Annotated in this window: 38 protein-coding genes (1 of these 38 cut by a window edge); 14 read left to right on the plus strand and 24 right to left on the minus strand. The window is 67.9% G+C overall.

What is annotated here, in order from left to right:
* The 3 genes from ACIA8C_RS38080 to ACIA8C_RS38090 all read right to left on the minus strand — a co-directional run.
* On the minus strand, positions 1–4,511 hold the 5' portion of the coding sequence (locus ACIA8C_RS38080) for a hypothetical protein (RefSeq protein WP_397143437.1). It extends 274 nt beyond the left edge of the window; the window shows 4,511 of its 4,785 coding nt (coding positions 1–4,511); the start codon lies at positions 4,509–4,511; its stop codon lies off the left edge, out of view.
* A gap of 124 nt (positions 4,512–4,635) precedes the next feature.
* Complete coding sequence (locus tag ACIA8C_RS38085; RefSeq protein ID WP_397143439.1) at positions 4,636–4,971, minus strand: hypothetical protein; 336 nt, start codon at positions 4,969–4,971, stop codon at positions 4,636–4,638.
* 238 nt (positions 4,972–5,209) lie between these two features.
* Positions 5,210–6,565 carry a flavin monoamine oxidase family protein gene (locus ACIA8C_RS38090; protein ID WP_397143441.1) on the minus strand — a complete coding sequence of 452 codons (1,356 nt, stop codon included), beginning with the start codon at positions 6,563–6,565 and terminating at the stop codon, positions 5,210–5,212.
* Between the two features lie 444 nt (positions 6,566–7,009).
* On the opposite strand from ACIA8C_RS38090, the gene ACIA8C_RS38095 reads away from it, so the two are divergent.
* Positions 7,010–7,798, plus strand: a complete 789-nt coding sequence (locus ACIA8C_RS38095; RefSeq protein ID WP_397143443.1) for a type II CAAX prenyl endopeptidase Rce1 family protein — start codon at positions 7,010–7,012, stop codon at positions 7,796–7,798.
* Positions 7,799–7,840: 42 nt separating this feature from the next.
* The gene (locus tag ACIA8C_RS38100) at positions 7,841–9,202 is read left to right on the plus strand and encodes a DUF2252 domain-containing protein (protein ID WP_397143445.1); all 1,362 of its coding nucleotides are present in this window, start codon (positions 7,841–7,843) and stop codon (positions 9,200–9,202) included.
* A 2-nt stretch (positions 9,203–9,204) separates the two neighbouring features.
* On the opposite strand, the gene ACIA8C_RS38105 is transcribed toward ACIA8C_RS38100, so the two are convergent.
* A complete protein-coding gene (locus tag ACIA8C_RS38105) occupies positions 9,205–9,705 on the minus strand; it encodes a CGNR zinc finger domain-containing protein (protein ID WP_397143447.1) in 501 nt (166 codons plus the stop codon).
* A 277-nt stretch (positions 9,706–9,982) separates the two neighbouring features.
* Between ACIA8C_RS38105 and ACIA8C_RS38110 the strand changes: the two genes are divergently transcribed.
* Positions 9,983–11,239, plus strand: coding sequence for a hypothetical protein (locus ACIA8C_RS38110; protein WP_397143449.1), 1,257 nt, complete (start codon positions 9,983–9,985; stop codon positions 11,237–11,239).
* A 26-nt stretch (positions 11,240–11,265) separates the two neighbouring features.
* Here the strand turns inward: ACIA8C_RS38110 and ACIA8C_RS38115 are convergent, their stop codons facing one another.
* Entirely contained in the window at positions 11,266–11,916 is a 651-nt protein-coding gene (locus ACIA8C_RS38115) for a TetR/AcrR family transcriptional regulator (RefSeq protein WP_397143451.1), read from the minus strand.
* Positions 11,917–11,971: 55 nt separating this feature from the next.
* Here ACIA8C_RS38115 and ACIA8C_RS38120 point away from each other — a divergent pair, with 55 nt between their 5' ends.
* Both ACIA8C_RS38120 and ACIA8C_RS38125 read left to right on the plus strand, forming a co-directional pair.
* Entirely contained in the window at positions 11,972–13,150 is a 1,179-nt protein-coding gene (locus ACIA8C_RS38120) for a glycosyltransferase (protein WP_397143453.1), read from the plus strand.
* Positions 13,126–13,713, plus strand: coding sequence for a winged helix-turn-helix domain-containing protein (locus tag ACIA8C_RS38125; protein ID WP_397143455.1), 588 nt, complete (start codon positions 13,126–13,128; stop codon positions 13,711–13,713). The genes ACIA8C_RS38120 and ACIA8C_RS38125 overlap by 25 nt, the downstream gene beginning before the upstream one ends.
* Before the next feature lie 130 nt (positions 13,714–13,843).
* Here the strand turns inward: ACIA8C_RS38125 and ACIA8C_RS38130 are convergent, their stop codons facing one another.
* The 3 genes from ACIA8C_RS38130 to ACIA8C_RS38140 all read right to left on the minus strand — a co-directional run bounded on the left by ACIA8C_RS38130 (position 13,844) and on the right by ACIA8C_RS38140 (position 16,463).
* Positions 13,844–14,941, minus strand: coding sequence for a CSLREA domain-containing protein (locus tag ACIA8C_RS38130; RefSeq protein ID WP_397143457.1), 1,098 nt, complete (start codon positions 14,939–14,941; stop codon positions 13,844–13,846).
* A gap of 209 nt (positions 14,942–15,150) precedes the next feature.
* The gene (locus ACIA8C_RS38135) at positions 15,151–16,014 is read right to left on the minus strand and encodes an NAD(P)H-binding protein (protein ID WP_397143459.1); all 864 of its coding nucleotides are present in this window, start codon (positions 16,012–16,014) and stop codon (positions 15,151–15,153) included.
* Complete coding sequence (locus ACIA8C_RS38140; protein WP_397143461.1) at positions 16,011–16,463, minus strand: nuclear transport factor 2 family protein; 453 nt, start codon at positions 16,461–16,463, stop codon at positions 16,011–16,013. Before ACIA8C_RS38140 ends, ACIA8C_RS38135 begins: the two co-directional genes overlap by 4 nt.
* A 91-nt stretch (positions 16,464–16,554) precedes the next feature.
* On the opposite strand from ACIA8C_RS38140, the gene ACIA8C_RS38145 reads away from it, so the two are divergent.
* The gene (locus ACIA8C_RS38145) at positions 16,555–17,154 is read left to right on the plus strand and encodes a TetR/AcrR family transcriptional regulator (RefSeq protein ID WP_397143463.1); all 600 of its coding nucleotides are present in this window, start codon (positions 16,555–16,557) and stop codon (positions 17,152–17,154) included.
* A gap of 8 nt (positions 17,155–17,162) precedes the next feature.
* Here the strand turns inward: ACIA8C_RS38145 and ACIA8C_RS38150 are convergent, their stop codons facing one another.
* The 8 genes from ACIA8C_RS38150 to ACIA8C_RS38185 all read right to left on the minus strand — a co-directional run bounded on the left by ACIA8C_RS38150 (position 17,163) and on the right by ACIA8C_RS38185 (position 25,604).
* Positions 17,163–18,434, minus strand: coding sequence for a diguanylate cyclase domain-containing protein (locus tag ACIA8C_RS38150; protein ID WP_397143465.1), 1,272 nt, complete (start codon positions 18,432–18,434; stop codon positions 17,163–17,165).
* Positions 18,435–18,487: 53 nt separating this feature from the next.
* Positions 18,488–19,297 carry an SAM-dependent methyltransferase gene (locus ACIA8C_RS38155; protein ID WP_397143467.1) on the minus strand — a complete coding sequence of 270 codons (810 nt, stop codon included), beginning with the start codon at positions 19,295–19,297 and terminating at the stop codon, positions 18,488–18,490.
* Positions 19,298–19,459: 162 nt separating this feature from the next.
* Positions 19,460–20,659, minus strand: coding sequence for an ROK family protein (locus ACIA8C_RS38160; protein ID WP_397143469.1), 1,200 nt, complete (start codon positions 20,657–20,659; stop codon positions 19,460–19,462).
* A gap of 151 nt (positions 20,660–20,810) precedes the next feature.
* Positions 20,811–22,046 (minus strand): sugar ABC transporter permease, encoded by a 1,236-nt coding sequence (locus ACIA8C_RS38165; RefSeq protein WP_397143471.1) that lies wholly within the window; start codon positions 22,044–22,046, stop codon positions 20,811–20,813.
* On the minus strand, positions 22,043–22,816 hold the full coding sequence (locus ACIA8C_RS38170) for an ATP-binding cassette domain-containing protein (RefSeq protein WP_397143473.1): 774 nt from the start codon (positions 22,814–22,816) through the stop codon (positions 22,043–22,045). Before ACIA8C_RS38170 ends, ACIA8C_RS38165 begins: the two co-directional genes overlap by 4 nt.
* Positions 22,817–22,886: 70 nt before the next feature.
* The gene (locus ACIA8C_RS38175) at positions 22,887–23,975 is read right to left on the minus strand and encodes a sugar ABC transporter substrate-binding protein (RefSeq protein ID WP_397143475.1); all 1,089 of its coding nucleotides are present in this window, start codon (positions 23,973–23,975) and stop codon (positions 22,887–22,889) included.
* Between the two features lie 207 nt (positions 23,976–24,182).
* A complete protein-coding gene (locus ACIA8C_RS38180) occupies positions 24,183–24,779 on the minus strand; it encodes an NAD(P)H-dependent oxidoreductase (protein ID WP_397143477.1) in 597 nt (198 codons plus the stop codon).
* A 66-nt stretch (positions 24,780–24,845) separates the two neighbouring features.
* Positions 24,846–25,604, minus strand: a complete 759-nt coding sequence (locus tag ACIA8C_RS38185) for a class I SAM-dependent methyltransferase (protein WP_397143479.1) — start codon at positions 25,602–25,604, stop codon at positions 24,846–24,848.
* A 147-nt stretch (positions 25,605–25,751) separates the two neighbouring features.
* Between ACIA8C_RS38185 and ACIA8C_RS38190 the strand changes: the two genes are divergently transcribed.
* Complete coding sequence (locus ACIA8C_RS38190) at positions 25,752–26,066, plus strand: hypothetical protein (RefSeq protein WP_397143481.1); 315 nt, start codon at positions 25,752–25,754, stop codon at positions 26,064–26,066.
* A gap of 6 nt (positions 26,067–26,072) precedes the next feature.
* On the opposite strand, the gene ACIA8C_RS38195 is transcribed toward ACIA8C_RS38190, so the two are convergent.
* The 3 genes from ACIA8C_RS38195 to ACIA8C_RS38205 all read right to left on the minus strand — a co-directional run bounded on the left by ACIA8C_RS38195 (position 26,073) and on the right by ACIA8C_RS38205 (position 29,132).
* Entirely contained in the window at positions 26,073–26,993 is a 921-nt protein-coding gene (locus ACIA8C_RS38195; protein ID WP_397143483.1) for an LLM class flavin-dependent oxidoreductase, read from the minus strand.
* Between the two features lie 56 nt (positions 26,994–27,049).
* The gene (locus tag ACIA8C_RS38200) at positions 27,050–27,460 is read right to left on the minus strand and encodes a nitroreductase family deazaflavin-dependent oxidoreductase (RefSeq protein ID WP_397143485.1); all 411 of its coding nucleotides are present in this window, start codon (positions 27,458–27,460) and stop codon (positions 27,050–27,052) included.
* Between the two features lie 160 nt (positions 27,461–27,620).
* Complete coding sequence (locus tag ACIA8C_RS38205) at positions 27,621–29,132, minus strand: flavin-containing monooxygenase (RefSeq protein WP_397143487.1); 1,512 nt, start codon at positions 29,130–29,132, stop codon at positions 27,621–27,623.
* Positions 29,133–29,201: 69 nt separating this feature from the next.
* Here ACIA8C_RS38205 and ACIA8C_RS38210 point away from each other — a divergent pair, with 69 nt between their 5' ends.
* Positions 29,202–30,218, plus strand: coding sequence for an AraC family transcriptional regulator (locus ACIA8C_RS38210; protein WP_397143489.1), 1,017 nt, complete (start codon positions 29,202–29,204; stop codon positions 30,216–30,218).
* Between the two features lie 3 nt (positions 30,219–30,221).
* On the opposite strand, the gene ACIA8C_RS38215 is transcribed toward ACIA8C_RS38210, so the two are convergent.
* Positions 30,222–30,791, minus strand: a complete 570-nt coding sequence (locus ACIA8C_RS38215; RefSeq protein ID WP_397143491.1) for a TetR/AcrR family transcriptional regulator — start codon at positions 30,789–30,791, stop codon at positions 30,222–30,224.
* Positions 30,792–30,917: 126 nt separating this feature from the next.
* Between ACIA8C_RS38215 and ACIA8C_RS38220 the strand changes: the two genes are divergently transcribed.
* Both ACIA8C_RS38220 and ACIA8C_RS38225 read left to right on the plus strand, forming a co-directional pair.
* Positions 30,918–32,348, plus strand: coding sequence for an MFS transporter (locus ACIA8C_RS38220; protein WP_397143493.1), 1,431 nt, complete (start codon positions 30,918–30,920; stop codon positions 32,346–32,348).
* A 148-nt stretch (positions 32,349–32,496) separates the two neighbouring features.
* Positions 32,497–35,388, plus strand: coding sequence for an AfsR/SARP family transcriptional regulator (locus ACIA8C_RS38225; RefSeq protein ID WP_397143495.1), 2,892 nt, complete (start codon positions 32,497–32,499; stop codon positions 35,386–35,388).
* Positions 35,389–35,617: 229 nt separating this feature from the next.
* Here the strand turns inward: ACIA8C_RS38225 and ACIA8C_RS38230 are convergent, their stop codons facing one another.
* On the minus strand, positions 35,618–36,097 hold the full coding sequence (locus ACIA8C_RS38230) for a MarR family winged helix-turn-helix transcriptional regulator (protein WP_397143497.1): 480 nt from the start codon (positions 36,095–36,097) through the stop codon (positions 35,618–35,620).
* An 80-nt stretch (positions 36,098–36,177) separates the two neighbouring features.
* On the opposite strand from ACIA8C_RS38230, the gene ACIA8C_RS38235 reads away from it, so the two are divergent.
* Positions 36,178–37,440: an FAD-dependent oxidoreductase gene (locus tag ACIA8C_RS38235; RefSeq protein WP_397143499.1), complete on the plus strand. Its 1,263-nt coding sequence runs from the start codon at positions 36,178–36,180 to the stop codon at positions 37,438–37,440.
* On the opposite strand, the gene ACIA8C_RS38240 is transcribed toward ACIA8C_RS38235, so the two are convergent.
* Together ACIA8C_RS38240 and ACIA8C_RS38245 are read right to left on the minus strand one after the other, a co-directional pair.
* The gene (locus ACIA8C_RS38240; RefSeq protein ID WP_397143501.1) at positions 37,392–38,381 is read right to left on the minus strand and encodes a zinc-binding alcohol dehydrogenase family protein; all 990 of its coding nucleotides are present in this window, start codon (positions 38,379–38,381) and stop codon (positions 37,392–37,394) included. The two genes, ACIA8C_RS38235 and ACIA8C_RS38240, sit on opposite strands and share 49 nt — an antisense overlap.
* Before the next feature lie 4 nt (positions 38,382–38,385).
* Entirely contained in the window at positions 38,386–38,850 is a 465-nt protein-coding gene (locus tag ACIA8C_RS38245; RefSeq protein WP_397143503.1) for a MarR family winged helix-turn-helix transcriptional regulator, read from the minus strand.
* 210 nt (positions 38,851–39,060) lie between these two features.
* Here ACIA8C_RS38245 and ACIA8C_RS38250 point away from each other — a divergent pair, with 210 nt between their 5' ends.
* Together ACIA8C_RS38250 and ACIA8C_RS38255 are read left to right on the plus strand one after the other, a co-directional pair.
* Positions 39,061–39,606, plus strand: a complete 546-nt coding sequence (locus ACIA8C_RS38250) for a YdcF family protein (RefSeq protein ID WP_397143505.1) — start codon at positions 39,061–39,063, stop codon at positions 39,604–39,606.
* Between the two features lie 46 nt (positions 39,607–39,652).
* Complete coding sequence (locus ACIA8C_RS38255) at positions 39,653–40,384, plus strand: VIT family protein (RefSeq protein WP_397143507.1); 732 nt, start codon at positions 39,653–39,655, stop codon at positions 40,382–40,384.
* Between the two features lie 46 nt (positions 40,385–40,430).
* Here the strand turns inward: ACIA8C_RS38255 and ACIA8C_RS38260 are convergent, their stop codons facing one another.
* Complete coding sequence (locus ACIA8C_RS38260; RefSeq protein WP_397143509.1) at positions 40,431–41,642, minus strand: alpha/beta hydrolase family protein; 1,212 nt, start codon at positions 41,640–41,642, stop codon at positions 40,431–40,433.
* A gap of 107 nt (positions 41,643–41,749) precedes the next feature.
* On the opposite strand from ACIA8C_RS38260, the gene ACIA8C_RS38265 reads away from it, so the two are divergent.
* The gene (locus tag ACIA8C_RS38265) at positions 41,750–42,352 is read left to right on the plus strand and encodes a TetR/AcrR family transcriptional regulator (protein ID WP_397143511.1); all 603 of its coding nucleotides are present in this window, start codon (positions 41,750–41,752) and stop codon (positions 42,350–42,352) included.
* Positions 42,353–42,501 lie beyond the last annotated feature (149 nt).

The raw sequence follows: 42,501 nt of genomic DNA on the forward strand, positions 1-42,501 counted from the left end.
ATGCCGACCCGCGCACCCGGGGTGAGCAGCACGGCTATCGCGAGGGCGAGCGCCACCGCCGCGGCGGCGCCGAGCGCGGCCAGCGGCGCACCGATCAGCGCCGCGAGCCCGACCAGCGGCGCGGCAATCAGCGCGGCCACACCGACCGCGGCAAGCGGTGCCAGGACCGCCGCCGCCGCGCCGGCCAGCGCACCAACGATCAGCAACTTCGGGATCTCGATCAGCGCGAACAGGCCGAGCGCCGCCAGCGGCAGGCCGATCACCGCGGCCAGCGCCCCACCGGCGAGCAACGCCGGAAGGGCAAGCAGCGCAAGCGCACCCGCCAGCGCAAGCGGCACTCCGATCACGGCCGCCAACGCACCACCGGCCAACAGCACCGGAAGGGCAAGCAACGCAAGCGCACCCACCGCAGCCAGCGGCACACCGACCAACGCGGCAAGCCCGGCCAACGCACCACCGACCAGCAGGACGGGAAGGGCAAGCACGGCAAGCGCGCCGAGAGCCGCCAACGGCACGCCGACCAGAGCCGCAAGCCCGGCCAACGCTCCACCGGCGAGCAACACCGGAAGGGCAAGCAGTGCAAGCGCTCCGACGACGGCCAGCGGCACGCCAACCAGCGCGACCAGTCCGGCCAACGCACCACCGACCAGAAGCACCGGGAGAGCAAGGAGCGCAAGCGCGCCGAGAGCCAGCGGCAGGCAGATCAGCAGCGTGACCGCGACGAACGCGGCCGCGAGAGCTGCCAGTCCACCGCCGACCAGGAGCACCGGAATGCCGATCACCGCGGCGAGGGCGGCACCGGCCAGCAAGACCGGAACGGCGATCGCTGCGAGCGCGACGCCGACTACCGTAGCCAGGGCACCGGCGGCCAACAGCAGCGGAATTGCAAGCAGCGCAACCACTCCCACCGCAGCCAGCGGCACACCGATCAAGGCGGCCAAGCCGACCAGCGCACCACCGATCAGCACGACCGGCAGCGCGAGCAGTGCCAGCGCACCGAGCACGGCCAGTGGCACACCGACCACGGCGGCCAACGCCCCACCGATCAACAGCACCGGCAGTGCAAGCAGGGCGAGCGCACCGACCGCGGCCAAGGCCAGCAGCGGAACGATCGCCAGCAGTGCCAGCGGAGCACCGATCGCCAGAACCCCGAGCACCGCTACCGCGAGCGCCGTTGCCCCGGCGACCGCACCGGCTCCCAAGGTCACCGCAAGCGCGGCCAATCCGGCCAGCGCGAGGAGCGGCACCGCCACGAGGGCGAGCAGCGCGAGAACCGGCAACGCGAGGATCGCGAGGACCGGAATAGCCACGACGGCAAGCGCGCCGAGTGCGGCAAGCCCGAGCACGGGCAGCGCGACCACGGCCAGCACCGGCAGCGCGACCAGGGCCAGCGCACCGAGCGCGGCCAGGCCGAGCACCGGCACGGCGAGCAGGGCAAGCACCGGGAGGGCCAGCAGCGCGAGCGCGCCGAGGCCGGCCAAGGCGACCAGCGGCGCGAGCATCGCCGCGACGAGGCCGAGCGTGGCGAAGTCGAGCAGCAGGCTGCCTGCGAACAGCGTGACCGCGAGCGCCGTGGTCACGGCCACCACCGAGACGCCGATGATCGCCGCCAGCACCGGCAGACCGACCAGCCCGAGCAGGCCGATGCCGATGCCGGCCGCCGCGACGACGAGTCCCGCCACCAGTACCGGCGACCAGACCGCGAGCAGCGCGAGCGCGATGATCGGCGACAGCGCCGTCGACACCACCACCGCGAACGGCCCGAAGATCAAGAACGGCACCGTGAGCACGGCGGCGAGTGCGAACCCGACCACCGCGACCGCGGCAGTGGCGATCACCGCCGCCACCCCCAGCACGGCCGCAATCAGCCAGCCCGCCAACAGGATTGCGCCGAGCCCGACTCCGCCGACCGCGATTGTCGCGATCGCCAGCACCGCCATCACCGCGAAGGCCGCGGCCGCGAGCGGCACGGTGATCAGCAGCAACGGCGGGAACAGCGCGGACGCGGCCACGAAAACACCGAGCGCGAGCACGCCGAAGAACATCCAGGCGGCCACCAGGCCGAGCCCGAGCGCCGCGACGAATCCGCCGAGCAGCGTGCTGACCACGGCCACGGTGCCGATGGTCGCCAGCGTGCCGAGCAGTACCGCGCCGAACAGCAGCGGTATCGCGAGCAGCGCGAGCGGTGCGTTGATCACGATCGCCGCGAACGCCGCGAGGGTCAGCATGACGAACGAGAGCACCCCGACGACCAGCCCGCCTGCGAATACCGTGGCGACGACGGCGAGTGCGACCGCGAGCAGGCCGAGCACGATGGCGCCGCCGCCCACCCAGGTCGCCACCACGAACGCCGCGGCGACCGCGCCGATGCCGACGCCCGCGATGATCGAGAAGGCCAGTGCGGCAACCAGAATCAGCGGAATCGCGTAGGGCATGGTGACCATGAACGCGAGCGTCGCGAGCAGTGCCGCGCCGGCCAGCGTCGCGATCCCGAGCAGGACCGTCCCGGTCAAGGCGAACACCGAGAACGCGATCAGTCCGAAGCCGCCGAACAGCACCGCGAGCCCGATGGCCGCCGGAATGGCGACCAGGCCGATGAACAGCAGCGGGGCCAACAGCGGCCCGAGGACCGGGATGGCGAAGACCAGTGCGAGGGTGGCGATCAGTCCGCCGACCACCGCCAGCGCGACGCCCACCGCACCGAGCGCGGCGAACACGATGCCCGCCGCGGCAAGCCCGGCCCAGAACACCGCGGCCGCGACGAGCTGAATCGCGGTCGCCACCACGGCAAGCGCGAACAACACGGTCACCGCGGCCCCGGCCACCACCGAGAGCACCAGCAACCCGGCGAGCGCCACCACGGCCAGGATCACACCGCCCGCGAGACCGACCGCGCCGAACGCCACCAGGGCGACGGCCGCGAGTGCGATCACGATCGGAATGGCGATGAGCCCGAACGGAGTCAGCAGCGACAGCAGGCCGACGCCGACAATCAGTGCGGCGGTGGCGAGTCCGGCGACACCGAGCACGCCGAAGAAGGCAACGGCCGTTGCGATGAGGCTGACGACCAGGAAGGTTAGTACGCCGCCGAACAACAGCGGCGCGAGCACCAGCCCGAGAACCGGCACGAAGACGGTGGCCAACAGCGCGGCCACGGCCAGCACGGCGAAGCCGACGATGCTGAAAACCAGTCCACCGGCCAATGCCAGTACGGCGAGGGCGATTCCGCCGACGATGGCCACCGCGATCGCGGCGATGCCACCGATCAGGATGACGGGCGCCAGTACCGAGAACGCGACGATGGCGACCGGAATCGCGATGAGCAGCACCGGAATCGCGATCACCGCGAGCACGATCAGCACCGGGATGGCCAGCACCGCCAGCACCAGGCCGCCGATGATCAGCGCACCGATCACCAATGGCGCCAACACAATCGCGCCGAGTATCACCGCGCCGAGGGCGAATACGGCCGCCACCCCGATGCCGCCCGCGAACAGCAGCGGCACGATCGCGAGTACCGCGATCACCGGCAGGGCGAGCAGCGGCAGCGCCGCCGGATGCCTGGCATCGGACACCAGACCGCGCACCGCTTCGCGGATCTCGGTAAATACCGCGCCGATCGCCGCCGCGGGGTTCGAGGCCAGCGCGATCAGCGGTGCGAGGAACGCGAGCATTGGCGCCATACCCGCGAGTTGGGGCGCGAAGAGGCCGATGATCGGCGCGGCGATCGCGAGCAGTCCTGGCGGCAGTTGCTGGGCGACGGGATCCTGTTGTCCCACAGCCGGAGTGAGCATGTCACGCAGGCCCTTGACCGGATCGGGTCCGTCTTTGGGGAAGCCGAAGAGCGTGCGTGCCTGGTCGATCAGGTCGTCGATGGCCGGGGTGGTGCCGCTGCGGCGCGTGCCGGCCAGCTCGGTGGCCTGCTCGACGAAGGCCAGCAGATCGTTCACCGGGCCGCGCATCGGACCGTCGGGAAACGTGGTGTTTGCCCAGGTGGCCAGCTGTTCGAGCGGCATACCCGACCCCGCGATTTGCGCGACGGTTGCCGCAAGGTCGGCGACGGGTGCGGGGACGCGGCCTGCCACCTCGGAGGCGGCCGCGGCGGGGGCACTCTGACCACCCTGGCCTACGCCACCACCGAACCAGTCCGGTCCGGGTGGCGGTGCCCCACCGGCGCGATAGGTGTCGATCGCGGAGTTCACCTGGTCACCGAAGGGAGTGTTCGCACTTGCCGCGCTCGCGGCACCGAGCGCGTCATCGAGCGCGCCTTGCTGGCCGGGATCGAGCACCTGCCCCGCCACGTCACCGGCGCCGGAAAGCACCCCGTTCAGATCGGCGGGCGGTGGCGGCAACTCGATATCGGCGCTGGCGTGACCGGCGCCGATCATCGCGGTCGCCATCGAGGCGAAAGTGGCTGCGGCGTACATGCCGCGCCGGGACTTCTCGACGCTCTTGCGGTGTTTGGCGGATGCTTTGGTTTCGCGCTGACGTTCGTTGGTGACTACACGCATTAGGAGCCTCTCCTTGAACCCGTCGCTAGGGGACGTGCTGGTTGGATGCGCCCATGGCCCTGGTGGTCGAGAGTTCGCGGGCTCCGGCGCGGCAGGCGATATCGGGGTCGAGTCCCCGCCCGGATCAGACCGGACCGGTTTCGGCCGGGGCGCAATTCGCCCTGGACCAGCCACCATCGGTACCGATGGTGGCGCCGATGTGGGTGTGCGGCATGCCGAGCAGGTCGCGGCAGCGGATGAAGGCGTGCTCGCCGACGCCGGCGCCGGGGTCACACGTGACCGTCAGTTCATTGGGTACTGACGAGTCCGTGGTGCATCCGGGCAGATCCGGGTCCGCGGTGGCCGCGCCGGATCCGGCGACCAATCCGCCGGCCAGCACTGTGCACAACACCAGCAGCGCGGCCGGGAAGGTGCGACTCGGCCACCCCGTGCTTTGCTGAACATTTGCTGAATGTGCCATGCGGTCCATGGTTCGCCCAGGGCAGAATCTCAGTCAACATAACGGAGATCACTATCCGCCATTCGCCGAGGTCAAAAGCGCCTTTTTGGTCTCGGGAACAGCGGGGCGCGTCAGAAAAGCGTTAACGGATATATACAGGCATTCTCATTCGGCCTATGATTCAAATCTCAATTGGTCATTCGTCCAGTTCGCCTCATCGGACGCCTGGAAACCACAGTCCGACACCGGAATCGGCGCGCTAACCCACGGCGGTAGCCCGATATGCCGCAAGCACCTCACCGGCCGCACGTTCACCGGAATGGACCGCACCCTCCACATAGCCTGCCCATTCTGTGGCGGTTTCGCTGCCCGCCCAATGAATCGCGCCGATCGGTTGACGAAGCGCCGAACCGATACTGGTCAGCACACCGGGCGGAAAGAACGCGCCGTACCCGCCGCGGGCGTACGGATCGTCGGCCCAGACCTTCTCGCGCCAATCGATCGGCGCACGCGCCGCATGCCCGAAGGCGCGGACCAACGAGCCGACGATCATCGTCCGGCGTTCGTCGGCGGAGAGCGCGGCGAGGCGATGGGCCGCGCGGCCGGGGATGAGGGCGCCGAGGCAGCCCGGCCCGCCGGGTCGGGTGGCATCGAAGGTGACCGGGACCGGATCGTGCAGGTTCAGCGCCTGGCCGGTTAGTCCATCATCGCGCCAAAACGGCCGCTCATAGACGGCGAATGCCTTCAGCACCGACCCCATCGGCATCCGCTGGGTCAGGTGGTCGCGGGCGGCGGGCAGTGGCGGGTCGTAGGCGATCCGCCCGGCCAGTGCGGGCGGCAGCGCGACGATCACCTGTGCGGCGCGCACCGCACCGAACTCGCCGCTGACCAAAAGACCTTGCGCCACTTGCTGAATCGAGGTGACCGGCGCGTGCAATCGCAGCACGTCGGCCAGCTCGGCGGCGATCGAACGAGCGGGTCCGTCGGCGCCGTCGACGAACAGTCGGGTCCCCGTCTCCGCCGCCGCACCCGCATCGACGCCACCCGCGGCGCGAATAGTGGTCAGCAGGGCGAGCATCGAGACGCTGCCGACGTCGACGCACAACTCCTCACCGATCATCACCTCGGCCAGATGCCTGGCCCGGCGCTCTGGCAGGTTGCGGCGCAGCCAGGTGGCCGCGGTCATCGCGTCGAGCCGATCCGCGCCCGGGGTGGTCCATGGGCGCGCGAGGTCGATGCGCGCGGCCAGCCGCTCGATCCGCCACATGGCCTGCGCGAGAACGACGAGCACGAGCGGCGGCAGCGGGGGCCGCGCGCCAGCGAATGGGCGCCGCACCGCGCCCTCTACCAGGAGATTCGCGCCGTCGGACGGTGCGGCGTACGTCTCGGCGCCGTACTCCCGCGCCAGCGCGGCGAATCGGGTGTGGCCGCCGAAGATCCATTGGGCGCCGAGATCCACGGCCCACCCGTCCGCGACCCGGTCGGTCTGTGCCCGGCCGCCGACCCGCCCGCTTGCCTCCAGCACGACGATCTCGCGTCCGGCCGCCCGCAGCGCCCGCGCCGCGGCCAGTCCCGCATATCCGGCACCGACGACAACCACCTCAGCGTGGTCCATGTCGGCCTCCCGTCACTACACCGTTGAACAACCACTGTTGATCACAGTCCGCCGATGTGCAACCGTTCGACCCGGATTGCCGAACCCGATGTCGCGGTGCCCGATCCGCTCGGCGTCGTCTTCCGTTTCGCGAAAACAACGATTGCTGTTCTCGGAGAATTTCGAGTCCGATCCGCGCGCCATCGAAATGCGCACCAGCCATGGACCGAAATGTATTGTCCACATGACATTTTCACCGATACAACCGTCGCCGGATCAACCCCTTTCGCGCGACCATCGTGACGGAATGTGAGTTGTGCCATCCGGCAACACGAATCGCATAGCGCTGCGTTACATAACAATTAAGCATCCGCAAAGGTGAGTTTCGACTTGCAGACATAGCGATGCGGTGATGCAGAATTCCTGTGCTAGTTTCCGGTCACCCTTAACGCCGAGAAAGGCGCGATGACTTCACAATCCGTCGAGATTTCGACCACCGATAAATCGTGGGCGGTCAAAGCCTGGATTCTGCAAACCATCGCCTTCGTCCTGACCTTCGGCGCACCCACGGTTGTCGCCATCGTCTTGCTGGTGCACCGAACCGACCCGCGGTGGACCGGTTTCCCGGCCGACGCCTACCGCATCGCGGGCTGGACTGCCTTCCCCTTCGCCGCGCTCGCGCTTTGGGTCGCACACCGCTGGCTGGGCCTGACCGGTGCCGAACTCGGTCTGCGCGCGGGCTTGCGGACCCGCGCGGGCTTCCTCGGCGCGATGGGCGCGGGCTACCTCACCATCTGGCTCGGACTGTTGGGCCTCGGCACCTTTCCCGAATGGGTCACCGGCGAAGACGGCGATCCGCTCGGCGCGATGTCCGCCTGGGACGGCGTGACCTGGAGTCTGCGCGCCGGATTCGTCGAGGAGACCATGCTGCTTGCCTTGCCGATGGCCATCATGCTGCGCCTGCGCTGGTCCTGGCCCGCACAGCTGGCGGTGCTCATGGGGCTGCGACTACCTTTTCATCTCTACTACGGCCCCGCCGCGATACTGATGGTGCTGGTCTGGTGCGCACTGCTGCGCTACGCGTACCCGCGCGTGCGGCTGATCTGGCCGTTCATTGCCGCGCACATTCTCTACGACCTGAACGTCGCGGTGATCCCGGTGGGTCCGCTCCGCGCGGCAATCACCCTTGCGATGTTGGTGCTCGGTGTCCTCGTCTTCCTGTCCTGGTGGCGCGAACGAGGTCGACACTCGTAGCAAATTTGCTCGCCGGTTGCCATCGGATGACAAACTGGCACGATGGCGGACACCTTGGCGATTGTGGAACGGGGCGCGGCCGAGCTGGGCCGGCAGGCGCGCAAGCGGGTCGGACGGCGCACGCTGGGAATATGGGAGCCACCCGCGGGCCGCGCGGACCCGATCGCCGTGCTCGAACGCCAGGCCGAGACCCGGGTGCCCGAGCTGGTGCCCATCCGATACGCCCGGATGGCCGCCGGCGAATTCCCGTTCCTGCGCGGCGCGCCCGCGATCATGGCCGCCGACCTCGCGGCCTCCCCCAACACCGGGCTGACCGTCCAGCTGTGCGGTGACGCGCACCTGTCCAATTTCGGCCTGTTCGCCTCGCCGGAACGCGCGCTGATCTTCGACCTGAACGATTTCGACGAGACCCTGCCCGGCCCCTTCGAATGGGACGTCAAGCGCCTGGCGGCCAGCATCGCGGTCGCCGCGCGCGCCAACGGATTCGCCGACACCGACGCCGAAGCGGCGGTCGGCGCCGCGGCCATGGCCTACCGGGAGGCGATGATCCGGCTGTCCGGACTCGGCGAATTGACCGTCTGGTACGAGAAGATCGACGCCGACCAATTGGCCACGCTGGTGCAGAAACCCAAGCGCCGCAAGGGCGTCGAGCAGGCACTCGCCGAGGCGCGGGCACGCACCAACCTGCAGGCGCTGGAGAAGCTGACCGAGCCCGATGCCGACGGCGTCCCCCGTATCCGGCACCGCCCGCCATTGCTGATCCCGATCGGGGAGATCGACGCCGCGACGATCCAGAAGGTGTTCAGCGACTATCGCCGCTCCCTCGCCGAGGAACGCCGGGTTTTGCTCGATCGGCACGAAATGCTCGATCTGGCAGTCAAAGTGGTCGGTGTCGGCAGCGTCGGCACCCGTTGCTTCGTCGCCCTGCTCGCCGGGCGGGTGAACGGCAGCCCGCTGTTTCTGCAGGTGAAGGAGGCCGAGCAGTCGGTGCTCGCGCCACACACCGCGGCGAGCAAGTTCCGCAACCAGGGACATCGAGTGGTGCACGGGCAGCGGCTCATTCAGGCCGCGAGCGACATCTTCCTCGGTTGGGCCAGCGGCGCGGACAATAGGCACTACTACTGGCGCCAGCTGCGCGACATGAAGGGTTCCCCGGTCATCGAGGAAATGTCGCGGTCTTACCTGCGCGACTACGCGGCACTGTGCGGCCACACGCTGGCCCGCGCGCACGCCCGTTCGGGCGACCGGGTCGCTATCGCGTCGTATCTCGGGGCGAGTGACACCTTCGATCGCGCGATGATCGATTTCGCCGTCGCCTATGCCGATCAGACCACCATCGATCACCAAACCCTGCTTGCCGCAATCGAATCCGGCCGGATCGTGGCGGCGGACAAGGCGTACTGAGCTCAGCTCGCGCGCCGCGACCGGTGCTCGGCCACATGCACCCGGTTCGAGCACTGCGACGAGCAGAAGCGACGCCTGCCATTGCGCGAGGTGTCGATGAAGACGGTGTCGCACCCGGCACGGGCGCACCTGCCGATGCGCTCGGGGTCGTCACAGAACAACGTGGCCAGGCCGACGGCGGTGTAGGCCTTGACTCGTTCGTCGACCGGCGCGGCCTCCTGAGCGAAGTGCATATGCGGCATCCGGTCGTCGTGCGTCGAGATATAGGGCTGACTGGTCGTTTTCGCGAGCAACGCGTTGAGCCGATCCACCGTGGGGTGGTCGAATACCGCGCCGAGTTCATCGATCCAGCGGCGTAGTTCCGCGGCCTGGGCCGTATCGAGAGAACCGATTGGTTTGTAATCCGCCGCGGCCAGTAACTCCCGCAGATCCTGGCCCCGGCCCGCGTTCACCAGCCGAGCGGCGAGTTCGGCGGCCGCGCCACCGTAAGGGTTGAAATGCACTAGGTCATTACATCACGCTGGATGCATGAACCTGACCTGCCCCTCCTGTTCCTGGCCGACACCGACTCTCGTATCCGCGCATGGTTCCGTCCGCTACCTGCGCTGCGTGTGTGGTCAGTGGCTGATCGCCGAGCATGGTCTCGTTGTGGCAACGACCGGAAACAGCTCGTTCGGTATGCGCGATATACCACTGAGAGGCGATGATCCCGAAAGGCCGTGCAGGGCCCGGTATTCGAGTTAGCCTCGATGGGCAGTCTCATGTGGAGGGTATTTCGACATGACCACGGCTACCGTCATCCGGCCGTTGGCGCCGAGCGAAGAAATCTTCGCCGGTAGTGAGGTTCTCGTCGGATACTCGATGCGACTGTCCGGTCGGTTGAATTTGACGGCGTTGTCCGCCGCGTTCGACGCGGTGGTGCGCGCTTATCCGGCGCTCGGCGCGCATCTGGAGCCCGACGGGCGCGGCCATATCCTCGTCGAATCGCCCGGCAGGGCACCGAAAATCACCGTCGTCGACGGAGATCCCGAACAGTTGCTGAGTGGCGCGCGATTGGACCAGCGCGCGGCACTCGCCGCACTGTGCGTGGTCCGCGACGGCGACAGCACCGGGGTGACGCTGGTGACCCACCACAGCGTCGCGGACGCCTGCCACTCGCTCGCGGTACTCGCCGAGCTGTGGGCCTGCTACACCGAAATCAGCGACGGCCGCACGCCGACGCTCAGCTCGCACCGTTTTCCGGATGCGGTCGAGGACCTACTGCTCGCCAGGTGCGTCGAGAAGATGTCCGGCCTGCCGGTGTCGAGTCGGCCGCTGATCGTCACCGAATCCCCCAGCGCCGCCGCACCTGTCGCGGAAGACGAATCGTACCTACTACCACTGACGGCCCGCTGCCGGCTGACCAAGCGCGAGACCGCCGCGCTCGCCGACCTCGCGCACCGCGAGGACACCACGATCAACGGGCTGGCCTCGGCCGCGATCCTGCTCACCGAGGCCGAACTGCGCGAGCTGCCGCTGACCGAGCTCAGCTACACCTACTCGGTCGACCTGCGTAACCGGGTGTCCCCCGCGATCGGCCACACCGAGGGCACGAATGTGCTTGGCTTCGCCGATTTCGTACCCACCCGCGACGCGGACACGACGCTGATCGGCCTGGCCCGCGGCATCAGCGACGCCCTGCGCAACGGCCTCGCGAGCGGCGTCGTGCAGCAGACCCCGCTGCACATCCCCGACATCGCGTCCGGCCCGCCACCACAGGCTCCCGGCATCGTGCTGGCCACCAACTGGGGCCGAATCGACCGGCCGCGACTACCGGAAGGGCTGTGTATCAACGACTTTCGCACAGTCATGATCGCGAAGCCGGACAAGGCCGGGCATCGGCTACAGCAGCCGAGCGGCACCATCATCATCAGCACGTTCGATGACCAGCTCAGTATCGAGATCCATCATCCGGTGGAGACCACCGCGCAACAGCGCCGGCGAGTGCGCCTGCTCGCGGCGCACCTGGACGCGGTCCGCGTAGTCGGCGCCGCGTAAGTAGTTCGCTTCGACCCGACACCCTGTCATAACCCGGACAACAGCTCCGGCGCGAGCAAGAGCTCGGCCAGACTTTCGGCGACCCAGTTCTCCGCCTCCGAGCCGGACCATCCGCGGTCCTCGATGAGTGAGCGGTACACGTCGTAGGTCGTCACCGCGTACAGGATGTCGGCCGCGCGCTCGGCGGTGAGGCCGGGGCGCAGCGCGTGCTTGGCCGCCAGCTCCGGGGTGATGTGCCGAGGCCCGTCGTAGCGGCCGCGTTCGGCCTCGGCGAGAAAGTTACCGACTTCGGGGTCGGCAGACGCGGTCATTCGCATGACATCGAGCAGTCCCATGTAGCGCTCGGACACCAGCCGCATGTGCTTGGCGTACAGCGCGAGTTGGCGCACCGGGTCGGGTTCGGCGAACAGTTCCCGCACCCATTCGCGTTCCGGTGGCGGGGTGGCCGCCTCCTCGCCGGGGCCGGCCACGAGCACCGCGGCCGCCTCGGCGAGCACCGCGACCTTGGTGCCGAACGCCTGGTAGATCGTCTGTACGTGCACACCGGCCGCGTCCGCGATCGCCTGCAGTGTCGTCGCGGCGTAGCCGTGCTCGGCGAACAGGGTCGCGGCCGCCTCGGCCACCTTGCGTCGAGTGGCCCGGCGGCGGCCGCCCCGGGGCTGAATCGGTGTTGACATGCCCGCCAGCTTATCTATAGTTCACTATATAGTCAGCTATAGGTAAGGGGTTCCCGTGCGTGTTCTCTGTTCGACGACACCGATGGAGGGCGTGTTCGCGCCCGCCCTGCCGCTGCTCACCGAGCTGGTGCGGGCCGGCCATGAGGTGCTGGTCGCTACCGCGCCCGATCTGGCCGACCGGGTGCGGGCGACCGGATTACCGACCGCGCTCGCCGGCCCACCCGCGCCCGTCGCGGCCGGGCGGGCGGTCACCGATCCGGTGTTCGCGGATGGTGTGCAGCCGTGGCGGATCGGCGCGGTGATGTTCGCGCGCATCATGGCGCCGGAGAAGCTGCCCGAGCTCAGCAGGATCGCGGCGGAGTTCCGGCCCGATCTGATCCTGCAACCGCCGGTGGATCTGGCCGCGCCGATAGTCGCCGCTACGCTGGGGATTCCGTCGATCACCTATGGCACCGGGCTGCTGTTGGAGTCGGAGTTGATGGCGGCCATGGCGGAATGGGTTGCACCGCTGTGGGATTCGTCCGGCCTAGCACCCGATCCGCACGCGGGGATGTATCGGACCGGTTACTTGGATCCGGTTCCCGCTGCGCTACAACCGGATCGAGGGCCCGCAGCGAAATGTGCGCGGCCGATCCGGCCACATGTGCCAGGGTCTCCGGCTGAGGTGTTGCCCGACTGGATGGGGCAGCTCGGTGATCGGCCGGTCGTCTATTTCTCCCTCGGCACGGTGCCGATCTTCAATCAGCCCAGCATGTTCGAGCCGGTATTGCGGGCACTGGCCGATCTGGCGGTCGAGGCGATCGTCACGGTCGGCCGCACGAACGATCCAGCGGCGTTCGGCCCGCTGCCGGACAGCATTCACCTGGAGCAGTGGTTGCCGCTCGCGGCGGTGCTGCCGCGATGCGATGCCGTGGTCTGTCACGGCGGTGCGGGAACCACGCTGGCCGCGCTGTCCCATGGCCTTCCGCTGCTGTTGCTGCCGCGCGGCGCGGATCAATTTCCGACGGCCGCGGCATGCCGGTCGATGGGTGCGGCTCAGGTGCTGCCGCCCGATGTGGGCACGACCGACGCCGTCCGGGCCGGGATCGAGGCGATGCTCACCGATGCGTCGTATACCGCCGCCGCGGCGCGCTTGAAATCCGAAATCGACGACATGCCTTCGCCCGCGGTAGTGGCGGGCGGGTTGACAGGCGTTGTGCGGAGGAAATCGTGGAAAACCTGGAGCACACGGTAAGCGGCGTCCTTATCCAGCGCGACGTGGCGGTGCGGTGCCGGGTCCTCGGACCGATCGAGGTCGAGATCGACGGCGTTCCGGTCGATCTCCGTGGCGCGCGGCCGCGGCAACTGCTTGCCGCGCTGTCTTTCGCGGCGGGCGCGTCGGTCTCGAACGAGGCTCTTGCCGAATATCTTTGGGGCCGCTCGGCACTCGACCAGCCGAGTGCCAACGTGCGGGTTGTCGTGCACCGGTTGCGCGCCGCGCTCGGACCGCACGCCGGGCAAATCCTCGCGCTGGATCGATGCGGCTATTGGTTGATGCTCGCGCCCGAGCACACTGATCATGGGCAGTTCGCCAACCTGATCGGCGCGGGAACCCATGCGCTGCTCGACGATAGAGCGGACGAGGCGGTAGACACGCTGCGCGCGGGTCTCGCCTTATGGCGTGGGCAGCCGTGGCTGGAGCGGCGGCTACTCGACCATGATCCGGGGCTGCTGCCGCGGGACGCGGTTATCCAGGCGAGTAGCCGAAATCTCGTGCGCGGATTCCGGTCGTTCCCCGCCGCACGACAGGCCAGCTGATCAGGACGATCCGGCGGTTGCGCCGGAGACCAGCATCGACATCACCCAGGTGAAGGCCTGGCCGAGGATCGTCATCCAGTCGCCTACGTTGAATGAACCCATCGCGAATTCCTTTCTGGTTGTGTCGGTTTCACCGTGTGCCTGCGTCTGGGCGGACCTCGTCGCCGGTGGCGGTGAGGTCGCAGGAGTGATCGTTGCTGAGGTTGCCGCCGGTGGAGAGGATGATCGCGAACACCTTCTTGCAGTTCTGCTCGCCGAGGGCGGCGGTGTTCTGCGCGATGGTGGAGCCGCGCAGGATCAGGTGGCCCATACCGGGATTGACGGCATCGGTGAGCTGGTACGGCAGGGTGTCGAGATAGCCGGGGGCGATATTGATGCCGCCACCGCCCTCATCGGCGCTGTTGCCGAGGACGAGGGTGTCGATGAGCACTACCTCGCCGACACCGCGGATGTCGAGTCCGCCACCGCGGCCCGCGAATCCGCCGAATCGGTACCACTTGGTGTGCGGGTTGACGACGCGGTTGTCGGTGATTTCGGTGCGGGTGAAGGTGCAGGTGTTGTCACAGCGGACGCCCCCGGCCTCGCCCGCCGCATTCGCGGTGATGATGCTGTCGGTGGCTTTCATGTCGGCGACGGGGATGTTGAAGATGCCGCCGCCGTAGTCGGCGGCGTTTCCGGTAACCGTCACATGATCGAGAAACAGCTTGCCGGAGTTGGCGATTCCGCCGCCGCCGGTCTCGAACAGCGGGATCTCGTGTTCGGTGGCATTGCCGCCGGTGATGGTGAGCCCCGAGATCGCGACGTGCGCGGTGGTCAGCATGACACGGTCGCGGTGTCCGGCGTCCAGGACGGTACGGTCCTGCCCCGCGCCTTCGATGGTGGTGTCGGCGTTGACATCGAGGTCGCCGGTGGCCGGATCGATTAAGGGGCCGTTGCTGTTCCAGAAGTTCGGCGGAATCGTCAGCACATACCGTCCTTCCGGCAGCCGGATAGTGCTGCCCGGCCGGACATTCGCCGCCTGCACCGCGGCCCGCAGCGTGCACTCGCCGAAGTCGGTGCGGCACTGACCGTCGAACGGATTCGCGGCCGCACCGTCGGCAGTGGTTGTCACGGTGAACACTTCGGGCGACGTCCCCGCCGACCCGGTATCGGCGGCCGCATGGCCCGGCGCCCCGCACAGCGCGCCGAGAAACACGACACCGATCATCGAAATAGACGAGATCTTCATCTGACCAACCACTCTCGGCGCGACGACTCCGGGTAAAGACGGCGCCTCTCCGGCGCACTGTCTCAGTCATTCCGGTTCCGGTTCTAACAGAACCAAAACCGGCGCAGCGGGGTGTCGACCAGTTCCTTCGCTATTGCACAATTCCGCTGGGCGTGTCGACGAAGGCTGGTGGTCGAGTGTGGATCAGCGCGGGAACCAGGCGATCGATGCTAAACCGCCGGTAGCGCCGCGCTTTCCGTCAGCTCCGCGCGGTGCCGCGCGATGAACGCGCGGAACGATCCGGCGGCTCGGCCGGTCACGTCGGGCACGACCGCGGTGACACGGTCCTCGGCACCGCGCCGAATGTCGTCATCGAGTCCTGCGAGGAAGGCCGCGAAGTCGGCGGGCACGCCGGATTCGCGGACCAGCTTGGTGAATTCGGCGACGCCGACGGGTCGATGCCGCACCATGCGACCGGTCTCCTCGGCAATGATCGCGGCGCACTGCGCGTAACTCAGCGCCTCGGGCCCGGTGAGCAGGTGATCGGTGTTGTGCGGCAACGGGTCGAGGAGCGCACGTACCGCGACCGCGGCGATGTCGTCCGCGTCCACGAAGGCCACCCGGCCGTCACCGGTCGCGGTGATGATCTCCCCGGTGGCTCGGATGCCAGCTGCCACCGGGTGTCCGCCGACGAAGTTCTGCATGAACCACGACGGCCGCAGCACCGCCCATTCCGGCGCCGCACCCCGCACCAGGCTGTACAGCCGCCCCAACCCGGGTGTCTCGTCGGTGATCGCCGACGAGCCGAGCAGCACCACCCGCCGCACCCCGGCCCGTATCGCCTGGGCCAGAAAGGGTTCCACGATCGGTGCGGGGGCGGACAACCCGATCGGCGGGACCAGGTAAACGCCGTCGACTCCGTCCAGCGCCGGCGCGTGCGTCGCCGGCTCAGTCCAGTCAAAACGAATCTGATCGGCGCCCAGCGGTTTCCGGCTGGCGATCCGTGCTGCGACACCTGCCGCGCGCAGCCCGGTGGCGACCCTGCTGCCTGTGGTCCCGGTGCCGCCGGTGACCAGGATGGTCGGCTCGCTCATCGGCTTCCTTCCGCGGCGCCGAACGACGCGAGCTCGTCGGCGCCGCCAAGCGCCTCGGCAGCGGCGAGCGGGTTCCAGTAGTCGCGGTAATGCACGATCTCGCCCGCGCGCACGGTGATGACCGCGATGTACCGCATCCGATACGGCCGCCCGGTCCGCACCGCGACACCATCGGCCGCGAATTCGACGACGACAATCTTTGGGTCGGCGGTCACGTGCACGATCGGCGCATCGATCGCACGGACGTCGAGCTGCTCCGGGTAGTCCCGCAGGTAGTCCTCGATGGCCGCGCGCCCGGTCACCTCGGACGGATATCCCGGCGGCGCGAAGGGGAACTCGACGCTTCCCTGCTCCGCCCAGAGCCCGGCGAACCCGACCATGTCCTTCGCCAACAGCAACCGTAAGGCCTCGTCGACCACTTCGGTCGGCGTGCGTACCGATTCGGGCATCAGACCCTCCACTTCATTTGGACGATACGGTACCGTCCCGTCCGAATATAGCCGGGACGGTACCGTCTCGTCCATTCCGTATACTGTCGCCATGCCCGAGAAGCCCCGACGCGCACCCACCGGCGCCGCGGTCCTGCAGCCGCAGATCACCGCCGCCGTCACCGAGGCGGTGCTGGACGAACTCGCCGCGAGCGGCTACGTCCGGCTGTCGATGGAGGCCGTGGCCAAGCGAGCGGGCGTCGGCAAGAGCGCCCTCTACCGGCGCTGGCCGTCCAAGCAGGACATGGTGATCGCGGTACTCGCCGAATTCAGCATCGAGCTGGCCGAATTCGCCGACACCGGCGCGCTGCGCACCGATCTCATTGCCGCCCTTCAAGTGCTGCACGCGTGGCTCACCCATCCGCAAATGGCGACGATCCTGCCCGACATCACGGCCGAGGCAGGCCGTAATCCGGTGCTGGCGGAAGCGGTTCGGGCGACCATCGGCGAACCACGGCGCGCGCTGGGTACCGAACTGCTGCATCGTGCCATCGAGCGCGACGAGCTACCCGCCGACACCGATATTGAACTGGCGCTGGATCTCATTGCCGGGCCGATGTTTTGGCGTTTGAACGTCCGGCACGCCGAAGAAGAACCGGACTATCTCGACCGGCTGGCCGACCATATGCTCCGCGCGCTGGATGCCCGCTGAATCCGCGATTACCGCTGCCGGAACCGTGACTCGCGCATGCTCTGCGCGGCCTTGTTGCGGTACATGGCCGTATCGGCCGCGTGCATGAGTTGGTCCGGGGCAGTGGGCACATCGTCGAGGAAGACGGTGCCGATGCTGGCGGCCACGGTCACCAGATGGCCCTCCACCTCCATCGGCTCGACAAGCGCCTGCGAAAGCCAACCGGACACCTCGGTCAATTTCCCTGCGCCCGTACACTTTTCGATCAGCACGATGAATTCGTCGCCGCCGAGCCGCGCGACGAGTCCCTCGACGGGCTGGACGGCCGCGCGTAGTCGCTCCCCGACCACGCGAAGTACCTTGTCCCCCACCGTGTGTCCCCACACATCGTTGATCTCCTTGAATCCGTCGAGATCGAGATAGCACACGCCGATCGGGGGACTCGCGTTCGCCAGCCGGTCGAAGAACAGGGTGCGGTTGGGCAGGCCGGTGAGGCTGTCATGGTTGGCGTCGTGCCAGAGCCGGTCGGCCAGTTGCTTGCGTTCGGTGATGTCGATCGCCACCCCGATCAGGAACCGCACCTGCCCGGCACTGTCGCGCACCGCCGACATCGAGAGGTCGATGGTGGTGATGGTGCCGTCCGGGCGTAGGTGATCGGTCTCCAGCCGGAAGCGGTCGGACTCGCCGCTCAACAGCCGCTGCAACTCCGCGAAGGCGTACCCGATGTTCGCCGGGCCGAGCAGTTCGTCGACCGACCGTCCTGGCATGACTTCTACTGGCAGACCGAGCATTTCGGCCATGGCGACGTTCGAGTCGAGCACCCGCCCCGCGACATCGATGGTGCCGATGCCGACTGAGGCGCCCGCGAAGACGGCGGCGAACCTGGCCTCCGACAGCTGCCGCCTGGCCTCGGCCTCCTGCGCGGCGGCGAGGGTCGCCGACAAGGTGGCTTCCTGTTCGGCCAGCGCGGCCGTACGCAACGCCGCGGTGAAGCCCGCCGCGAACTCGGCGGCGGCGATCACCGCGCGGTCCCGGATGCGCTCGTAGTTCGGCTCGGTCCGGGTCGGGCAGAGGTCGGCCACCAGGTCACGGCAGATCACCACCACCGAGCGACTGACCGCCATCGCGTCCCGATAATTCGCCGCGACCAGCACGGACGCGGCATCGCGCGCGACGGTGAGATCGGCGGTGCCGAGCACCACCGCGGCCAGCGCCTCACCGAGCCTGGCCAGCATGGCCTCGATCTGGGTTCGCGTGAGAGTGGGGGCCACCGCGCCATCGAGCGCCTCGGCCCACCGCATCGCTAGCTCATGCGACCCCACTCAGGGACCCCCTGCTGGTTCGTATTCGCGCTTCAGACCTTTCGACCGACGCCGGCCAGACCGAGCGACCGGCCCGGTGCCTCGTGCAGATCCCGCTCGGACTCCGGGCGCCAGACCGGCAACGCAACCACGCCGGGCTCGATCAGGTCCCATCCATCGAACATAGCGGCGATTCCCTCGCGATCACGGAAATGGATACCAACTCGACTCTTATCCGTTGCGTGGGCGCCTAATTTGCCCGCGTCCTCGGGGCGCATCTCGGAGGTGAGGTGCGAGATGGCGACGTAGCTGCCAGGTTCGACGGCGGCGCGCAGGTCAGCCACCTTTTTGACGGGCTCGTCGGCATCCGAGAGCAGGTGCAAAACGGCGACCAGAAGAAGGCCGACCGGTTGGTCAAAATCGATCAAGCCGGTCTCCGCCGCCCGGTCGAGCAGCTCGGCGGGCTTGCGCAGGTCGGCCTCGAGCGCACCGGCCCGGCTGTTGCCCCGCAGAATCGCGCGCGAATGCGCGACGGCCACCGGATCGATGTCCACGTAAAGCACCCGAATATCGGGGTCGATGCTCTGCAGAACCTCGTGCACGTTGCCCGCCGTCGGAATCCCCGACCCGATGTCGAGGAATTGGCGGATGCCGGAATCGGCCAGGAAGCGCACCGCCCGGCGCAGGAACGCTCGATTACTCAGCGCCAGCCGGGGCAGGTCGGGCACCAACGTCTTGGCCATCTCGGCGGCTCGGCGGTCGATGTCGAAATTGTGCGAGCCGCCGAGCAGCGCGTCGTACATCCGTGCCGGGCTCGCCTGCTGCATATCCACGCCTTCGGGTGCCCACGCAGGCCTGTCCATCGAAACCCCTTTTATGCTCACGCTCGACAACGCCGTCATTGGATCGGCCGACCCACTCGCGTGCCATGTGTTTGATCACCACAACGGTGGTCTGAGCATAGTAGTCGGCTTTGGTGACCAGCGGGAAGATCGCGTCTGACCGCGGTTGGCCCGCACCCGGTTTCAGGCGCGGATCCTGGCCAGCGTCTGCACCGGGTCGGTCAGCACGTCGGTGAAAGCGAGCTCCGCCGCGCCGAGCAAGGTCGCGTCACCGCCGAGCGCCGAGGTGCGCAGCCGCACCCGTTCGCGGACCGCGAGCAGGCCGTCGACGGCAACCCTGCTGCGCACCTGGGCCGCCGAGGCGAGGTAGATCTCGCGCAGCACGCCGCCGAAGACCACCATCGACGGGTTGAAGATATTGACCAGATTGGCGACGCCGTAGCCGAGCCAGTCCCCCACCTGATGCAGCGCGTCCCTGGCCGTCGAATCGCCGCGCGCCGCGGCCTCCACGATCGCCTCGACCGCGGCCCGGCCCGCCGGGTCGGTGCGCCCGGCCGCGGCGATCAAGCCGAGCTCGCCCGCCTCGACCTCTAGACAACCGCGCGATCCGCACGCGCAGGGCCGCCCGTCCCGGTTGACGATCATGTGGCCGACCTCGCCCGCGTAACCACCCTCGCCGCCGAGCAGCTGACCGCCCATGATGATGCCCGCGCCGATGCCGACGTCGCCGTGCAGGTAGATCAGATCGGCAAGACCCGAGGCCGCGCCGCGTTCGCGTTCGGCGAGCGCGCCGAGGTTGGCGTTGTTGCCGACCGCGACGCGCAGGCCGAGGTCGAGTTCCCGAGTCAGGCTGGCGCCGAACGGCACATCCACCCAGCCGATGTTCGGTCCGTAGCGGACGACGCCGTCTTCCTCCCGCACCATTCCGCAGAACGCCACCCCGACACCGACACACACGGCATCGCGGGCGGCCTCGGCGATCATCTCGCGGGCCATGGTCGCCAGCGTGACGATCACGTCGTCCGGGTCGAAAGTGCCGCGCGGCCGGGCGGTTTCGACCTGGTCGAGGACCGATCCGCCAAGACCGACCCTGGCCGCGGCGAGCCGATCGGCGCCGACGTCGAGCGCGACGACGTAGACGCGATCCGATTCCGGCCGCACCACCAGCGAGGGCCGGCCCGCCTTGCCGGTCTGGCCAGGGAGTTCCTCACGGACCAGACCGGCCGCGGCGAGATCGGCGGTCAGCGCCAGAATGGTGCTGCGGTTCAACCCCATTCGCTCCGCGAGGGTAGCCCGCGAGACCGGACCGCCGCGATGGACGTGCCGAAGCAACCCGGCCAAGTTGCTCTTGCGGATCTCATCGGGCGAGGGGGCTGCCCTCATCCGCGTCTCCGCGCCTGCTGCCGGTCGTTGGTGCCTCGAAGCGGAGTTCGCGGGGTAACAGAGCGCCCAAGCCGAAGGCGTGGAGTTACCCATGCACCTGCGAAATCAGTCGTAACGGTGGCCTCCTTCGCATAGACCGATCCTCGAGCGGTTATCCGGTTCGTAGCGTGCGCTTACGCGACAGGGCGTCTACCCCCGCCGCCAAGAGCAGGACGAATCCTGTCACAACGAATTTCGTGCCCGCGCTGTAGCCCATCAGGCCCATGCCGTTGTCGATCACCGCGACCACCGCGGCGCCGAGGACCGCGTCCAGCATCCGGCCGCGACCGCCGAACAGACTGGTGCCGCCGATGACCGCCGCGCCGACCGCGAGGAGCAGCACACTGCTGCCGCCGGTGTTGGGGTCGACGGAGTTGGCGCGCGAGGCCGCGACGAGACCGCCGACCGCCGCCATCGTCGAACACAGCACGAAGGCAGCGATTTTCACGCGATCGACCGTGATGCCCGCGCGTCGTGCCGCTTCGGCGTTGCCACCGACGGCGTAGATGTGCCTGCCGAAGGACGTGCGGTTGAGCACAAAGGTCCACAGCAGCAACAGCATCGCGATCAGCGGGACCACGATCGGCATGCCCTTGAGCGAGTGCAGTTCCGGGTTGCGGCTGCGTTCGCCGTTGAGTACCAGCACCGCGACGCCGAGCACCACCGCGACCGCGACGATCCGCGCCACGATCACCGGCGCGGTCTCGCCGGTGAGCCCAAGCTTGGTGCGGGCCCGCAGTTTTCGGTACTGCAGGAACGCGAACCCGACGATGAGCACGAGGTACATCAGCCAGCCGAGCAGCGGCGGCACGTTCTTGTTCGCGACGGCCAGGATGGTGTCGTCGCGGATGGAGATGTTGCGGCCGTTGTCCATGATCTTCAGCGCGACTCCTTGCAGTGCAAGGAATGCCGCGAGCGTCACCACGAACGACGGTATGCCGATCTTCACCACGATGGTGCCGATGGTCAGCCCGATCACCACGCCGGTGAGCAGCGACGCCAATACCGCGAGGTACCAGGGCCAGCCGCGGTCGGTGAGCAACACCGCGAGCACCGCAGCGCAGACACCGCTGGTGAATCCCGCCGACAGGTCGATCTCGCCGAGCAGCAGCACGAAGATCAGGCCCATCGCGATCACCGCGATCGCCGCGCCCTGGGTGAACAGGTTCGCGAAGTTGGCCTCGGACATGAAGACCGGGCGCGCGGCCCAGAAGACGCAGGACAGGATGATCAAGGCGAGCACCGAGGGGAGCGCGCCCATATCGCCACTACGCACTCGCCCGACGTAGGTATTCACCAAGTCGGAAACCGGTGCAGTAGCAGGCTTTTCAGTCAAAACGGCGCTCATCCTTTTACTCCATTCGCGTCCAGGCCCAGTGCGCCGCTGCGGCCCGCCGTTATCAGTTCTACGACCTGGCCGTGGGTCACATCGGAGGTCCGGACCTGGGCGGCCATCCGGCCCAGGTACAGCGCCGCGATCCGATCGGAGACCGCGAAGACGTCGTTCATGTTGTGCGAGATCAGCACCACCGCAAGGCCTCTGTCGGCCAGTCGGCGCACCAGCTCCAGCACCTGCTGGGTCTGCTGCACGCCGAGCGCGGCGGTCGGTTCGTCGAGGATCACCACCTTGCTGTTCCACAGCACGGCTTTCGCGATCGCGACGGTCTGCCGCTGCCCGCCGGACAGGCTCGACACCTGCTGCCGGACGCTCTTGACGGTCCGGACGGACAGGCTCGCCAAGGTCTTTCCGGCCAGCTCCTCCATCGCGTACTCGTCGAGCACGATCCCGTTCTTGCGCTCGCGGCCGAGGAACATGTTCTGGACGATGTCGAGGTTGTCGCAGAGCGCGAGATCCTGGTACACGATCTCGATGCCGAGCGCGCCCGCGTCACGCGGGCTGTGCACCTGAACGGGGTTGCCCTCGAACAGGAATTCGCCCGCATCGATCGGGTGGGTGCCGCCGATACACTTGACGAGCGTGGACTTTCCGGCTCCGTTGTCGCCGACCAGCGCCGTCACCTCACCCGCGTAGGCGCTGAAGGCGACGTCGTGCAGAACGTGCACCGGCCCGAAACTCTTTTCTAGGCCGCGTAATTCAACTACCGGCGTACCGATCATGAGTGCTGCTCCTGAGAAGGTGCCCCCGCCGCCGTCCCCTCATCGAAACGGCGGCAGGGGCTGGGTGCGATCAGATGCCGTTGTCCGCGCAGAGTTTCGCGATCTCGCCGGTGCACAGCTCGGCCTTGGTCACATAGCCGTCCGCCACAACGTCTTTCACCTGCTGGATGTAGATCGGCTTGGGCTCCAACAGCACCGACGGCACGTCGGTCTTCGCCTCGGGGTCCTGCACCTTGCCGTTCGCCTGACCCTGCTGGCCCTTGGTCAGCGCGATGGCCAGCTCGGCCGCCGCATCGGCTTCCTTCTTGATCGCCTTGTACACGGTCAAGCACTGATCGCCCTTCAGGACGTTCTGCAGCCCCTGCACCGTGGCGTCCTGGCCGCTCACCGGAACCTGGCCGTTGAGCTTCTGCTTCTTCAGCACCGCGATCGCGGCGTTGGCGAGGCCGTCGTTGGCGGCCACCACGCCGCCGATGTTCGGCGTGCCGGTGAGCATCTGCTCGAAGATGGTGCCAGCCTGGGTGTTATCCCATTCCGGGACCGCCTGATCCGGGCCCTTCACGTACTCGCCCGCGTCGAATTTCGGCTTCAGCACCCCGTCGTAGCCGGTCTTCAGCAGCGTGGCGTTGTTGTCGGTCGGCCCGCCGTTCAGGTAGGCGACCACGGGCTTGACCGCGTTCTTGTCGGTCAGGCACTTGGCGACGCCCTGCCCGAGCAGGCTGCCGACCTTCACATTGTCGAACGACACGTAGAACTGCGCGCCGCCGCCGAGGGTGAGCCGGTCGTAGTCGATGACCGTGACGCCCTGCGCCTTCGCCTTCTGGATCACCGCCTTGCCGGTGCCGCTGTCCAGGTTCGTCATCAGCAGCACCGATGCGCCGTTGGTCATCATCTGATCGGCGATCGTCTGGAACGCGGTCTTGTCGCCCTGCGCGTTCTGGATGTCGGCCTTGACGCCCGCGGCGTCGAACGCCTGCTGCAGGTACTTCCGGTCCGCCGTCTCCCAGCGGGCCGACGTCTTGCTGTCCGGCAGGATCACCCCGACCTTGGCTCCGCCGCCACCTCCCGAGCCCTTCGAATCGTCACCACAGGCGGTCAATGTCAACGAGGTGAGCACGGCGACCGAGACGGCCGCGACGCCGAGAATGCCCTTACGCATGAGGGGGCCTTTCGTGGAACCACCGCCCCGGGAGTGCCCGGGCGGTCGAGGTCGAGCGAATGTTGTTCGCTGCAACATATTCGACTGTGACCCACCGCACAACCTGTTCTAGCGACCAATTTGTTGTTCGAGATAACAATCAGGACACGTGAGCATGTGCTCACATCCAACGCAGGCCGGTCGCCGGCGCATCGGCTCGATGACCGCCTAGATGTCCGTGGCAAGGGCGGCCGCCAGGTCGCGGGCTTCCCGTAGCCAAGCGGTGCGCGTCTCCTCGGTGGAGTCGGTGACCGTTCGGAACACCTTGCGCCGCACGTCATCCACGCCGATGTAGGGCAGCACGCAGGCCGCCCAGATCTGTTGCAGCGGGTCGCCGAAGACGTCGCGCTCCCGATCCTCGGTGGTGTCGGAGGTGTTGAGCACCAGGGCACGCTTGGCCCGCAGCAATCCGATCGGTTCCCCGGCGGCGTCGGCCAGCTTGTAGGCCACGGCGGGGGTGAGTACCCGCTGCACCCAGCCGGTGAGGATCGCCGGCGGCAGACCCCACCAGTTCGGATGGACGAAAATCAGGGCGTCGAGCTGGGCCAGTTCCTCCTGGTACCGGCGGACCTGCGCGTTGTCCGTCGGCGTGCCGTCGACGGTTTCCGTTTCCGCGGCGGCCAGCATCGGGTCGAAGCCCTCCGCGTACAAGTCGTGCGACACGACCTCGATCGCCCGCCCCCGCAACTCATCGAGCACCGCGTCGAAAAGCGCTCTGTTGAAACTGCCGACCCCAGGATGGGCCAGATACACCGCAATACGCATGACGATCACTGTGCCTCATCCGCTGAGAAGCCGTGCTGGACAGTCACCTTCAGCACGGCTTCGCGGTCAAGGGGTTTCCCGGCGCAACACCGCCTGATATTCCCACGCGTCCCACAGCGGATGGGCGGTCGAATACCGCTGGTCCGTCCGGAGTTCGGCGCCGTCGAGTTCCATCCGCTCGACGGCAAGGCCGGTGCCTTCGACCAACAGCAGCAGATCGGCGGGCGTGTAGCAGCGCCCGAACTGATCGAGCGCTTCGGACTCCTTGTCGACCGGCCACCACCTGTCGCTGAACCGGCTGGTTATCGGGTCGTAGTCGTTGAAGTTCGCGAGGTCGACGACGTATTCCTCGCGGTCGAGTTCGCCTGCGACACGAGCCCATTTCCACGGGCTGAACACATCGACGATCATCGCGCCGCCGGGGCGCAGCCATTCGCCGCTCACTCGGCGCAACAGCGTGCGCTGTTCGGCATCACTGCCGATACCGAAGCCGTTCCAATAGACCACACAGTCGAATTGCCCATCGAGCTCGACCTGGTAGAAGTCACCTTCGACGATCCGCAGGTCGCGCCCGTCCACCTCGGCCGCGCGCTCCCGCGCCTGCCGCGCTCGCACCGAACTGAGCTCGACCGCGACCACGGAGTAGCCGAGATCGGCCGCCACGACCGCGGTTGTCCCGCTGCCCGCCCCCAATTCGAGGACTCGTTCGACCCCGCCGCCCGCCAGCCGCGCAATAGACGCCGCGCGCTGCCGGTCCGACTCTTGCACCGTTTGCGGACCCCACCGCATCGGCGCGGTCTCGAAGAACACCTTGACCCAATCCATGAGTAATCCCCCTAGCCAGACGGTGACCGGCCCGCATACCCCCAGGCCGATTCGGTACAAGTCGGATCCTGCCTGATCTTCGACCGCGCGGATAGAGAGATTTCAAGGGGCACACCGAGATCGCACGGATCTGTCACCCTGTCTACCGTGACCGCGCAGATCGACTCGACCAAGTGGGTACATGTGGCCGCGCTCGCGGTAACGGTGCTCGGCCGCTGGGATGGCGGCCGGCTCACCGCCGGTGCGGTCGCCCATCGGAGTGGGAACGTGGTGGGCATATCCAACCTGTTCCACCCAGCGATCGAGGCAGCCGAGGCTTGGGCTGATTGCTCGAGCACGATCTACCAAATGTGGCCAGGCCGAAGCATCGTCGGCTACGAGCACGACGAGGACTTGATCGCCGCCATCCACCATGGGTTCACACCCGTTGGCCCGCTGCGAGTGTGGGGCGCCTCGTCCTAGCTGAGATCAGCCGACGTGCGGCAGGACTTCGGCGGCGATGCGTTCCATCTGTGCGGCCGAGTCGAAAAGTGGGTTGATCAGGATCATTTCGGCTCCGGCCGTCGCTACCGCGCGCAGCTCCCGAACGCAGGTTTCCGGCGGGCCGCAGACTGCGACCGGCAGCAAAGTCTTGCCGAAGTCACCGTATTGGGAGATCAGGGCCTCGGTCATCTGTTGCTGTGCGCGGTCGACGTCGTCGTCCACCGCGATGTACACGCGCTTCGCGATGGGGAAATCCGTGGTGTCCCTACCGGTCTCGGCGAGCGCCGCGCGGACAACCGGAACCTGCTCGGCGAATTTCGCCGTCGTCGTGGAACCGGCTCCGAAGAAACCGTCCCCGTGCCGAACCGCCCGGCGCAGCGCGGCAGGCTTACTGCCACCGAACCACAAAGGCGGATAAGGCTTCTGGAATGGCTTCGGCTCCATCGTGGCCCCCGCCAACTGCCAGAACTCCCCATCGATATCGACCTGCGGCTGAGTCCACAGCGCCTTCATCACCCGCAGTCCCTCGTTGAACCGGCGCACCAGATTGTCCGCGGGATCGACATCGAAAGCCGTAAACATCCGTCCCCGACCGCCGATCCCCACCCCGACCTCCAGCCGCCCTCGACTCAACTGATCCAACGTCGAGATCCGCTTCGCCAGATGTACCGGATTGTGCAACGGCGTCACAAACACCGCACACCCCAACCGCAACCGCTCATTACTGGCCGCCGCGAACGCCAACGTCTCCAACGGACTCAAAGCAGGCGCCGACCCCAACACCTGCTCCGTCATCCACGCCCCCTCGAACCCGAGCCCCTCCGCCCGCCCCAGATACTCCCGAAGTTCCTCGGGCCGAAAGGTGCCGTCGGGGGCATGCTGCGGAATAGAGATCGCGTATCGCATACATCCGACCCTAACGCCGCTCGTTGCAGACGTCCCCTACCGACGCGGCCGAGCCGTCAGTCTGTGAGGGTGAGGGTGACGACGGGGATTACTCGGTCGGTTTTTTGTTCGTATTCGGCGAAGCCGGGCATTACCTCGACCATGGCGGCGTAGAGGCGGTCGCGTTCTGGGCCTTCGGTGATGGGGGTGGCGGTGGCTTTGTGGGTTTCGGTGCCTACCTCGACGGTGACTTCGGGGTTGGCGCGGAGGTTGTGGTACCAGTCGGGGCTGGTGGGGGCGCCTGCTTTGGAGGCGATGATGACCAGGTTGGCGCCGTCGCGGAGGTAGGCGACGGGGGTCGTTCGGGAGAGGCCGGATTTCGCGCCGGTGGTGGTGAGCAGGAGTAGGTCAGCGCCGTCGAAGGGGCCGCCTACCTTGCCCGCGTTGCTGCGGAATTCTTCGATGATCTGCGAGTTCCAGTCGGACATGCGGTGCTCCTCGGGTGCGAAAGGGGTTGACGCCGTTACCCGAGCCTATCGACAAGATCGTCGAACCCTGCACTATCCGACCAGCCTCCGGCCCGTCGAACGGGACATGACCGCGGCGACAGAGTGCGGGCCCCGATGATGTCCCGGCCGACGGGTTCGGTCAGCGCACCGTCGACAGATCGGGTTCTCGCACTGCCGATTTCGGGGTGGCGGCGAGGGTTTTGTTCAGGTCGGTGCGCAAGGTGGTCGCCGAATCGAGGAGGTAGTTCTGGCGAACCTTCCAGGGGTGGCGGTCGCCCTGGTGCGGGAAGTCGGCGATCGAGCGCTGGATGTAACCCGCGTCGAGGTCGAGGAGGGGTTGTTCGTTGAGTTTGCCGTCGGGCTCGGGGACGACGGCGGCGTAGCCGCGACGGTCCATGTGGTTGAGGATCTTGCAGACCAGGCGGGAGCTGAGGTCGGCGCGCAAGGTCCAGGAGGCGTTGGTGTAGCCGACGCAGACGGCGAAGTTGGGCAGGCCGGTGAGCATGGCGCCCTGCCAGATGAACTGGTCGGACAGGGTGACCGGTGCGCCGTCGACGCGCGGGACGATGCCGCCGAACGGCAGCATCTGCAGGCCGGTGGCGGTGACGACGAGGTCGGCTTGCAGGATTCGGCCGGACCTCAGCCGAATGCCTTCCGGCACAAAGCTATCGATGTGGTCGGTGACGACCTCGGCCTTGCCCTTCTTCATCGCCTTGAAGAAGTCGGCGTCGGGCACGGCGCACAGGCGCTGGTCCCACGGGTTGTAGGTGGGCGTGAAGTGTTCGGCTACCGCCTTCTCGTCCTTGAGGATTCGAGTGGTGAGGCCGGTGAGCAGTTTGCGCGCGGCAGCGGGGCGGCGACGGCAGTATTGGTAGAAGCCGATGGTGAACAGGATGTTTTTGGTGCGGATCACCCGGTGTGCCAGATTCGGCGGCAGCAACTCACGGATCTTGTCGGCGTACTTGTCGCGGCCGGGGACGGCGCTGATCCAGGTGGGGCTGCGCTGCAACATGGTCACCAACTCGGCCTGCTCGGCCATCGACGGCACGAGAGTCACCGCGGTGGCGCCACTGCCGACTACGACGACGCGCTTGCCGGTGTAGTCGAGGTCTTCCGGCCAGAACTGCGGGTGCACCACCCGCCCGGAAAACGAAGCGAGTCCGGGGAATTCGGGCGTGTACCCGTGGTCGTAGTTGTAGTAGCCCGCGCACGCGTACAGGAAGCCACAGGTCAGCGAGCGCCATGAGATGCCGCCCGTGTCGTCACGCTCTTCGAGAGTCAGTGTCCAGCGGGCGGTTTCGCTGGACCAGTCGGCGGCGACGACCTTGGTCTGGTAGCGGATGTGCCGGTCGATGCCGAATTCGGCGGCGGTGTCGTTGATGTAGCGCCGGATCGACGGTCCGTCGGCGATCGATTTGGCCTCGCGCCACGGTTTGAACGGGTAACCGAGGGTGAACATGTCCGAGTCCGAGCGGATGCCGGGATAGCGGAACAAATCCCAGGTGCCCCCCATCGCGGCGCGGGCCTCGAGGACGGCGTAGGTCTTGCCGGGGCACTCGGTCTGCAGCCGATAGGCGGCGCCGATGCCGGACAGTCCGGCGCCGACTATCACGACGTCGAGGTGTTCGAGGGCTACGGCGGTCTCGTTCATGGTTCCAGTGTGAGACCGGATAGACCCGCATTCTTGACTTTGTGCGACAAGTATTTAACTCTGAACGACATGACGGTGATCCGATCGGCTGGACTGCGCGGCTTCCGCGCGACGGTCGCCGAACTCGGCGGCGATGCCGAACAGTTCGCCGCCGCCTGCGGCCTGCCGATCGCCGCGCTCGACACCGACGACCTACTTGTCCCCGATCAAGCACTGGCCGCGGTGCTGGAGCTAGCCGCGACGCGGCTGGACCGCCCCGACCTCGGCCTGCTCATCTCCCGCCGCCAAGACCTCGACATGCTCGGCCCGCTGGCCTTGGCCATCCGCAATTCGCCGTCGCTGACCCATGTCCTGGAATGCTCGGCGCGCTACCTGTTCCTGCATGCCCGCGCGCTCACCCTGACCCCGGAGCCGGACCCGTACGGCGATCGCGGCGTGATCGCGCTGCACTACGGCGTCCAGCCCGGCATGCTGTCCCCCATCCAGGCAACAGATCTCGGACTCGCGTTCGTGCATCACACAATTCAGCGCCTGGCGGGCGATCGCTACCATCTACTCTCGGTCGAATTGCCTTATCGCCCAACGGCACCGATCGACCGCTACGAGGAATTCTTCGGCGCGCCGGTACGGACGAACCGGCCGTACGCGGCGCTACGGGTACCGCGAAATCTGCCGTCACTATCGCTGAGCGGCGGTGACGAGAACCTGCACCGGCTGGCGATGGCGTTCCTGGCCGAGCAGGCGGGCGGCATCGACGCCTCGGTGGTGCCCAAGGTCCGCGCCACCGTGCAACAACTACTCGGCACCATCGCGCCCGAAATCGGTGCCGTCGCAAGGCTGTTGACCGTCCATCCGCGCACTCTGCAACGCCGGTTGGCCGCCGAGGACACGACGTTCGCCGGCATCCTCGACGACGTCCGCCGCGACGAAGCCCACCGCTACCTCACGACAACCGACATGCCGATGAGCCAGGTGGCCTCCGTGCTCGGGCTGTCCGAGCAGTCCACCTTCACCCGATGCTGCCGAAGATGGTGGGGCACAACGCCGACCGCGGTACGCCGCGAGGGTGCGACCAATCGAGGATGACGACTATCGGGTAACGCGCAACCCGTCGAGGGTGACACCGAGCAGCCGCTCGGCCGCCTCCGGCGCCTTCTCACAGGCGGCGCCGATGCCGTGCCCCAACCGCAGCACGTCGCGCGCCTCGACATCGGTGCGGATCACGCCCGCGTCCTGGGCGGCTTTCACCAGCGCGGTGGACGCGTCGTTGATCACCGTCCGGCACAGGGTGAAGGTTTCGGAGTCGTGGTCGATCAACGCCTTCAAGGTGGCCGCGAGACTGCGCTTTTCCATGACGAACGCCACCTGCTCGCGCATCCATTGCTCGAATGCGTCTGCGGGCGAGTGGGTTTCGAGTAGTTCGTAGGCGCGCAGACTGAGCCGTTCGATGCTGTCGCGATATACCGCCTCCATGAGCGCCTCGCGATTCGGGAAGTGCCGGTAGAGCGTTCCCGGTCCGACAGCGGCGCGGCGCGCGATGTCATCCAGGGGCGCCTCCGGGCCCTCTTCGGCGAACGCCTCGCGCGCGCACTCGACGATCCGCGCGTAGTTGCGTCGCGCGTCGGCCCGCATCGGCCGCGCCGTCGACGGTACGTCCACGAGCCCTCCAGTGGAAACGGATGAAATCTCCGGTTAGTCTTGCGTAAACGGAGAACCTCTCCATATGATAGCTCTATCGGAAACGGAGACTCTCTCCGTTTAGCTCACGATTCGATGGAGCGCTTCTTGTCCACGACCACAATCTCCGCGGGCACCCCCACGTCCGCCATCGGAAGCCGGCCGTTCCGCTCCGGCCTAGTGCTGGTCACCCTGCTGACCTGCCAATTGATGATCATCCTCGACATCACCGTGATGAACGTGGCACTGCCACGCATCCGCACCGACCTGGAGTTCAGCGCCACCGGCCTGTCCTGGGTGATGAACGCCTACACCCTGGTCTTCGGCGGTCTGCTGCTGCTCGGCGGCCGCGCCGGCGACCTGTTCGGCAGGCGCAACCTGTTCATCGCGGGCACCACCCTGTTCACCCTGGCCTCGCTGGCAGGCGGCCTGGCACCGTCGGCGACCTGGCTGCTCGTTGCCCGGGTGGTGCAGGGCATCGGCGCCGCTATGGCTGGCCCGAGCACGCTCGCGCTGCTGACCACCACGTTCACCGAACCGAAGGCACGCATCCGGGTGCTCGCGCTGTTCTCCGGCATGTCCAGTGCGGGCTTCGCTATCGGCCTGATCCTCGGCGGACTGCTGACCGAATGGCTCAGCTGGCGTTCGGTGCTGTTCATCAATGTGCCCTTCGGGCTGGTGGTCGTGGTCCTCGCGCTGCGGTATCTGCCTGACGCGGTGCGCAAGCCGGCCCACCTCGACCTGCCCGGCGCGGTCACCGCGACCAGTGGTGTCGCGGCGCTGGTCTACGGCTTCATCAGCGCCGCGTCGAAGGGATGGAGCAACGAGATCACCGAGATCTCGCTGGCGGCGGGCGTCATCCTGCTCGCCGCGTTCCTGACCATCGAACTGCGAACGGCGGAGCCGCTGCTGCCGCTGCGATTGTTCATCGACCGCAACCGTGCCGCCGCGTACGCGAACATGTTCCTCGGGCCGATGGCGGGCATGTCGATGTTCTTCTTCCTGACCCAGTATCTTCAGGAAGTGCGCGGATTGAGCGCGCTGGCAACGGGTTTCGCGTTCTTGCCGACCGCGGTGCTGATGTTCACGATGATCCGGCTGATCCCCCGGTTGCTGCCGAGGTTCGGGCCAAAGCCGGTGACCATGATCGGCACGGTGTTGATGGGCTCCGGGTTGGCGTTGCTGACCCAGCTGAGTACCGACAGCGGCTATTTCCCGCTGCTGTTCGTGGCGATGCTGCTGATGGGACTCGGTATCGGACTGGCGTTTTCGCCGCTGAACGTGATCATCATGTCGTCCGTGCCGCCGAGCGACGCCGGTGCGGCGGGCGGTGCGCTGCAGACGCTGCAGCAGACCGGCTCCTCGTTGGGCCTGGCCATCTTGGTCACGGTGTTCGGCACGGCGGCGCGCGGTGCCACCGGATCGGCACCGCAGGTGTTGGTCAGCGGCATCACGACGGCCTTCGCCGCGGCCACCGGCATCGCCGTACTGACCTTCCTCGTGGCGCTCACCTTCCGAAGCAACCGATCGACCAGCTGATTGCCTTCGGCGCGGAAAGCCGGCGGTCCAGTGTCCACTCGCGGCGCTGGGCCGTCGGCTTGCCGGCGCGGCCACGCCGAGGTCGACTCGCCGATCGCGCGGCGGCGACACGGCGCCACGTACACTCCCAGCGTTCGGGAGGTACTAGGTGCAGTTCGTGGTGTTAGGCGAGGTCAGGGCGTGGCGCGGGGAACAACCGCTGCCGCTCGGGCCGCCCCAGCGTCGGGCCGTGCTCGCGGCCCTGCTTTTGCGTGCCGGTAGCGCGGTGACGGCGGCCGAACTGGTCGAGGGGCTCTGGGGAGCGCGACCGGTGCCGCGCGCGACCGCCGCGCTGCGCACCCACGTCGCGCAGTTGCGCCGGACGTTGGAGCCCGATCGGGCGGCGCGCGCACCGGCGACGGTGCTGGTATCCATCGGGGACGGCTACCTGCTGCGGATACCGCCGGGATCGACCGATGTGGCGGAGGTGGAGCGGCTCGTCGCGGCGGCCGCACAGGTCCGCGACAGTCATCCCGCCGCGGCGCGCGCGAATCTGGTTGCCGCGCTCGGCATGTGGCGGGGCACCGCGCTGAGCGGACTACCCGGCCCGTTCGCGGAGCGGCAACGTGCGCGGCTGGAGCAGTGGCGGCTGGCCATCCTGGAGGATCGACTCGCCCTCGACATCGAGACCGGCCGCAGCTCCGACGCCGTCGCCGAGCTCGCCGCGTTGATCGAGGAATATCCACTGCGCGAACGGTTTCGGGCGCTGCTGATGATCGCGCTGTACCACTGCGGCCGCCAATCCGACGCGCTCGACGCCTACGCGCAGGCGCGCCGGGCACTGGTGGACGGCGTCGGCGTCGAGCCGGGCCCGGAGCTGACCGTGCTGCACGAGCGGATCCTGCGCGGCGCGATGCCCGCGATCGCCGAGCCACGCGTGCCGGTTGAAGCAGGAGCCGAACCGGTGCCCGCCCAATTGCCGCCCGACATAGCCGATTTCACCGGCCGCGAACGACTGGTCGACGAGTTGGCCGCGCAGCTGACCGACGCGGGCAGTGCGGTGGCGATCTCCGCCGTCGGCGGCATGGGCGGGGTCGGCAAGACAACCCTCGCCCTGCACGTCGCGCACCGCGTGCGAGATCGGTTCCCGGACGGGCAGTTATACGCGAACCTGCACGGCGTCGACCCGGTACCCACTCCCCCTGGCGCCGCGCTCGGCGGCTTCCTTCGCGCGCTCGGCATCGCCGAAGCAGACATACCGTCCACCGTCGACGAGCGCGCCGCGGAACTGCGAACCCGATTGTCCGGCAAGCGAATACTGATGGTGCTGGACAATGCCCGGGACTACGCGCAGGTGGCCCCGCTGCTCGCCGGGTCGGCGGTGCTGATCACCAGCCGGTCCGCGCTGACCGAGCTGCCCGCGGTGACCCGCACCCGGCTCGACGTGCTGGAGACGGCGGAGGCGATGGCGCTGCTCGTCCGCATCCTCGGCGCGGAACGCGTTGCCGCAGAGTCGGAGTCGGCACGCGCGGTAGTCGCGCACTGTGGCTTGCTGCCGCTGGCGGTGCGCATTGTCGGCGCCCGGCTCGCGGTACGGCCGCAGTGGACGATCGCCTCGTTCGCCGACCGGCTCGCCGACGAGAAGAGCAGGCTGAACGTGCTGAAGACCGGCGAGCTCGCGGTCGAGGCGGTGTTCCGGCTCGGCTACGGCCAGCTGTCCGACGCACAGGCCAAGGCATTTCGCACGCTGGCCCTCGCGGAGGTGCCCGATCTGTCCGTCGACGGCATCGCGGCGGTTCTCGGCAGCTCCCCGCTCGACGCGGAGGAGGTGTGCGAATCACTGGTCGACCTCAGCCTGTTGGAGACCACCGCGCCCGGTCGCTACCGATTCCACGATCTGCTGCGGCTTTTCGCGCGCGGGGTGGCCGACGAGGACGAATCCGCCGTGCTGGTCCGCGTTCTCGACTACCACCTGGCCAGCGCGAAAAACCTGCTCAGCGCGATCGACTACAGCAACACGACCCGGCTGCTCGTCGCGACCACGGTTCCCGGCCGGGCATTCGACAGCGGCTCGGATGGCCAGGCCTGGAACGACATCGAACGCCCGGTCGTCATCGCGTTGCATCAGCAGGCGGCACGGGTCGGCGGCCGCGCGCTCGACGTGGCGGCCGACCTGGCTTGGGTGATGGCCGAATTGATGGACGCGGGCACGGGTGCGCGCGAGCTGTCCCGCGCGCTGGAATCGTTGCTGGACACCGCCATTGCCGAGGACAACCTGGCCGCCGAACGGCGGATCAGGGCCGCCCTCGGCGCGCTGCTGCAGGTCGGGCTCGGCGAGGTCGAGGCGAGTCTGCCGCACCTGCGCGCGGTTTCCGGTCCGCCGGCCGACGATGTCGACCGCAGGCTCTCGGTGCTCGCGTCCGTGCTGCTCGGCGTAGCGGCCCGGCGGATGGGTGACGCGGACGCCTCGCACCAGCATTTCGAGCACGCCACGGAGCTCACCCGCACCCTCGGTGACCGATCGATGGAAGCCTGGTGCCTGGCGCTGGTGACCCGAACCTACTGCGAGGCAGGGCAATACGACGAGGCAGTGGCGATGGCGCAGCGGGCCATCACGCTCGCGCGCGAGTCGTCCAATCCGGTGGCGCTCGGCTGGGCCACGCACGAACTGGCGGCCACGTTGTCGATGCGCGGCGAGCACCAGCGCGCGATCGAACTCGGCGCCGAGGCGGTGCGCGCGGCGCAACGCAATGGGGTGCGCCTGTGGGAGGGCTGGGCGCGCACCCGGCTGGCGCAGATCCATTTGCAGGCAGGCAATGTGGCCGACGCCGAGGCGAACGCCGCGGGCGCGCTGCACCTGCTGACCACGGCCGCCGACCCGATCGATCGGGCGCGGGCGATGGCGTTGCATGCCGCCGCGCTAGCGGCGCGGGGTCGGCAGGCGCGCGCCGAGCAGGAGTTCCGGGAGTCTGCCGAGATCTTCAGTCGCGCCGGGCTTTCGCCGCCGACCATCGACCGGCTGTTCGGCCCCGGCGCGGACCGCCTCGACGGCGTCGAATAACGAACGTTTATTCGATATTTATCGGCCACTGAGCGGCGGCTGGCATCCTGCTTTGTCGATGCGACCACCATCGCCAGTGGTGCGCAGGAGATGGGTCGTGCGGACTCGCGACCGCCGGAACTGGGACCGCGCGGTCGGTCGGGTCCGCGCCGACTCGCGCGCGCGGGGTGCGCGAGGCGTTGCGCGGACCCGATGATATCGGCATCGGTGCGACGGCGCTGACGGTTCGTCAGCGCCGAATCCCCTTGGGCAGAGCGCTGATTCGACTCTGGTGGCGTTCTTGCAGTTCGCGGGAGCTGCGCAAGAAGTCCAGTACGGTGCGCAGCTCGTCGGCGGTATAGCGACCCACGTCGGACGCGCCCTCCTCGGCGATGGGGCCGTAGATCTCCCATGCCTTCGCGGCGGCCTCGGGCGTGATCCGGACCAGAACCTTGCGCCGGTCCCCCGGCTCCGGATGACGGACGACGTAGTCGAGCTTGGCCAGGCGATCCAGCATGGTGGTCACGCTGCCGCTGGTCAGGCCGAGCGCGGTCGCGAGCACGCTCGGCGTGGCGTCACCCGCCAAGAGAATCTCCAGGCAGCGCAGGTCGGTCCGGTTGACGCCGAGGACGGCGGCGGCGGCCGAGTCGACCGAGTCGACCGCAGCCTGCAACGACTGCGATTCGTGTCCTACCTGCGCACGCAGGCCTTCCACGGTTTCCCTTGACATTCAAGCCTCTTGACGGTCAAATTACTTATGTCTTGATAATCAAGATACATGAGAGCGAAGCGAAGTTTCGGAGGCACACCATGAAGAAGGCGTTGATCATCGGCGGCGGGATCGCCGGGCCGGTCACGGCGATGGCACTGCAGCAGGCGGGGCTCGAACCGATCGTCTGCGAGGCCTACCAGGAGGCGGCGGCCGAGCAGATCGGCGCGTACCTGACGGTCGCGGTGAACGGGCTGTCGGCGCTGTCACTGCTGGATGCCGAGCGCGTCGTGACGGAGACCGGACATCCGACCGGCACGCTGTCCTTCTCGACCAGCGGGGGCAAGCACATCGTGGACATGCCGATCGGCGGAACCCTGCCGGACGGCACCACCACGCACAGCGTCAAGCGGCGCGACCTGTACCGCGCACTCAATGCCGAAGCCGCACGACGCGGCGTGCGCTACGAATACGGCAAGCGACTGGTCGACGCGACGCCAACAGCCGACGGCGGGGTCAGCGCCCGGTTCGCCGACGGCAGCACGATCGAGGCCGACGTGTTGATCGGTGCCGACGGAATCCGCTCCCGGACAAGGGAAATCATTGATCCGACGGCGCCGGCGGCGCACTACCTCGGCATCTACGGGCTCGGCGGATTCGTCACGAACCGAGCCCTGTACGCCGAGCTCGGCCTCCGGCCCGGCGTCTACAGCATGATCTTCGGCAAGAAGGCGTTCTTCGGCTACCTGGTCGCGCCGGACGGCGAGATCTGGTGGTTCGCGAATGTGCCTCGGGCGAACGAACTTTCGCGCGAGGAATCCGTGAGCACCACGGTGACGCAGTGGCGGGACCAACTCGTCGAGCTGCTACTGGCCGACAACACCCCGGCCGCCCGCATTGTCGGCGCGACACCGGATCACACCTTCGTCCCCGGCTTCAACCAGTACGACATGCCCTCGGTACGAACTTGGCACAACGACACCATGGTCATCGTCGGCGACGCCGCGCACGCCGTGGCCTCCTCGTCCGGCCAGGGTGTCTCAATCGCGGTGGAAGACGCGGTGACACTGGCGATCTGCCTGCGCGACATCCCCGACACCGCCGCCGCGCTGACGGAATACGAGGCCCGCCGCCGCGACCGCGTCGAACGTGTCGTCGCGCAGGGGGCGGAGACCAGCGGCGATAAGGCGTCCAACGGGTTCGGCAGACTGCTTGTCCGCCTGCTCACCCCATACTTCCTGAAGAAGGCCGCCAAAACCGGTGTCGCCCCGCTGAGTTGGATGTACGACTATCGAATCAGCTGGGACACCGATGCTCAGAGCGCGACGACGAGCTTGCCGGTGGCGGCACCGGACTCCAGGTAGCCGTGGGCTTCCTGAATCTGGTCGAGGGTGAAAACGCGATCGACGGGTATGACGATCCGCCCGGCCGCGGCCGCGTCGAGGAACTCCTGCAGGACGTCGGCGGGCAGGTCACTCGCGTCGCCGCCGTAGGCGGTGAGGCGGACACCCTGCGGGAGATAGCCGATGGGATAGAAGTTTTCGACGAGCCACTCATTGGACAGCATGCCGGTGAAGCAGACGACGCCGTGGATTCTGGTGGCGCGCAGGGTATCCGGCAGGGTCGGGGTGCCGACGAGTTCGAGGGCGGTGTCGACGCCGCCGGGGCTGATGCGACGGACCTGGTCGGCGACCGAACCCGTGTCGATCAGCACATGATCGACGCCGAGTTGCTTCAGCGCGTCGACCTTCGCCGGATTGCGCGTTGTCGCGAAGACGATCATGTCGCGCTGTTTGGCGAGAATCGCGGTGGCCGCGCCGACCGAGGAGGTGCCGCCGCGGATCAGGATCGATTGACCCGGTTGGCCATCGAGCCCGACGGTCAGCGAACCGTAGGCGGTTTGCAGCATCTCGGGAACGGCGCCCAGGGTGGGCCAGTCCAGAGTGCTGGTGAACGAAATGACCTGGGCCGCAGGGACGCAGGTGTACTCCGCGTATCCGCCGTCGAAAGTGCGGCCCATGCCGCCCATCATCGCGACGACCTGCTGACCGACCTCGAATTCGCCGGTGGGACAGGCCGCTACGATGCCGGTCGCCTCGATACCGGGCACCCTGGGAAAGATGACGCCTTCCGCAAGCCCGAGCCTGGTGTGTAGTTCGGACCTGTTGAGGCCGAACGCCTTTACCCGGATAAGCACCTCACCCGGCCGGGGCACGGGCACCGGTAGCTCCCGTATCCGCAGAGCCTCCAGCGGGCCAGGGCCATCCAGCACGACGGCCCGCATAGTGCTGGGAATCGCAGACATTCCATTACTCCTTCGCGAGCTCCGCCGTCGGCGCGGCGGACAGGTTGGCGGTGCGGAGCAGCCGCAGGGTGGCGTCGAGCCGGTCCACGGAATCGGTGCCGAGCACCGCGCCGATCCGCTCGACGAGTTCGGTTTCGACGGCTGCCGTGGCGGCACGCAGCTTGTGCGCACCACTGGGCGTCAACGTGATTCGCGATGAACGCCCGTCGGCGGGATCGCGCTGCCGTTCCGCGTAACCCGCGGCCTGCACCCGATCGACGACCTTGCTGGCACCGCCCTCGGTGATGGTCATCGCGTCGGCGATATCCCGCACCCGCGCCCCGCCGAGCCTTTCGGCGACCCGCATCATCTCGAACCACGGCAGCGGCATCGAATGGTCGTCGCGCAGCCGCCGCTCAACGGCGTTCCACAGCAGGATCTCCACCCGCACCAGCTGGTCGAACAGCTCGACCAAGCGCGCTTCCGCCACCAAATACTCCATTCTGCGTCATGCCTCTGAACTAGCGGAGGCCGACTGCTGAGCAATTTACGTCGAAAATATCCATTCCATGGAATGGAATGCGCCGATTGGCGCCCAGTATTCCCCTTGGCCGAAATCGGCACCCGTGGCCGCGGCGGCTGTACGCCTTCCCGACTGCGTGACATCAGCCGCCGGCCGGATTTCGGTATCGTCGGGCTGGTGATCGGGCTGCGACGAGCTGGCATCTTCTTCGGAGCCCTGCTCGCGCTGGTCGTGCTGATCGGGCTCGCGGGTCTGCCGGTGTACGTCTATCCGCAGACCGATCCGTTGCGCAAGGCCGATGCCATCGTGGTACTCGGCGGCACCGCCTACGAACGCTTCGACATCGGGCTCGAGCTGGCCCAGCAGGGATATGCTCCTACGCTGCTGATTTCACGGTCCACCGGACTCGACGACCACGAGATGGACAAGTACTGTGCGGGCCGATTCGACTTCACCGTCAGCTGTTTCGTGCCCGATCCGTGGACCACCGAGGGTGAAGCGCACGAAATCCGGCGGCAGGCCGAGCAGCACGGCTGGCGGCACATCATCGTGGTGACCTACACCCCGCACGTGTCGCGGGCGCGCTACATCGTGTCGAAATGCTTCGACGGCGAACTGACCATGGTGGCGAGCCCGAGCGATTCGGGCCTGCGCTTCTGGGCGTGGATGTACCTCAGGCAGTCGGCGGGCTACCTGCGAGCGTTCCTGTCACCGGGTTGTTGAGCGGGCTGACGGACCGCGGGCCGAACGTCGCTTAGTCTTTCGCCTCATGGACGAAACAACCGGGCAACCCGCAGGTGCCCACCCGCACGAGCCCCACAGCGAGGGGCTGGCGTCCAAGCTGAACTGGTTGCGCGCGGGAGTACTCGGCGCGAACGACGGCATCGTGTCCACGGCCGGGCTTGTCGTCGGCGTCGCGGCCGCGACGACCAGCACCGGTGCCATCTTCACCGCGGGCATCGCGGGGCTGTCGGCGGGCGCGATCTCGATGGCGGTCGGCGAGTACGTGTCGGTGAGCACTCAGCGCGATTCCGAGCGGGCGCTGCTGGCGAAGGAACAGCGCGAACTGCTCGACGAACCGGAATTCGAGCTGGCCGAGCTGGCGGGCATCTACGAGGCGAAGGGGCTGTCCGCGGCCACGGCACGCAAGGTCGCGGAGGAGCTCACCGCACATGACGCGTTCACCGCGCACGCCGAGGCGGAGTTGGGGCTCAACCCCAACGAACTGACCAATCCGTGGCAGGCGGCGTTCTCCTCGGCGGTGTCGTTCACACTCGGCGCGCTGCTGCCGCTGCTCGCCATCCTGCTGCCGCCGGTTTCGGTGCGAATTCCGATCACCTTCGCCGCGGTGCTTGTCGCGTTGGCGGTCACCGGTTCGGTGAGCGCCCGCCTCGGCGGCAGCGAGCGCGGCCGGGCGGTGCTGCGCGTGGTGATCGGCGGAGCGCTGGCCATGGCGGTCACCTACGGCATCGGGCAACTCGCTGACGTCGCCGGGATCTGATGCGCTGGAGGGGTTTCCGGCCCATCAGATCCCGCCGGCACCGAAGTCACGCAACCGGCAGCGCTTCGAAAATGGCATCGAGCCAATCGAATACCCGCTGGTTGGTCAGCAGCGCCGCGCCCATGTGGCAGTGTTCGCCCGCCCCCTCGGCTTCGGTGCCGACGATCAGCTCCTTCGGGCAGGTGAGCGCGTCGTAGACACGCTGCGCCTCACCTCGGAAGAACAGATCGTTCTCGGCATCGAGAACCAGTGTGGGGCAGACGATCTGGTCGGCGATCCCGGCCAAGGTGTACGGCTCGGTCTTGCGGACATAATCGGCGGGCGAGGCGGCGCCGAAGGTCCAGGTGCCGTTGCGCAGTGCCCATCGAACGGTGGTGCTGTACGCCATGAGTAGTGCGGTGACCGGAAGGGCCTCGGCATCGCGTCCGGATTCGACCCACTCGGCGAGGAATTCGGGCATCGCCTTGACGTTGGTGGCGTGGTAGTCGAAGAGTCCGTCATTGAGCACCAGCGCGGCCAGCCGGTGCTCGAAGGCAGCGGCGCGGGCGACCAGGTAGCCGCCGAGACTGTAGCCGTACAACGCGATTCGCGCCGGATCCACCTCCGGCAGGCTCAGCGCGTAGTCGACCACCGGGGTGATGACGGCCTCCCAGTCGTGCCGGAAGGGCAGTCCCTGCTCCCGGATCACCGCGCCCTGGCCGGGGCCGTCGAAGGCGAGCACCTGATAGCCGCGCGCAACCGCGGCGGCGGCCAGGGCGAACCAGGATTCCTCCAGGGTGGAGTCGAAGCCGCTGTTGAAGATCACCGTCGGGCGCGGTGCACCGGAGTCGTCGGCGAGATACAGGTAGCCGGGAAGGGTGGTGTCCTGGAAGGGAATCGACACCGGCCGCACCGGCGTGTCGAGCAATTGCGCTGCCTGCGTGAATGTTTCGCGTGACCGGCGAGACAGCTCGCGGGCCTCGGCGTCCTCGGCCGGGTTGTCGCGGCGATAGAACTCGGCGGTGCGGTAGTAGTTCGAGGCGCGCAGCAGGGCCTCGCGGGCGCTGACCTTGCGCCCCTTCGCCAGGCAGTCGTCGCCGATCGCGTGCACCCGCTCGGCGGTGGCTCGCCACTCGCGCAGCCATGCCGCCTCGTCGCCGTCGGTGATCCGGCGCGCGGTGGTCAGCACCTCGCCGAGCTCGGCGCCGCCGTAGCAGGCGAAGCCCGCCGCGCGCAGCGTCTCGAAGTCGAAGGACTCGTCGTCGAACAGGAATTTCATCTCTACCTCGCGTTTAACGTCGATACGGTTGCGTTTCGTCGTACGAGTAGAACGGTACGACGACTGACGACGAAACGCAACCGTATCGACGTTGGTAGACTGCGGGCATGACAGAGGCACTCCCCGACCGCAAGCGCGTTCCCGCCGGTGCCGCGGTGCGGCAGCCGCAGGTGACCGCCGCGATCACCGGTGCCGCCTTCACCGAGTTGGCCGAGGTCGGCTACGGCAAGCTGACGATGGAGGGGATCGCCCGGCGCGCGGGCGTCAGCAAGCCGACGCTGTATCGGCGGTGGGCAACCAAGGAGCAGATGGTGCTCGCGCTCGTCGAGCAGGTCGCGGTCGCGGCCGCAGAGGTGCCCGATACCGGTTCGCTGCACGGTGATCTGCGGGCGTTTCTCGAGGTGACCGCAGGCGGTTTCAGTCATCCGCTGGCCGCGCGGATCATCCCCGACCTGCTGGCCGAGGGCATCCGCACACCCGCCGTCGCCGACGCGCTGCAGGCCGTCGGGCAAAGCCGTCGCGTAAAGGTCGGGCAGTTGCTGCGACGCGGGATCGATCGAGGCGAACTGCCGGCGGACCTCGATCTCGAGCTCGCCCTCGACCTCTGCATCGCCCCGCTGTTCTGGCGGCAGCTGGTTGGCGGCGAGCCGACCAGGCCCGATTACCTTGACACCCTGACGAATACGCTGATCGCGGCGTTCCGCGGCTGAGGCTGGTGGCGTTGCGCAAGGCGCGTTGAAAGCGACATGGCCGGTGTGGGGGGGGGGGGGGGGGGGGGGGGGGGGGCCCGCCCCCCCCCCCCCCGCCCCCCCCCGCCCCCCCCCCCCCCCCCCCGCGGGGGGGGCGGGACAAACAAAAG

It is taken from the genome of Nocardia sp. NPDC051321 (assembly GCF_044455225.1).
Classification (GTDB): Bacteria; Actinomycetota; Actinomycetes; order Mycobacteriales; family Mycobacteriaceae; genus Nocardia.

Coding starts and splice junctions, on each gene's coding strand:
- ACIA8C_RS38085 (WP_397143439.1), bottom strand. CDS start 4,971: ATGGCACATTCAGCAAATGTTCAGCAAAGCACGGGGTGGCCGAGTCGC.
- ACIA8C_RS38090 (WP_397143441.1), bottom strand. CDS start 6,565: ATGGACCACGCTGAGGTGGTTGTCGTCGGTGCCGGATATGCGGGACTG.
- ACIA8C_RS38095 (WP_397143443.1), top strand. CDS start 7,010: ATGACTTCACAATCCGTCGAGATTTCGACCACCGATAAATCGTGGGCG.
- ACIA8C_RS38100 (WP_397143445.1), top strand. CDS start 7,841: ATGGCGGACACCTTGGCGATTGTGGAACGGGGCGCGGCCGAGCTGGGC.
- ACIA8C_RS38110 (WP_397143449.1), top strand. CDS start 9,983: ATGACCACGGCTACCGTCATCCGGCCGTTGGCGCCGAGCGAAGAAATC.
- ACIA8C_RS38115 (WP_397143451.1), bottom strand. CDS start 11,916: ATGTCAACACCGATTCAGCCCCGGGGCGGCCGCCGCCGGGCCACTCGA.
- ACIA8C_RS38130 (WP_397143457.1), bottom strand. CDS start 14,941: ATGAAGATCTCGTCTATTTCGATGATCGGTGTCGTGTTTCTCGGCGCG.
- ACIA8C_RS38135 (WP_397143459.1), bottom strand. CDS start 16,014: ATGAGCGAGCCGACCATCCTGGTCACCGGCGGCACCGGGACCACAGGC.
- ACIA8C_RS38140 (WP_397143461.1), bottom strand. CDS start 16,463: ATGCCCGAATCGGTACGCACGCCGACCGAAGTGGTCGACGAGGCCTTA.
- ACIA8C_RS38145 (WP_397143463.1), top strand. CDS start 16,555: ATGCCCGAGAAGCCCCGACGCGCACCCACCGGCGCCGCGGTCCTGCAG.
- ACIA8C_RS38150 (WP_397143465.1), bottom strand. CDS start 18,434: ATGCGGTGGGCCGAGGCGCTCGATGGCGCGGTGGCCCCCACTCTCACG.
- ACIA8C_RS38155 (WP_397143467.1), bottom strand. CDS start 19,297: ATGGACAGGCCTGCGTGGGCACCCGAAGGCGTGGATATGCAGCAGGCG.
- ACIA8C_RS38160 (WP_397143469.1), bottom strand. CDS start 20,659: ATGAGGGCAGCCCCCTCGCCCGATGAGATCCGCAAGAGCAACTTGGCC.
- ACIA8C_RS38165 (WP_397143471.1), bottom strand. CDS start 22,046: ATGAGCGCCGTTTTGACTGAAAAGCCTGCTACTGCACCGGTTTCCGAC.
- ACIA8C_RS38170 (WP_397143473.1), bottom strand. CDS start 22,816: ATGATCGGTACGCCGGTAGTTGAATTACGCGGCCTAGAAAAGAGTTTC.
- ACIA8C_RS38175 (WP_397143475.1), bottom strand. CDS start 23,975: ATGCGTAAGGGCATTCTCGGCGTCGCGGCCGTCTCGGTCGCCGTGCTC.
- ACIA8C_RS38180 (WP_397143477.1), bottom strand. CDS start 24,779: ATGCGTATTGCGGTGTATCTGGCCCATCCTGGGGTCGGCAGTTTCAAC.
- ACIA8C_RS38185 (WP_397143479.1), bottom strand. CDS start 25,604: ATGGATTGGGTCAAGGTGTTCTTCGAGACCGCGCCGATGCGGTGGGGT.
- ACIA8C_RS38195 (WP_397143483.1), bottom strand. CDS start 26,993: ATGCGATACGCGATCTCTATTCCGCAGCATGCCCCCGACGGCACCTTT.
- ACIA8C_RS38200 (WP_397143485.1), bottom strand. CDS start 27,460: ATGTCCGACTGGAACTCGCAGATCATCGAAGAATTCCGCAGCAACGCG.
- ACIA8C_RS38205 (WP_397143487.1), bottom strand. CDS start 29,132: ATGAACGAGACCGCCGTAGCCCTCGAACACCTCGACGTCGTGATAGTC.
- ACIA8C_RS38210 (WP_397143489.1), top strand. CDS start 29,202: ATGACGGTGATCCGATCGGCTGGACTGCGCGGCTTCCGCGCGACGGTC.
- ACIA8C_RS38230 (WP_397143497.1), bottom strand. CDS start 36,097: ATGTCAAGGGAAACCGTGGAAGGCCTGCGTGCGCAGGTAGGACACGAA.
- ACIA8C_RS38235 (WP_397143499.1), top strand. CDS start 36,178: ATGAAGAAGGCGTTGATCATCGGCGGCGGGATCGCCGGGCCGGTCACG.
- ACIA8C_RS38240 (WP_397143501.1), bottom strand. CDS start 38,381: ATGTCTGCGATTCCCAGCACTATGCGGGCCGTCGTGCTGGATGGCCCT.
- ACIA8C_RS38255 (WP_397143507.1), top strand. CDS start 39,653: ATGGACGAAACAACCGGGCAACCCGCAGGTGCCCACCCGCACGAGCCC.
- ACIA8C_RS38260 (WP_397143509.1), bottom strand. CDS start 41,642: ATGAAATTCCTGTTCGACGACGAGTCCTTCGACTTCGAGACGCTGCGC.
- ACIA8C_RS38265 (WP_397143511.1), top strand. CDS start 41,750: ATGACAGAGGCACTCCCCGACCGCAAGCGCGTTCCCGCCGGTGCCGCG.